The organism is Allosalinactinospora lopnorensis (genome assembly GCF_000981225.1).
Lineage (GTDB): Bacteria > Actinomycetota > Actinomycetes > Streptosporangiales > Streptosporangiaceae > Allosalinactinospora > Allosalinactinospora lopnorensis.
This window is the reverse complement of record NZ_LAJC01000001.1, coordinates 1-57,218: the sequence shown is the minus strand read 5'-3', so window position 1 is coordinate 57,218 and position 57,218 is coordinate 1. Positions and strand designations below refer to the sequence as shown.

The 57,218-nt window shown below is 70.6% G+C and carries 46 protein-coding genes and 3 pseudogenes (1 of these 49 running past the window's edge); 26 read left to right on the top strand and 23 right to left on the bottom strand.

Features of this window, described 5'->3' with window-relative positions; all coding sequences use genetic code 11:
• The 3 genes and pseudogenes from VS93_RS00235 to VS93_RS00225 form a co-directional block, all read right to left on the bottom strand.
• Window positions 1-399, bottom strand: the 5' portion of a protein-coding gene (locus tag VS93_RS00235) for a PTS sugar transporter subunit IIA (protein ID WP_046468003.1). The gene continues 66 nt to the left of window position 1, outside the view; the window shows 399 of its 465 coding nt (coding positions 1-399); its start codon is at window positions 397-399; its stop codon lies off the left edge, out of view.
• A 72-nt stretch (window positions 400-471) separates the two neighbouring features.
• Window positions 472-1,419, bottom strand: coding sequence for a 1-phosphofructokinase (gene pfkB, locus VS93_RS00230; protein ID WP_046468002.1), 948 nt, complete (start codon window positions 1,417-1,419; stop codon window positions 472-474).
• Window positions 1,416-2,176: pseudogene (locus tag VS93_RS00225) on the bottom strand (DeoR/GlpR family DNA-binding transcription regulator). The gene pfkB and the pseudogene VS93_RS00225 overlap by 4 nt, the downstream one beginning before the upstream one ends.
• Before the next feature lie 231 nt (window positions 2,177-2,407).
• Here VS93_RS00225 and VS93_RS00220 point away from each other — a divergent pair.
• Window positions 2,408-3,289, top strand: a complete 882-nt coding sequence (locus VS93_RS00220; protein WP_046468001.1) for an Fpg/Nei family DNA glycosylase — start codon at window positions 2,408-2,410, stop codon at window positions 3,287-3,289.
• Between the two features lie 66 nt (window positions 3,290-3,355).
• Here VS93_RS00220 and VS93_RS00215 read toward each other — a convergent pair whose 3' ends face one another.
• Entirely contained in the window at window positions 3,356-3,550 is a 195-nt protein-coding gene (locus tag VS93_RS00215; RefSeq protein WP_046468000.1) for a DUF1918 domain-containing protein, read from the bottom strand.
• A gap of 189 nt (window positions 3,551-3,739) precedes the next feature.
• On the opposite strand from VS93_RS00215, the gene VS93_RS00210 reads away from it, so the two are divergent.
• From VS93_RS00210 to VS93_RS00200, 3 genes are all read left to right on the top strand, one after another.
• Window positions 3,740-4,042 (top strand): nucleotide pyrophosphohydrolase, encoded by a 303-nt coding sequence (locus VS93_RS00210; RefSeq protein ID WP_173434224.1) that lies wholly within the window; start codon window positions 3,740-3,742, stop codon window positions 4,040-4,042.
• A gap of 356 nt (window positions 4,043-4,398) precedes the next feature.
• Window positions 4,399-5,142 (top strand): response regulator transcription factor, encoded by a 744-nt coding sequence (locus VS93_RS00205; protein ID WP_236700259.1) that lies wholly within the window; start codon window positions 4,399-4,401, stop codon window positions 5,140-5,142.
• A complete protein-coding gene (locus tag VS93_RS00200) occupies window positions 5,123-7,054 on the top strand; it encodes a sensor histidine kinase (protein WP_046467997.1) in 1,932 nt (643 codons plus the stop codon). The genes VS93_RS00205 and VS93_RS00200 overlap by 20 nt, the downstream gene beginning before the upstream one ends.
• 64 nt (window positions 7,055-7,118) lie before the next feature.
• On the opposite strand, the gene VS93_RS00195 is transcribed toward VS93_RS00200, so the two are convergent.
• Together VS93_RS00195 and VS93_RS00190 are read right to left on the bottom strand one after the other, a co-directional pair.
• A complete protein-coding gene (locus VS93_RS00195; RefSeq protein WP_156184627.1) occupies window positions 7,119-9,038 on the bottom strand; it encodes a transglycosylase domain-containing protein in 1,920 nt (639 codons plus the stop codon).
• Between the two features lie 555 nt (window positions 9,039-9,593).
• Window positions 9,594-10,010, bottom strand: a complete 417-nt coding sequence (locus VS93_RS00190; RefSeq protein WP_046467996.1) for a VOC family protein — start codon at window positions 10,008-10,010, stop codon at window positions 9,594-9,596.
• 78 nt (window positions 10,011-10,088) lie between these two features.
• On the opposite strand from VS93_RS00190, the gene VS93_RS33640 reads away from it, so the two are divergent.
• From VS93_RS33640 to VS93_RS00175, 4 genes are all read left to right on the top strand, one after another.
• A complete protein-coding gene (locus VS93_RS33640; protein ID WP_269082778.1) occupies window positions 10,089-10,724 on the top strand; it encodes a helix-turn-helix transcriptional regulator in 636 nt (211 codons plus the stop codon).
• Window positions 10,721-11,074, top strand: coding sequence for a WYL domain-containing protein (locus tag VS93_RS33635; RefSeq protein ID WP_269082777.1), 354 nt, complete (start codon window positions 10,721-10,723; stop codon window positions 11,072-11,074). Before VS93_RS33640 ends, VS93_RS33635 begins: the two co-directional genes overlap by 4 nt.
• A 69-nt stretch (window positions 11,075-11,143) precedes the next feature.
• Window positions 11,144-11,578, top strand: a complete 435-nt coding sequence (locus tag VS93_RS00180) for a PLD nuclease N-terminal domain-containing protein (protein WP_052745430.1) — start codon at window positions 11,144-11,146, stop codon at window positions 11,576-11,578.
• A 479-nt stretch (window positions 11,579-12,057) separates the two neighbouring features.
• Complete coding sequence (locus VS93_RS00175) at window positions 12,058-13,104, top strand: LLM class flavin-dependent oxidoreductase (RefSeq protein ID WP_046467995.1); 1,047 nt, start codon at window positions 12,058-12,060, stop codon at window positions 13,102-13,104.
• Between the two features lie 18 nt (window positions 13,105-13,122).
• Here VS93_RS00175 and VS93_RS00170 read toward each other — a convergent pair whose 3' ends face one another.
• Together VS93_RS00170 and VS93_RS00165 are read right to left on the bottom strand one after the other, a co-directional pair.
• Window positions 13,123-13,593 (bottom strand): ATP-binding protein, encoded by a 471-nt coding sequence (locus VS93_RS00170; protein WP_046467994.1) that lies wholly within the window; start codon window positions 13,591-13,593, stop codon window positions 13,123-13,125.
• A gap of 149 nt (window positions 13,594-13,742) precedes the next feature.
• Window positions 13,743-14,399 (bottom strand): FadR/GntR family transcriptional regulator, encoded by a 657-nt coding sequence (locus VS93_RS00165; protein ID WP_082126509.1) that lies wholly within the window; start codon window positions 14,397-14,399, stop codon window positions 13,743-13,745.
• A gap of 177 nt (window positions 14,400-14,576) precedes the next feature.
• Here VS93_RS00165 and VS93_RS00160 point away from each other — a divergent pair, with 177 nt between their 5' ends.
• Entirely contained in the window at window positions 14,577-15,794 is a 1,218-nt protein-coding gene (locus VS93_RS00160; protein WP_046467992.1) for a CaiB/BaiF CoA transferase family protein, read from the top strand.
• Entirely contained in the window at window positions 15,791-16,555 is a 765-nt protein-coding gene (locus VS93_RS00155) for an enoyl-CoA hydratase/isomerase family protein (protein ID WP_201776510.1), read from the top strand. The genes VS93_RS00160 and VS93_RS00155 overlap by 4 nt, the downstream gene beginning before the upstream one ends.
• A gap of 62 nt (window positions 16,556-16,617) precedes the next feature.
• Here the strand turns inward: VS93_RS00155 and VS93_RS00150 are convergent, their stop codons facing one another.
• Window positions 16,618-17,535 (bottom strand): hypothetical protein, encoded by a 918-nt coding sequence (locus VS93_RS00150; protein WP_046467991.1) that lies wholly within the window; start codon window positions 17,533-17,535, stop codon window positions 16,618-16,620.
• A gap of 165 nt (window positions 17,536-17,700) precedes the next feature.
• On the opposite strand from VS93_RS00150, the gene VS93_RS00145 reads away from it, so the two are divergent.
• Window positions 17,701-18,111: a VOC family protein gene (locus VS93_RS00145; protein WP_046467990.1), complete on the top strand. Its 411-nt coding sequence runs from the start codon at window positions 17,701-17,703 to the stop codon at window positions 18,109-18,111.
• An 80-nt stretch (window positions 18,112-18,191) separates the two neighbouring features.
• Here the strand turns inward: VS93_RS00145 and dacB are convergent, their stop codons facing one another.
• Entirely contained in the window at window positions 18,192-19,796 is a 1,605-nt protein-coding gene (gene dacB, locus VS93_RS00140; RefSeq protein ID WP_082126508.1) for a D-alanyl-D-alanine carboxypeptidase/D-alanyl-D-alanine endopeptidase, read from the bottom strand.
• Window positions 19,797-20,033: 237 nt separating this feature from the next.
• Between dacB and VS93_RS00135 the strand changes: the two genes are divergently transcribed.
• Together VS93_RS00135 and VS93_RS00130 are read left to right on the top strand one after the other, a co-directional pair.
• Window positions 20,034-21,440 carry a cytochrome P450 family protein gene (locus VS93_RS00135; RefSeq protein ID WP_046467989.1) on the top strand — a complete coding sequence of 469 codons (1,407 nt, stop codon included), beginning with the start codon at window positions 20,034-20,036 and terminating at the stop codon, window positions 21,438-21,440.
• Between the two features lie 120 nt (window positions 21,441-21,560).
• Window positions 21,561-22,985, top strand: coding sequence for an aldehyde dehydrogenase family protein (locus VS93_RS00130; protein ID WP_046467988.1), 1,425 nt, complete (start codon window positions 21,561-21,563; stop codon window positions 22,983-22,985).
• An 84-nt stretch (window positions 22,986-23,069) separates the two neighbouring features.
• On the opposite strand, the gene VS93_RS00125 is transcribed toward VS93_RS00130, so the two are convergent.
• Both VS93_RS00125 and VS93_RS00120 read right to left on the bottom strand, forming a co-directional pair.
• Entirely contained in the window at window positions 23,070-24,122 is a 1,053-nt protein-coding gene (locus VS93_RS00125) for a trypsin-like serine peptidase (protein WP_046467987.1), read from the bottom strand.
• Between the two features lie 117 nt (window positions 24,123-24,239).
• Window positions 24,240-25,838, bottom strand: coding sequence for a CocE/NonD family hydrolase (locus tag VS93_RS00120; protein ID WP_046467986.1), 1,599 nt, complete (start codon window positions 25,836-25,838; stop codon window positions 24,240-24,242).
• Window positions 25,839-26,211: 373 nt separating this feature from the next.
• On the opposite strand from VS93_RS00120, the gene dxr reads away from it, so the two are divergent.
• The 5 genes from dxr to VS93_RS00095 all read left to right on the top strand — a co-directional run bounded on the left by dxr (window position 26,212) and on the right by VS93_RS00095 (window position 33,102).
• On the top strand, window positions 26,212-27,414 hold the full coding sequence (dxr, locus tag VS93_RS00115) for a 1-deoxy-D-xylulose-5-phosphate reductoisomerase (protein ID WP_046467985.1): 1,203 nt from the start codon (window positions 26,212-26,214) through the stop codon (window positions 27,412-27,414).
• An 18-nt stretch (window positions 27,415-27,432) separates the two neighbouring features.
• A complete protein-coding gene (locus tag VS93_RS00110; protein WP_046467984.1) occupies window positions 27,433-28,791 on the top strand; it encodes a M50 family metallopeptidase in 1,359 nt (452 codons plus the stop codon).
• 171 nt (window positions 28,792-28,962) lie between these two features.
• Window positions 28,963-30,120 (top strand): flavodoxin-dependent (E)-4-hydroxy-3-methylbut-2-enyl-diphosphate synthase, encoded by a 1,158-nt coding sequence (gene ispG / locus VS93_RS00105; RefSeq protein WP_046468127.1) that lies wholly within the window; start codon window positions 28,963-28,965, stop codon window positions 30,118-30,120.
• A 369-nt stretch (window positions 30,121-30,489) separates the two neighbouring features.
• On the top strand, window positions 30,490-31,338 hold the full coding sequence (locus VS93_RS00100; protein ID WP_046467983.1) for a carbon-nitrogen hydrolase family protein: 849 nt from the start codon (window positions 30,490-30,492) through the stop codon (window positions 31,336-31,338).
• A 63-nt stretch (window positions 31,339-31,401) separates the two neighbouring features.
• Complete coding sequence (locus VS93_RS00095) at window positions 31,402-33,102, top strand: flavin monoamine oxidase family protein (protein WP_046467982.1); 1,701 nt, start codon at window positions 31,402-31,404, stop codon at window positions 33,100-33,102.
• Here VS93_RS00095 and VS93_RS00090 read toward each other — a convergent pair.
• Entirely contained in the window at window positions 33,063-33,557 is a 495-nt protein-coding gene (locus VS93_RS00090; protein WP_046467981.1) for an Lrp/AsnC family transcriptional regulator, read from the bottom strand. The two genes, VS93_RS00095 and VS93_RS00090, sit on opposite strands and share 40 nt — an antisense overlap.
• Before the next feature lie 386 nt (window positions 33,558-33,943).
• On the opposite strand from VS93_RS00090, the gene VS93_RS00085 reads away from it, so the two are divergent.
• Together VS93_RS00085 and VS93_RS00080 are read left to right on the top strand one after the other, a co-directional pair.
• Window positions 33,944-34,786, top strand: a complete 843-nt coding sequence (locus tag VS93_RS00085) for a GNAT family N-acetyltransferase (protein ID WP_046467980.1) — start codon at window positions 33,944-33,946, stop codon at window positions 34,784-34,786.
• A 401-nt stretch (window positions 34,787-35,187) separates the two neighbouring features.
• Complete coding sequence (locus VS93_RS00080; RefSeq protein WP_046467979.1) at window positions 35,188-35,685, top strand: ATP-binding protein; 498 nt, start codon at window positions 35,188-35,190, stop codon at window positions 35,683-35,685.
• A gap of 28 nt (window positions 35,686-35,713) precedes the next feature.
• Here the strand turns inward: VS93_RS00080 and VS93_RS00075 are convergent, their stop codons facing one another.
• From VS93_RS00075 to hisS, 5 genes and pseudogenes are all read right to left on the bottom strand, one after another.
• Window positions 35,714-36,565: an AMP-binding protein gene (locus VS93_RS00075; RefSeq protein WP_046467978.1), complete on the bottom strand. Its 852-nt coding sequence runs from the start codon at window positions 36,563-36,565 to the stop codon at window positions 35,714-35,716.
• Window positions 36,566-37,002: 437 nt separating this feature from the next.
• Window positions 37,003-37,290 carry a response regulator transcription factor gene (locus VS93_RS33630; protein WP_449353784.1) on the bottom strand — a complete coding sequence of 96 codons (288 nt, stop codon included), beginning with the start codon at window positions 37,288-37,290 and terminating at the stop codon, window positions 37,003-37,005.
• Window positions 37,291-38,183: 893 nt separating this feature from the next.
• Complete coding sequence (locus VS93_RS32770) at window positions 38,184-39,455, bottom strand: ATP-binding protein (protein WP_338022652.1); 1,272 nt, start codon at window positions 39,453-39,455, stop codon at window positions 38,184-38,186.
• Between the two features lie 230 nt (window positions 39,456-39,685).
• Window positions 39,686-42,126: pseudogene (locus VS93_RS00065) on the bottom strand (tetratricopeptide repeat protein).
• Window positions 42,127-42,386: 260 nt separating this feature from the next.
• Entirely contained in the window at window positions 42,387-43,709 is a 1,323-nt protein-coding gene (gene hisS, locus VS93_RS00060; RefSeq protein WP_046467977.1) for a histidine--tRNA ligase, read from the bottom strand.
• Window positions 43,710-44,433: 724 nt separating this feature from the next.
• Between hisS and VS93_RS00055 the strand changes: the two genes are divergently transcribed.
• Window positions 44,434-45,015: a GTP-binding protein gene (locus VS93_RS00055; protein ID WP_046467976.1), complete on the top strand. Its 582-nt coding sequence runs from the start codon at window positions 44,434-44,436 to the stop codon at window positions 45,013-45,015.
• A 326-nt stretch (window positions 45,016-45,341) separates the two neighbouring features.
• Window positions 45,342-46,604, top strand: coding sequence for a styrene monooxygenase/indole monooxygenase family protein (locus VS93_RS00050; RefSeq protein WP_046467975.1), 1,263 nt, complete (start codon window positions 45,342-45,344; stop codon window positions 46,602-46,604).
• Window positions 46,605-46,732: 128 nt separating this feature from the next.
• On the opposite strand, the gene VS93_RS00045 is transcribed toward VS93_RS00050, so the two are convergent.
• Both VS93_RS00045 and VS93_RS00040 read right to left on the bottom strand, forming a co-directional pair.
• Complete coding sequence (locus VS93_RS00045; RefSeq protein WP_046468126.1) at window positions 46,733-48,295, bottom strand: glycerol-3-phosphate dehydrogenase/oxidase; 1,563 nt, start codon at window positions 48,293-48,295, stop codon at window positions 46,733-46,735.
• Window positions 48,296-48,792: 497 nt separating this feature from the next.
• Window positions 48,793-49,536, bottom strand: coding sequence for an IclR family transcriptional regulator (locus VS93_RS00040; RefSeq protein ID WP_046467974.1), 744 nt, complete (start codon window positions 49,534-49,536; stop codon window positions 48,793-48,795).
• A 135-nt stretch (window positions 49,537-49,671) separates the two neighbouring features.
• On the opposite strand from VS93_RS00040, the gene secA2 reads away from it, so the two are divergent.
• The 4 genes from secA2 to VS93_RS00020 all read left to right on the top strand — a co-directional run bounded on the left by secA2 (window position 49,672) and on the right by VS93_RS00020 (window position 54,509).
• On the top strand, window positions 49,672-51,972 hold the full coding sequence (gene secA2, locus VS93_RS00035) for an accessory Sec system translocase SecA2 (protein WP_046468125.1): 2,301 nt from the start codon (window positions 49,672-49,674) through the stop codon (window positions 51,970-51,972).
• A gap of 125 nt (window positions 51,973-52,097) precedes the next feature.
• On the top strand, window positions 52,098-53,045 hold the full coding sequence (locus VS93_RS00030) for a carbamate kinase (RefSeq protein WP_046467973.1): 948 nt from the start codon (window positions 52,098-52,100) through the stop codon (window positions 53,043-53,045).
• Window positions 53,046-53,361: 316 nt separating this feature from the next.
• Entirely contained in the window at window positions 53,362-53,631 is a 270-nt protein-coding gene (locus VS93_RS00025; RefSeq protein WP_046467972.1) for a DUF6406 domain-containing protein, read from the top strand.
• 572 nt (window positions 53,632-54,203) lie between these two features.
• Window positions 54,204-54,509 carry a Dabb family protein gene (locus tag VS93_RS00020; protein WP_046467971.1) on the top strand — a complete coding sequence of 102 codons (306 nt, stop codon included), beginning with the start codon at window positions 54,204-54,206 and terminating at the stop codon, window positions 54,507-54,509.
• Between the two features lie 278 nt (window positions 54,510-54,787).
• Here VS93_RS00020 and VS93_RS00015 read toward each other — a convergent pair whose 3' ends face one another.
• From VS93_RS00015 to VS93_RS00005, 3 genes and pseudogenes are all read right to left on the bottom strand, one after another.
• Window positions 54,788-55,828, bottom strand: coding sequence for an FkbM family methyltransferase (locus VS93_RS00015; RefSeq protein WP_082126507.1), 1,041 nt, complete (start codon window positions 55,826-55,828; stop codon window positions 54,788-54,790).
• 82 nt (window positions 55,829-55,910) lie between these two features.
• Window positions 55,911-56,279, bottom strand: coding sequence for a hypothetical protein (locus VS93_RS00010; RefSeq protein WP_046468124.1), 369 nt, complete (start codon window positions 56,277-56,279; stop codon window positions 55,911-55,913).
• 619 nt (window positions 56,280-56,898) lie between these two features.
• Window positions 56,899-57,218 (bottom strand): annotated as a pseudogene (locus tag VS93_RS00005) (cytochrome d ubiquinol oxidase subunit II); the annotation flags it as partial.

Sequence of the window (57,218 nt, the reverse complement as noted above, 5' to 3'; positions counted from 1 at the left end):
TGCCTCACGGAACTCCGCGTGGATCAGCTTGCGGGCGAGCGCGGCGAGGATCCGCATGTGGTCCTCGTCGCTCCCCGCGGGGGCGGCGATGAGGAAGACGAGCCGGGCCGGGCCGTCGGGCCCGCCGAAGTCCACGCCTCCGGGGCAGATACCGACGGCGAGGCTCGGGACGGCGACGTGCGCGGAGCGGGCGTGCGGCAGCCCGACCCGGCCGGGCATGCCCGTGGCCATCTGCGCCTCGCGGGCGCGCACGTCATCGAGGAAGCCGTCGAGGTCGCTCACCCGGCCGGCCTTGTGCAGCAGCGCGGCGAGCTGCCGCGCGGCGTCGTCGCGGTCGGACGCGGAGAGTCCGGTGTCGACCAGCTCGGCGGTGACCAGTGGCCGGTTCGGCTCGCTCATCTCAGGGCTCCTTGGCGGAAGTCTCGGCCACGCGCCGCGCGTGGAGCGCTCGCGATGGTCAGCGGCATGCGGTCACAGCTCCTTCACCACGAGTGCCGGATCGGGGTCGGTGACGACCCCGACCGCGCCGGGGTCGATGTCGTCCGGGCCGGGAACGGTCGTGCCCGGCAGGGTCACGGCCGCTGTCCCCCAGGCCACGGCGCGGCGCAGCCGCTCGGCGGGTGGAGCGTCGCCGCTGAGGTAGCCGGCGAGCGCGCAGTCGCCCGCGCCGACGGTGCTGCGCGGAACAGGAGGGGGCGCGCCCGCCCACCAGGTGTGCTCGGCGTCGGCGAGCAGCGCGCCGTGGCCGCCGAGGGTGACGAGGATCGTGCTGTTCCCCCACCGCTGGACCTCTCGGGCGGCCTCGGCGACGTCGCCGATCGTCGGCAGGTCGCGGCCGATGAGCCCGGCGAGCTCCTCGTGGTTGGGTTTCAGCAGGTCGATCCCGCCGGCGAGTGCGGCGATCTCCAGCGGTGCCCCCGAGGAGTCGACCGCCATGGGCACGCCGCTGTCCGCCGCGATCCGGGCGAGCCGGGCGTAGAAGTCGGCGGGCAGTCCCGAGGGCAGGCTGCCGGCGGCCACGAGCCATCGGGGCCCGAGCGCCAGTTCGGCCGCGACCGCGGCCAGCAGAGCGGCCCCTTCGTCCTCGGCGAGGACCGGTCCGGGGACGTTCAGCTTGGTGGTGGTCCCGTCGCTTTCGGCGATGGTGACGTTGCCGCGGATCGCCGCGGCGATGGGCACCGGGACGGTGACGACCCCGTGCTCGGCGAGCAGCGCGGTGAGCCGCCCGCCCTCGGGGCCGCCCACGGGCAGTACGGCCCTCGTGGCCTGCCCATTGCGGCGCAGTACCCGCGACACGTTGACGCCCTTGCCCCCGGCGTGCAGCCCCGATCGCTGGACGCGCAGCACGTCGCCGCGGGTGAGCGCGGCGATCTCAAGCGTGTGGTCCACGCTCGGGTTGGGGGTCACGGTGAGGATCATGCGAGCTCGATCCGGGGACCGGCCGCGGTGATCTCGTCGGCCATCTCACCGGCGAGGTCGGAGTCGGTGATGACGAGGTCCACGTCGTCGAGGCCGGCGACGTGGGCGAACTCCTCGCGGCCGAACTTGCTGTGGTCGGCCAGGACGACGGTGCGCCGCGCCGCCCTGATCAGGGACCGTTTGACCTGGGCTTCGGCCAGGTCCGAGGTGGTCAGGCCGCGGTCCGGGGTGATGCCGTTGGTGCCCATGAACGCGACGTCGACGAACAGGTCGCGGATGGCCTCCTGGGTCCAGTGGCCGACGGCGGCGAGGGCGCGGCTGCGGATCTGCCGCCCAGGACGTGCAGCGTGATGGTGGGCCGGGAGGCGACGAGGGCGGCCACCGGGACCGAGTGGGTCACAACGGTGAGCTCGCGGTCGGTGGGCAGCTGCTCGGCCAGCAGGACGGTGGTGGTTCCGGCGTCGAGGATGATCGATCCGCCTTCGGGTAGTTCGGCCAGCGCCGCCTTGGCGATGCGCTGCTTCTGGGCCGTGGAGACCGATTCGCGCTCGTTCACCGCGGGTTCCACCGGGAGGCGCTCCACCGGAATCGCGCCGCCGTGCACGCGGCGCAGCACACCGAGGCGCTCCAGCGCGGTCAGGTCCCGCCGGACCGTCTCGGGCGTGACAGCCAGCTCCTCGGCCAGCTCCTTGACCTCGATCCGGCCGCGTTCACGGGCGCGGTTCAGAATCTGCTGATGCCGTTCCGGTGCGTACACCGCGGATGCCACCCCCACCACTGCCCGATCTGTTTCCATTTGATTATGTCCGTTTGTATTTGGATGTCAATGGTTCGGTCGGCAATGCAGCAGAAATCGGGGGGAATCAGAAGCGGGGCAGGCGTAAACGGGCATCCGGGGATGGGGAGGGGCTCTACCGGCCGGGGCCGGCGGATAGAGTGCCCACCGGTTCCGCGACGCACGCGGCCGCCTGATAGGGGAGGGGCGCACATGCCAGAGGGACACACGCTGCACAGGCTGGCGGCGCACTTCGCCAAGCACTACGGCGGCGCCCGGCTGCGCGTGACGAGCCCGCAGGGGCGTTTCGCCGGCGGGGCCCGCAGGCTCGACTCCCGAGGTCTCCTCGACGCCGAAGCCCACGGCAAGCAGCTCTTCCTCGGGTTCGACTCCGGCGAATGGCTGCGCGTGCACCTCGGCCTGTACGGGGCGTGGACGTTCGGCGACGCCCACGGCGAACACCATCTCGGCGCGCCCCGGGTACAGGGTGGTCAGCGGCGGGAACTGGAACGCGACGCCGAGGGGTTCGTCGTCCCGCCACCGCCCGTAGGCGCCGTCCGGGTCCGGCTGGTCAGCGCGGCGGGATGGGCCGACCTGCGCGGACCGTCCGCCTGCGAGGTCCTGGACGGCGAAGAGAAGCGCGCCGCGCAGGCCAGACTCGGCCCCGACCCGCTGCGCTCCGACGCCGACCCGGAACAGGCGTGGCGGACGGTCCGCCGCTCCCGCACCGCGATCGCCGCACTGCTGATGCGCCAGGACGTGATCGCCGGCATCGGCAACATCTACCGGGCCGAGTCCCTGTTCCGGGCCGGGATCGACCCGTACCGGCCCGGCCGCGGGCTGGCGCGCGCCGAGTGGGACGTTCTCTGGGCCGACCTGGTCACACTGCTTGAGGCGGGGGTCGGCTCGGGCTCCATCGTCACGACCCGGCCCGCGCACCGCGCGGACCCCGACGCCGACCCGGCGGCGCGTTCGGACGCCCTCTACGTCTGCTACCGCACCGGTGAGCCCTGCCGCGTCTGCGCGGCGGCGATCCGCGCGGAGGAGCTGGCCGGGCGGACGCTCTACCGGTGCCCGGTGTGCCAGCGCCGATGACCCGGTCGGCCGTGCGCCGGCGGGATCGGCGGCGCCAGTGCGCGGCCGGAGTCTGCGCGGCCCGGGTCAGTCCACCGGGTTGCGGGGTTCGACGACGCAGTCGGGGCCGGGGTAGATCAGCTTCTCGTCACCGCCCTCGAACCGTACGAGGTAGGGCGGCTCCCCGCTCTCGCCGCGGACTTCCAGGATCTCCCCGAAGCGGTCGCGCTCCCCGACGATACGGCCGTGAATGTGCAACTGGTCCCCAACAGTTGCGTGCATGGTTGGCCTCCCAAGGAAGAGTTCTCGCGGAATTGTTCGATGCTCGTCCGAGGGGCCGTGTCCCCTCTCGGTACATGGGGCTGCATACCCGGGGCGCTGTGCTCCCGAACGTCGGTCTCGCACCGGTGCGGCCCGAGGTGGAGGGGCGCTGCCGCGCCTGGTAGTTGTTGACCGGTGAGCGTTTCGACGATGCAGCGACTCCTGGCCGACTTCGCCGACCGGCGCGACTGGGGCCGCTACCACACCCCCAAGAACCTCGCCATGGCGCTGGCCGGGGAATCCGGCGAGCTGGCGGCCGAGTTCCAGTGGCTCGACCAGGAGGAATCGGCCCGCGTCATGGAGGACCCCGCCAAGGCCGAGGCGGTGCGGCTGGAAATGGCGGACGTGCTCGGCTACCTGCTCCGGCTGGCCGACGTCCTCGACGTCGACCTGGAGGCGGCCCTCAAGGAGAAGGTCGCCATCAACGAGGGCCGGTTCCCGGCGGGCGGGTAGCGGTTCCGGCGGCCCCGGGGACCCCGGGACCGGCGAACGCACGCGCGTGGCCCTGTCGCCGGAGGGCTGCCTGGAACGGCGGGCCGGTACAGGCAGCGGCGACGGGGCATCCGGTACACACCCCGCGGCGCCGGGCGCGCTCTCGGCGAGGGACCCCGTTCGGACAAAGTCACATGTAGGGCCGACGGAGTGGCGGCCGGTCCCCGTGCCCGAGTGCGCGCGGCGGTCGGCCCGACCTGCCCCGGCGCCCTCCGGCGGCGCCGGTGCTTTCGCCTCGTCCGTCCCGTCCGGCTCCGGCACCCCGCACAAGGCGCATACCATCGATCCTCCCGCCCACTCCGGGCCGCGACTGGAGTATGAGCAGAGAGTGGAGAGACGCCGACGTGTGCGCCCATGTGCTGATCGCCGAGGACGATGTGAACCAGGCCGACCTGATCCGGCGCTACCTGGAACGCGAGGGACATCTCGTGCTCGCCGTTCACGACGGCCGCGCCGTGGTCGAGGAGAACCGCCGCAGCCGCCCGGACCTGATCATGCTGGACGTGATGATGCCGGGCATGAGCGGGCTCGACGTCTGCCGGGTCCTGCGCGCCGAGTCCGATGTCGCGGTGCTGATGCTCACCGCGCGCTCCACTGAGGAGGACCTGCTGGCGGGGCTGGACCTCGGCGCGGACGACTACGTCACCAAGCCCTACAGCCCGCGCGAGCTGATGGCCCGGGTCCGCACCCTGCTGCGCCGGTCGCGCCGGCAGGAGGGCCTCCTGAACGGCGCCGACCGGATACTGCGCGCGGGCCCGATCACGGTCGACCCGGCCCGGCACACCCTGCTCCTCGATGGCAGGCCCGTGGAGTGCACTCCCGCGGAGTTCCAGATGCTCGCCGCGCTCGCGGCCCGGCCCGGACAGGTCTTCACCCGCGCCCAGCTACTGGAGCACATCCACGGCATCGACCGGTTCATCACCGAACGCACCATCGATGTACACGTGAAGAACCTGCGCAAGAAGCTGGAACCCGATCCGCGGGCGCCGTCGCGGCTGCTCACCGTCTACGGGGTCGGATACAAGCTGACCGGAACCGCCGATGACGCCCTCTCGGCCTAGCGGCAAACTGCGGCACAGCCTGCTCGCCCGCATGCTGGCGAGTTCCGTCCTGGTGGCCGTGTGCTCCATCACCGCCACCGCATGGCTGGCCGTACAGGGAACGTCGGAGTCTCTCAGCACCCAACAGGGCCAGACCCTGACCGTGGACACCCAGATCCACGACACCCTGGTCGGCTACGCGGCCGCCCATCCGGACTGGAGCGGAGTGCGGCAAACGGTCGAGGAGCTGGCGGCCGAAACGGGCCGGCGGATCGTGCTGACCACGGAGAACCGGCGGCCCCTCGCGGACTCCGCTGCCGGGGACGCCCCACTGCCGGCCCGGACGTCGTCGGTCGTCGATCCGCTGGCGGTGGACGTGACCCTGGCCTCCGAGGGCGCCGACCGCATCGACCCCCGCGCGGTCGGCCCCTTCGCGCTGGACGGGGAGGACCGGTCCCGCCTGCGCAAGATGGCGCAGGCCAACGCGGACTGCCTCGACGGCGTCTACGGACTGCCCGCGAAGGTGAAGGTCAGACCCACCGGCCGCCCCGCCATCGAGCTGCCGGAGGGTGAGGTGGAGGCCGACGCGTGGGCGTACTGCGGGCTCGGCGCGCTGGACCGGCCCACCGACAGCGAGCAGGATGCGCTCGACGACCTGAACGAGCTCATCGACGCCTGCATCGAGCCGCACGGCATCGGGGATGTCGACTACCGGATCGACGGCACCGCGGGCACGGGCGTCACCGTGGCGCGCGACACCCCGAGGGCCCAGGCGGAGGAGCCGGAACCCCCGGTGCCCGAGGGGCCCCGAGGGCAGCCCGCGCCGTCCTACGCAGGGGAGCCGCCGACCGGCCGGGGCTCGACCGCCTCCAAGGTCGATCCGCGGGCGGCCGCCTGCGTCGACTCCAGCCGGCGCGAACAGCTGGATCCCCATGTCGCCCCGGCCGCGCTGCTGTTCATCGACCACCCGGCGGAGGACGAGGAAACCGGCCTGGCGCTGTCGCGCGAGGGCGCGCTGCGGGTTTTCGGCGTGGTGCTGCTGGTACTGATGCTGACCGTGGGGGTGAGCGTGACCGTGTCGACCCGGCTGGTCCGCCCGGTGCGCGCGCTCACCGACGCGGTGCAGCGGATGCGCGCCGGGGAGGGCTCCACCCGCGTCCGTGTCCGCGACTCCGGGGAGATCGGCCGGCTGGCCTCGGCGTTCAACGAGATGTCGGAGCACCTGGAGCAACTGGAAGAGCAGCGCAAGGCCATGGTCAGCGACGTCTCCCACGAGCTGCGCACGCCGTTGAGCAACCTGCGCGGCTGGCTGGAGGCCGCCCAGGACGGCGTCGCCGACCTGAAACCGGAGCGGATGACGATGCTGGTCGAGGAGGCGCAGCTGCTCCAGCGCATCATCGACGACCTGCAGGAGCTGGCGCTGGCCGACGCCGGCAAGCTCCGGTTGTCCCCGGAATCCGTGGACGCCGGTGACCTCGTCGAGCAGGCCGCCGCCAGCCATCGGCTGCGCGCCGAATCGGCCGGGCTGGAGCTGGTCACCGAGGTCAGCGGGAACATCCCGCTGGTCGCCGACCGGTCCCGGCTGCTCCAGGCCATCGGCAACCTGCTGGGCAACGCGCTGCGGCACACCCCCGCACCCGGCAGGGTCACGGTGCGCGCGCACCGGTCGGACGGCGACGCCGTCATCGAAGTGGCCGATACCGGGACGGGCATCGCGCCGGAGCACCTGCCGCACGTCTTCAACCGGTTCTGGCGGGCGGAGAAGTCGCGCAACCGGCAGACCGGCGGGAGCGGACTCGGCCTGGCCATCGTCCGCAACATCGCCGAACTGCACGGCGGCGGCGCCGAGGCGGCCAGCACGCCGGGCGAGGGCTCCACGTTCACCCTGCGGCTGCCGCTGGAACCCGCTCACGACCGGAATCCGCCCGGCTGACCGCGGCGACCCGGCCCGGACCCGCGCCGCGCTTCCACCGGGCGCCCGGTGCCCCGCGCACCGGTCACTCGGTGCGCCCGCCGGCCGGCGGAGTCGCGCGGGAGGCGGTGTTGGACTCCGCCCTCGGCAGGGGACGCGGGCCCTGCCCGCCGGACGCGTCCAGCTGGGGGAAGAACTGCGGCTCCTCGCCCTCCAGGGCCGCGGCCATGAACGAGGTCCAGGTGCTGCCCGCCACGTCAGGCGCGAAGAAGCGTTCTGACAACTGGCCGCCGTCGGTGCGGAAGAGGTTCACCGCCACCGAGTACCGCGGCGTGTACCCGACGTACCAGGCCGCGCGGTCGCCGGTGTAGCTGCCGGGCATTCCGGCGACCACGTGCTCGGCGATCGGGTCCGGCTCCGTCGACAGGGACCGCGCCTGCCCGGCGAGCAGGGTCAACGCGAGCGTGATGTCCGCCGCGGTGGACGCGGACACCACGTTCTCACCGTCGCGGACCTGGGCGGCGTCGGCGGGCTCGCGCACGTCGCCGTCGTCGCTGGTCAGCTCGGTGACCATGTGCGCGGGCCGGTGCTCGCCGCCGTTGGCGAACGTGGCGAACCCGCTCGCCTGGTCCAGGGCGCTGACCTGGTAGGTGCCCAGGGCGATGCTCGGCTCCAGGGCGGCGGTCTCGAACTGCTCCGGGGCGATACCGGCGAAATTGGCGGTGTTGGCGACCGCCTCCGGCCCCGCGTCCTCGGTCATACTCACGAACAGGGCGTCGTCGGTCTCGCTGTCGCCCCGGAGCAGCCCTCTGGGGACTTCCGCGTTGGCGGCCCTGCCATCATCCCTGCTGAGCAGACGGTTGATGTCTCGCCCCTGTTCCAGGGCCGTCGCCAGGACGTAGGGCTTGAACGACGTTCCGGCCTGCGTCCGCTCGGTCAGGGACGGGTCCGTCTCCTCGAGCGAGTTGGCGCCCCCGTTGAACGCGACGATCTCGCCGGTCCGCGGGTCGACCGCAGTGAGGCCGGCGCGGGTCTGCTCCGGCATGTCGTCGAGGCCCTCGTCCGCGGCCTCCTCGGCGGCGTCCATGAGATCCTCGCGCAGTGAGGTCCGCACCTGGTAACCGCCGCCCGCGATCTCGGCGTCGGAGAGTCCGTACCGTTCCCGCAGCTCTCTCTGCACCGCGGTCTTGATGTAGCCGAGGTAACCGTCGAGCTGCCCTTCGGCGTCGTAGTCGACCACGTCGGGGAATTCCAGCCGGTCGGCCTCCTCGCGGGGGACACCCAGATCGGGGTCCTCCTCGTTCATCTCGACCATGCCCTCCACGACGTAGTCCCACCGTTCCCGGAGGACCTCCTCCAGTTCCGGATCCGCCGCGAAGTTCTCGAAGTTGCCCGGCTGCTGGATGACGGCGCCGATGAACGCGCCCTCCGCCTGGTCCAGCTCGTCGACGTCCTTGCCGAAGTACGCCTGGGCGGAGGCCTGCACCCCGTAGGCCTGCCGGCCCAGGTAGATCGTGTTGAGATAGGTGGTGAGGATGTCGTCGCGGGGCATGCTCCGCTCCACCTTGATGGCGATCAGGATCTCCTTGAACTTGCGCGTGTAGGTGCGCTCCTGGGAGAGCACGTCATAGTAGTTGCGCGCCATCTGCTGGGTGATGGTCGACCCGCCCCCGGAGGCGCCGCCGGAGAGCGCCGCGCGGGCCAGGCCGACCGGGGACACCCCGGGCTCGGTGTAGAAGTTGCGGTGCTCCGCGGCGAGCACCCCGTTGACCACCGTCGGCGGTATCCGGTTCCGTTTGACCGGGATCCGGCGCAGCTCGCCCGTGGCGACCGCCTCGCTGCCGTCGGCATAGGTGATGCTGGTGCCCTTCAGTTCCGCGCTGGCCTGCGGTCGCAGGCTCCCGGGGTCGGGCGTCTGCAGGTAGGCGATGGCGAAGGTGGCCCCCGCGGTACCGGCGCAGATCAGGAACGTGATCGCCGCGGCCTTCCACGTGCGCGAGAGCACGCGTCGCCATCGGGGGCGCTCGCCTGGGCGATCCCGATCGCGGCGACGCCGCGGCCGATCGGCCGCCCCGCCCCGTTCCGCCTTCGGGGCGCGTGTTCCCGCGTGGCTTCCACTGTCCGCCGCGGCGTTCTTCCGCCTTGCCGCGGCGGTACTCCGCCCAGCTCCGCAATCCGCCGGACGTCGCGCGCCTTCTGGTCCCCATGCCGCCCTTCCCCCGGGAGCCCTTAACCAACGCCCGCACTCTGGACGGCGAATGTGAGGAACCTATGAAGATGCGGTGGGGATCTTGTGTGCCCCGCCGGGAGAGGGCTACCACGCGTACCCTTCCAGGGTTTCGGCGATCGGCTTGGTCACCGGGTCCAGCCTGGTGGTGAGGTAGCGGTGGTCGTGCGCGTCCAGGGGCACCGGCGGCCGGCGCAGCCGGACGCTCCACCCGCTGCGGTGGCGCCTGTACCACTACGTCGTGGACCGCGGCGAGGAGGTCAGCCGCACCGAAGCGGCCGAGGCCGTGGGCGCGCGAGGTGGGCGGCACCGGCGCCCCGGCCGGACCCCAGGTCACGCCCTACCGGCCGTGGCGAGGACGTCCAGGTAGTGCGGGTTGTACATGACGCCGAGGATGTTCCCGAACGGGTCGACCACGGAGGCGGTGACGAAGCCCGCCTCGCGGTCGACGGGCGACTCGTGCTCTTGCGCCCCCATGGACAGCAGCCTCTCGTAGCTCGCCGCCACGTCGTCGACGTGCCAGTACACCACCGCGCCGGCCGGGCCGGCCGCCGAGCCGTGCGGGGCGTACCTGCTGTCGATCAGCCCCAGCTCGTGCTGGTAGTCGCCGAGGCGGAACTCCACATACGCGGGAGGCCCCTCGATCGGGTGCTCGAAGTACGGCTCGATCCCCAGCAGTTCGGTGTACCACCGCTTCGCCGCCGCCAGGTCATCGGCGAAGTAGGTGACGGTCGTGAGTCCTCGCAACATCTGCGGATCCTTCCCTTCGCGGCGGTCGGCGCCGCGGTGAGTGGTATGACCATCCTCCGCCCGGAAAGTGCGCACCGAGTGAGCACTTTGTCCGCCAGACTTGTACTCATGCGTGCCGACCGCCTCGTCGCCGCCCTACTGCTGATGCAGGCCCGCGGCCGGGTGACCGCGTCCGAACTGGCCGGCGAGCTCGAGGTGTCCGTGGCCACCGCCCGCCGCGACCTCGAAGCGCTGTCCACCGCGGGCGTCCCGGTGTATTCGCAGCCGGGGCGGGGCGGCGGGTGGTCGCTGCTGGGCGGCGCCCGGACCGACCTCAGTGGGCTCACCGCGTCCGAGGCGCGGGCGCTGTTCCTGCTCGCCGGCCCGGCGGCATCCGCCGACCCGGAGGTCACCTCGGCGCTGCGCAAGCTCGTGCGCGCCCTGCCCGAGACGTTCCGGACCGACGCCGAGGCGGCCGCCGGCGCCGTCGTGGTCGACCCGGCGCGGTGGGGCGAGAGTGGCCGGAAACGCCCCGACCTGGTCGAGCTTCTGCAGACCGCCGTTGTCCGCCGCCGCAGGGTCCGACTGGTGTACGCGAACCGGGCCCGGGAACGGACGGAGCGGCTCGTCGACCCGTGGGGCCTGGTCGACAAGGACGAGCTCTGGTACCTGGTGGCCGGAACCGAGGACGGGCAGCGGACCTTCCGGGTCGACCGGATCGCCGACGCGTCGTGACGGATCTTCCCGCGGAGCGGCCCGCTGGTTTCGAGCTGCCGCGGGCGTGGGATCGGGTCGTCGAGGAGGTGGAGCGACAACGCTCGCTCACCTCCGCGAGTGTGCTCATCGACGCTGGACTGCTGCCGGTCCTGCGCGCCCAGTTCGGCCGCCACTGCACGGTCGAGGCCGAACTCGGCGACGGGCGGGTCCGCGCCCGGGTGGCGGCACCGACGCCCCTGGCGGTCGCCCAGCACCTCGCAGGCTGGGGCGCCACCGTCGACGTCGTCGAGCCCGAACCGGTCCGGGTCGAACTCGCCCGGATCGGCGCCGAACTGACCGCGCGCTACACCGCGCCCCCGCCCGGGTGAGCCGGTTGCGGTAGTCTCCGGGCGTCCCCGGCCGCCCGGCCAGCGGGCCCGGCAACGGAAAGGCGCCGCATGCACTTCCTCTACGGCGGCATGGGTCTGATCGGCTTCGTGCTGTGGCTGTACTACGTCGTCGACGCGATCAGGGCGGACGAGGCCGAGTGCCGGATCCTGCCCAAGGCGGTGTGGGTCTGCGTCGTCCTGCTGATCCCCGGGATCGGGTCCCTGCTGTGGGTGCTGGGAGGGCGTCCGAGACAGTCCGTCCGCAGCGGCGCGCGGCGAAACGGCGGCGGTCCCGGGCGCCCCGCTCACCGGGGGCGTCCCGCCCCCTCCGTCCCGCGCGACCGCCGCCGACGAGGCGGAGTTCCGGCGCCGGTTCCGCGAACGCGTCGAGGAGCAGCGGCGCGCGGCCCGGCGGCGCCGCGAGGACGAGGACCAGGGATGACAGCGCTGGTCTCGGTCAGGCCGTTCACAGAGCGGCCCCGGCGGAGGCCCGCGGCGGGGTGAGCCTCCGCTCATCCGGGGCTCAGGCGGCCCGCAGGACGGCGTCGAGGAGGCCGGGGAAGCGCTCGTCGAGTTCGTCGCCGCGCAGGGACAAAAAGCAGCGGGTGCCTCCTGGCGGCTGTGTACGATGCCGGCGTTGCGCAGCACCTTGACGTGGTGGCTCAGGGTGGACGGCGCGATGGGCAGGGCGAACCGGCTCCACGGCTGCTCGCCGCCCACCTCCGACAACGTTGTGATGATCGCCATGCGGGCGGGGTCGCCCATGGCGGAGAGCACGGTGACGAGGTCGACATCGTCGAGGCTGGGGTGGTGGACGGTGTCTCTAGAGAGCATGTCCGCCCGCTTCCGTGGCCGCCTCGGGGCCGCGGCCGGTCTGAGGGAGACGGGGCGTCACGGCGCGCATGCGGCTACTCTAGTACATTCGATGTTCGTCGAACATCGAACAAGAATATTTCCGCTGGAGAGAGCCGAAAGACACGCGCATGCTCCCCCTTTCCGTGCTGGACCTCATCCCGATCCCCGCGGGCTCCGCCCCCGGCGACGCACTGCGCAACAGCCTCGACCTGGCGCGGCACACCGAGAGGCTCGGTTACCGCCGCTACTGGGTCGCCGAACACCACAACATGACAGGGGTCGCCAGCTCCGCGACCGCCGTGGCCATCGGGTACCTGGCGGCGGGGACCGCCACCATCCGCGTCGGCGCGGGCGGCATCATGCTCCCCAACCACGCGCCCCTGGTGGTGGCCGAGCAGTTCGGAACGCTGGAGTCCCTCTACCCCGGCCGCATCGACCTGGGGCTGGGGCGGGCCCCCGGCACCGATCCGCGTACCACCCGCGCGCTGCGCCGCGATAGCGCCGCCGCGGACGGCTTCCCCCAAGAGGTCCGGGAACTCCAGGCGTTCCTCGCCCCGGCCGCCCCGGACCAGCGGGTCCGGGCGGTCCCCGGCGCCGGTACCGAGGTTCCGCTCTGGATCCTGGGGTCGAGCCTCTTCGGTGCCGACCTGGCCGCGACGCTCGGCCTGCCCTACGCCTTCGCGTCCCACTTCGCCCCCGACGCCCTCCTGCCGGCGCTGGCCGCTTACCGCGAGGGCTTCCAGCCCTCCGCGGTCCTGGAGCGGCCCCACGCCATGATCGGGGTGAACGTCGTCGCCGCCGAGTCCGACGCCGAGGCGTGTTTCCTCTTCACCACGATGCAGCAGTCCTTCACCCGCCTGCAGCGCGGAACCCCGGGGCCTCTCCAGCCGCCGATCGAGGACATCGACGGCTACTGGACCCCGCAGGAGAAGGCGCGCGCTTCGCGCATGCTGGAGTACTCGGTCGTCGGCGGCCCCGAGACGGTGCGTGCGCAGATCGAGCGCATCGTCTCGGTCACCGGGGCGGACGAGTTGATGGTGGCCTCGGGCATCCACGACCACGCCGCGCGCGTGCGCTCCTACGAGATCCTCGCCGACGCGGCCGGCGCCCCGGGGGAGCAGCCGGTGGAGGCGGCCACCTTCCGGGACGCGGCGCTTCCCACAGGGGACGGCTGAGGCCGCGGCCTCGCGGTCTCAGCCCAGCAGGTGGGCGGGGGCGAGGACGGGGGACTCGAAGACGGCCCAGACGGTGAGCCCTTCGTTCTCGTTCTCGTCGTAGCCCCAGTCGTCGGCCACATCGGTCACCAGGTGCAGCCCCCGCCATCCCCCGGTGGCCGGGTCCGGTGGGTTGAGCCGCGGCACGGGGTCGTGCGCGGCGGCCCGGTCGTCGTACTTGGGGCCCTGGTCGGTCACGGAGATCACGGCCAAGCCGGTGACCAGGGCGCTCACGCTTACGCTCAGTGTGCCGCCCTCCCCGCTGCGGGTGTGCCGGCAGGCGTTGCCGAACAACTCGGAGACGACGAGTTCGGCGTCGTCGAGGATGCGCGGGTGGTCCTTCAGCGCCGTGCGGACCAGCCGGCGCGCCTCGGGGCAGTACGCGGGGTCGCCGGGAAAGTCCTCGAACACTGAGACCGCGGTCAGACTTCCGAGCTCATAGCCGGACATGCAATTGCCTTCGCCTCCGGGGCCGGGCGCCGTGCGGTGACCAGCGTGGCGTCTCGCCGCGCAGCGGTCAATGGGGCGGGCGCTATGCTGCGCCCCCGCCGGTGCGGCGGATCGTGGCGGTGTGCCCGGCCATACGCCCGCCGGGCGGGTCAGCTCTCCTCGGGGTGCCAGGTGAGAAGCCGTACCCGGCTGACAGTCCGCAGGTGGGCGCGCATGGCGGCCACCGCCTCCTCGGGGTCCTGCCGGCGGATCGCCTCGGCGATCCGCTGGTGCTGGCCCAGCGACTGCTGCGGGCGGTCGGGCTGCTGCAGGGACTCGTGCCGGCTCTCCGCGATCTGCCCGGCGATCTCCCGCATGAACTCGGCGAGCAGATCGTTGCGTGCGGCGGTGGTCACGGCGGCGTGGAACCGGTGGTCGCTCTCCTCGCCGAGTGCCCCGGCGGCGATCTCCGTGCGCATCGAGTCCAGGGCCGCGTCGAGCTCGGCGATGTCCTCCTCGGTTCGGCGCATGGCGGCCAGCTCGGCGAGTTTGGTCTCCAGGGCCTCGCGCGCGTCGAGTACGTCGGGCAGCCGGCGTTTCCGCTCGACCAGCGTCGCGATCGGTTCGGGGCTCAGGCTGTCCGTGCGCAGGTAGGTGCCGCCGCCGTGCCGGATCTCCACCAGCCCCTGGACTTCGAGGACGACGATCGCCTGTTTGATCGAGGCCCGGCTCACGCCGATCCGTTCAGCCAGCTCGCGTTCGGAGGGCAGCTTGTCGCCGCTTTTCAGTCCCGCAGCGGTGACGTGTTCTCGCAGCTGGTCGATCACCTGTTCGTAAAGTCGTGAACGTACAGCAGGACGGAATGAATCGGAGACGGACACCTAACCCCCTTGACAGGCCGGGAATCAGGATAGCAAGCTGACAGTCCACTGGTCAGCTGGTTGACTGGCTGAACCACTACTGGATGACCCACTCATCCACCTTAATTGGAGGACGGAATCCGCATGTCGCAGCGCTCGCCCTGGTTGGAACACGGCGGAGCCCTGGGTGGTCTCCGCGTGCTGGACATCTCCCGCATCCTGTCCGGCCCGTTCTGCACGATGGCCCTGGCCGATCTGGGCGCCGATGTGATCAAGGTGGAGGACCCCCGCAACGGTGACGACACCCGGGGATGGGGGCCGCCGTTCCAGGGTGAGGACGCCGCCTACTTCCTCGGTGTCAACCGGAACAAGCGCGGAATCGCCGTCGACCTGAAGGATCCCGAATGCGCCGAGCTGGTGCGGAATCTGGCCCGCACCGCCGATGTCGTCGTGGAGAACTTCCGGCCCGGGACAGCGGAGCGGCTCGGCCTCGGCTACGAGCAGGTGTCGGCCGACAACCCCGGCGTGGTGTACGCCTCCATCAGCGGCTACGGCCAGACCGGTCCGTACAGCGCGCAGCCGGGCTACGACGCCATCGCCCAGGCGCTCTCCGGCATCATGAGCGTGACCGGGGAGCCAGACAGGCCCCCGGTGCGCATCGGGGTGTCCGGTGCCGATCTCGCCGCCGGCATGTGGGCCGCGATCGGCCTGCTGGCCGCACTGCGCGAGCGGGAGCGGACCGGGCGCGGGCAGTGGGTCGACGTCTCCCTGCTGGACGGCCAGATCGCCTGGCTCACCTACGTCGCCGCGGGGTACTTCGCCAGCGGCGAGGTCCCCGAGCGCTACGGCGCGGCACATCCGTCGATCGTGCCCTACCAGGCGTTCCCGGCCGCCGATCGGCAGATCATGGTCGCCGCGGGCAACGACGGGCTGTGGCGGCGCTTCGCCGAAACGGTAGGGCTGGCCCACCTGGTCGACGAACCGAGGTTCGCCGGCAACTCCGACCGGGTGCGCAACCGCGACGCGTTGGTACCGCTGATCGAGGAGGCCCTCTCCGCGCGCACCGCCGAGGAGTGGACCGCGCGCCTGTCCGAGGCGGGGGTCCCGGCCGGGCCGATCAACAACGTCGAGCAGGCGCTCCAGCACCCCCAGGTCATCGCCCGGGACATGGTGACCGAGGTGGAGCACACCGAGGCCGGAACCGTGCGCGCGGTCGGGTCGCCGGTCAAGCTGTCGGCCAGCCCGCCGCAGGTCCGCACGGCACCGCCCCGCCACGGGGAGCACACGGCCGACATCCTGGGCGCACTGGGCGCGGGGGAGGACCAGATGGCCCGGATGCGGGAGCGAGGGGTGGTCCGGTGAACACCGAGATCGGGGAGGCCGCCCCGCTCGTCGAGGTGCACGCCGCCGAGAGGATCGCGCGGATCACCATCGGCAACGGGGCCAGGCACAACGCCCTCAGCGGCGCCGGGTGGAGCAGCGTGGAACAGGCCGTCCGCGAACTCAGCCATGACGACCACGTCCGCGTGGTCGTGATCCGCGGACGGGGAAGGACGTTCTGCGCGGGATCGGACATGACCGAATGGGTCGGTACCGAGTCGGATCCGGAGGCGGTGGAGGACTCGTTCGCGCGGATGGAGGCGGCCTTCCGCGCGGTGGAGGAGTGCCCCGTGCCGGTGGTGGCCGAGCTCCGCGGGGTCGCGGCGGGCGCGGGATGTCAGCTCGCACTCGCCTGTGACCTGCGGTACATGGCCGACTCCGCCCGGATCGGGATGCCGATCGCCCGGCTGGGAATCCTGGCCAGCCCCTCGTTCGCGGCGCGGCTGGTCGCGCTCGCCGGGCCTTCGGTGGCCCGGCGGCTGCTCTACACGGGACGGCTGTTCAACGCCCGGGACGCGGTCGCCGCCGGCCTCGTTGACCAGATCGTGCCCGCGAGCGAGCTGGCCGAGCGAACGGAGACCGTTCTGGCCCGCATAGCCGACCAGCCGCCCGAGGCGGTCCGGGCCGCGAAGCAGGCCGTGGCCGCGGCCCTGCGCCCCCTCCGCGAGGCGACGCGGGAGAACGACCGTCCGGCGGTGTCGCCGGCCGACTTCCACGCGGCGGTCTCGGCCTTCCTCGGCTAGAGGAGGCCGCCGCGCCGTCCGGCGATTCCGCGGCGTTGTCGGCGCGGCGCCGAGGCGCTGCGCTAGCCCTGCTCCTCCAGTAGCCGGCAGACCTCCAGCAGCCGGGTACGGAGTTCGGCCCCCCGTTCCGCGAAGCGCTTCTGGGCCGCCGCGTACTGCGCCTTGCCCTCGCGGGTCTCGATCGCGACCGGGGTGTAGCCGTACTCCCTCAGGTCGTAGGGGGAGGCGCGCATGTCGAGCTCGCGGACGTCCCGGGCGAGTTTGAAGCAGTCGACCACGAGCTCGCCCGGCACTGCCGGGGTGAGTTTGTAGGCCCACTTGTACAGGTCCATGGTCGCGTGCAGGCAGCCCGGCTGGTCCATCCGCGCCTGCCCCTCGCGGGTGGGCCGCAGCCGGTTGAGGGGCCGCGCCTCCTCGGTGAAGAACCGGAACGCGTCAAAGTGCGAGCAGCGGATCTGGTGCGACTCCACGACGCGGTCGGTCTCCTCCGGGCCCAGTCGCAGCGGCACCTGGGAATGGCGGACGTCATTGGAGGAGAGCCGGTAGACCATCGCCCACTCGTGCAGCCCGAAGCAGCCGAGGTGGGCGGGGCGGGCGCGCACCGCGCGCAGCAGGGACGACACGAAGGACACGGTGGATCCGCGCCTGCTCAGGAAGGACGGGGCATCGAGCGCCACCCCGCCGCCGGGGAGCTCGGTGTACCAGGGGTCGCCGAGCCGGACCCGCGCCGCCTCGCCCGCGAGGCCGGCGCCCGCCCCCGGGTGCCAGCGGCGCAGCTGGGCCGGGCGATGGCTGTAGTAGGTGAACAGGAAGTCCTCGACCGGGTGCGCGATTCCGCGCCGGCGCCGGTGCAGATGGCTTTCGAGCAGCGCGTCCACGCGCTCGCGGTGCCGGTTTTCGCGATCGGTCCACTCGTCCTGCCGCAGGAGGGGCCACGAACGGGCGGCGGAACGGGCCGGGCGCGACGTAGCGGTGCTCATCGGGCCCCAGCCTACGTCGGAGACGGGCTGTTTCTCACGTTTTGACCGGAGGCTGTGAATCCGAAGAGGAGTGTTTATTTACAAACCCCGGCCGCTGTACGCAGGCTGAGGCTGTGCGCGGATCCGGCCTGGATCCGGGGAGCGACACGTGAAACGAGAAATCCCATGTCCACGAAGATCTTCGTCAATCTCCCGGTCAAGGACCTCGGCAGATCGATCGACTTCTTTACCGAACTCGGCTTCTCCACCGATCCGCAGTTCTCGGACGAGAACGCCACGTGCGTGATCATCGGCGACGACATCTACGCCATGCTGCTGAAAGAGTCGTTCTTCAGTTCGTTCACCAAGAAGGAACTGGTCGACGCCACAAGGGGGACGGAGGCGATCCTGGCGGTGGGGGTCGACCGCAGGGAAGAGGTCGACGAGCTGGTCGACAAGGCCTTGGCGGCGGGCGGGCAGCCCTCGATCGGCGCGATCGACGAGGGGTTCATGTACTCGCGGAGTTTCCAGGATCCCGACGGGCACCTTTGGGAGGCCGTCTGGATGGACGTCACCGCGGCACGGGAGCAGACGTGACGCCGGCCCGCGGGAACGCGTAGCCGGCGGCCACCCGTCCCCGCAGCGGTGCTCCGATGGGAGCGCGGACGGGCCGGACGTCAGCAGGTTTCGGCCCAGGTGCATTCGAGCCCGTCGTCCGGTGCGTTCAGCGGAAGGGGTTCGCGCTGGACGCCCGCGCCGCTGTCGCGGGAGAACTCGGCCAGCCGGACGGCGATGGCGTCCTGGAGGTCGCGGGGAGCGGCGCTCTCGTAGTCGTTGTTGATGATGGCGAACACCAGTTCCTCCCCGTCGGCACCGGTGACGTAGCCGGACAGCGCGCTGACCCCGCTCAGTGTCCCGGTCTTGGCGCGCACGTTGCCCTCGGCCGCCGTGCCGCGCATGCGCTGGCTGAGCGTGCCGCCGACCATGCGGTCCTCGGCACCGGCGACGGGCAGCGACTCCGTCCAGACCTCCGCCCAGGGTTCGCCGCGGACGGCTTCCAGGACGCCGGTGACGGTGCCGGCGGTGAGCAGGTTGGTGCGGGCCAGGCCCGATCCGTCGTGCAGTTCCCCCTCTTCGAGGTCGACGCCGATCCGGCCGAGTGCCGCCTCCACCTCGGCGAGGCCGGTCTTCCAGCCGCCCTCGCCGGCCGCTTCCCGGCCCATCGACTTGACCAGGATCTCGGCGTGGCCGTTGTTCGAGAGCTTCATTAGCGGGACGAGCAGGTCGCCCAGTTCCGCCGACTCGCGGCCGGCGAGCTCTTCGGCGCCCTCGGGCTCGGTACCGCGGTCGACGCCGCCGTGCACCTTCACCCCGTTGTCCTCAAGGGAATCGGCGAAGAGATGGGCGGCATGGTCGGTGGGTTCGTGGACGGTGCGCAGGGTCCTGAAGTCCTCCCCACCCGCGGGCAGGGAACCCGCGGCGGTGAACCGGTTGGTCCCCAGTTCGCGGGTGACGTCCACGGTCGAGGCGCTGCCGGGCGGCCCCGTACTCGCGTTGTTCGTGAGGTCGAGGTTGTCGCCCGCCGGCGCCAGGCGCACGTCGACGGGCTCGTCCTCGGTCTCCCCCGGGGCCGCGGTGACGTTGACGACACCGGTGTCGAGGTCCTCGTTGGCGGCCACGGTCAGCGCGGAGATCTGCGCCCCGTAGTAGTAGGGCTCGTCCTCGGTCTCCCAGTCCTCGGGGAGGCGCTCGGAGTCGAACCAGGTGTCGTCGGCCAGCAGGTCCCCGGTCACCTCGCTCACGCCGCTGTCGGCGACGTCGGCGGCGAGCCGGTCGAAGGCGTCGCTCGTGAGGCTGGGGTCGCCGGTTCCGGTCAGGTAGAGGTCACCGATGACGACGCCGCCGACGGGCTCCTCCGAGGCGGAGACGGTGGTGCTGAAGGTGTGGTCGGTGTCGAGGACGTCCAGGGCGGCGGCCGATGTGAGCAGCTTCGTGTTGGAGGCGGGGATCAGCGGTACGGCGTCGTCGCGCCCGTAGAGCACGTCGCCGGTGTCCAGGCTGCCCACCAGGACGCCGGAGGTGGCGCCCTCCAGAGCGGGGTCGTCCAGCAGGGCGTCGATGTCCTTGCGCAGGTCCTCCACGCCGTCGGCGGTGTCGGCCGCGGCGGGCGCCGCCATAGGGGCGAGGAGGGCGGTCGCCGTGAGCGCGGAGAGCGTGAAAGCCGTCGCCGGGCGGCGCGGACTGGGACGGGGGGAGCGGAGGAGGGGGCGGTCGGTCGGCATGCGGGGGATTCCTCCGGGGGTGCCGCGCGCGGGGGCGGTCTGGTGCTGGCTCTACCAGACCGGCCGGGTGCGGGTAGACGTGTATCCGAATATCGCCCTGGAATCTACACGCTGTGTCGCCGGTTGTCCGCGAAGAGCCAAGGCAGGACCAGGAGTGTTGTCTTGGCTTGGGGGGAAACGTGACGCTAATCTCATTTTCCCCGCATGTCCTGTCCGCTGAAGTTTGCGAGCGCAACGTTGACGGATCACCCACCCGACACCCCCCGGCAGTGCCCCCTGGAGAGCGAGGCCGTCCCGCTGTACGAGTACGTCCAGCAGAACGATCGGGAGAACCTCTGGGAGTCTCTGCGTTCCCGCTTCGGCCAGGTCGCCCCGGTGCGGCTGGAACCCGACCTCGTCGCCTGGCTGGTTCTCGGCTACCAGGAGAACCTGGAGGTGCTGCGGGACTGGAACACCTATTCGCGCGACACCCGCCGTTGGAACGAGATCCGCGACGGCCGCCGGGAGCTCAACGAGGGGCTCCGCCCGACGATGGGCTACCGCGCCAGCGCGCTCTACGCTGACGGGGCCGAGCACGCGCGGCTGATCGCGCCGATCAACGACGCGCTGTCCCGGCTCACCGATAAGCGGTTGCGCGATGACGCCACCGAGGTCGCCGACCGGCTCATCGACGGCTTCTGCGCACAGGGCCGGACCGACCTGATGGGAGAGTACGCCGCCCTGCTCCCGGCCATGCTGATGAACCGCCTTTTCGGCCTGTCGGACACCTACGGCTACGTCCTCGGCGAGCTCTCCTCCGCCCTGTGGAGCAATGACGGCGCCACAGGCGCCGAGGCCGTCGTGCAGATGCGCAACTACTTCGGCGGTCTGGTCCAGCGGAAGAGGAAGGCGCCCGGCGGCGACCTGCCCAGCTGGATGATGCGGCACCCCGAAGGGCTGACCGACAAGGAGATGGCCGACCAGCTCGTACTGCTCGCGGGCGCGGCGTACCAGCCCACGGCCAACCTCCTGGGCAACGTACTGCGTGAGCTGCTCGTCGACCGCGATGTGGCGCGGGACTACACCGCTGGAGGCCTCCTGCTGGAGGAGGTCGTCAACCACGTCATCTGGACCGAGCCGCCGATGCAGGTGCTGGCGGCGCGGTTCCCGACCCGGGACGTCACACTCGCCGGAACCCGGATCGCCGAGGGGGAGCCCCTGGTCATCGGGTTCGCCGCGGCGCACGCCGACCCCCGGCTCGGTGAGCGCCGCGGCTCCGGCGAGTCGCCCCTTCCCTCCGGGCACAACAACGCCCACCTCATGTGGGGCGCGGGGGAGCACCGCTGTCCGGCGCAGTCGGTGGCGGCCCGGATCGTGCACATCGGGGTCGAGCGGCTGCTCGCCCGCCTCACCGGGATCCGGCTGGCCGTTGCTCCGGAGGAGCTGCGCTGGCGCCCCGAGGTCTTCCCGCGCGGGCTGGAGGAACTCCCCGTGGTGTTCGCTCCGGAGCCGGTTCCGGTCCGGGAGGAGCCGGAGGACGAGGTGGAGGACACCGCGGCCGTGACCGGGGAACCGGAGGCGGAGTCGCAGCCGGACGACCTGCTCCGGCGGTTGCTGCGCTGGTGGCGGCAGGTGGGCGGCGGAAGGGGGCGACAAACTCCCTGACCCCGCGGCGGTCTCCGGCCAGGGGCGGCGGGCCGGCTGAGCCAAGAAGGCGAGTCCGCTCGTCTGTTTTGGCCATTGTGGACAAGGAACCGGAGCGTGCCGCGGGCTAGCGTCGCACCCATGTCTACGCGTCCGTTTTGGCTGTCCGGGGCTGCGGCCACCGGCGACAGTGAGATCACGGTGACCCACCCCTACGACGGGCGGGTCGTCGCAACCGTGTCGGTGCCCTCCGCGGGGCAGATCGAGGAGGCCGTCGCGGCCGCGGACGCCGCGGCCCGCGAGGCCGCCGCGCTGCCCGCGCACACCAGGGCCGAAGCGCTGGCCCACGTGTCCCGCCGGCTCGCCGAACGAACCGAGGAGATCGCCGGGATCATCACCGCCGAGAGCGGTAAGCCGATCAAGTGGGCGCGCGCCGAGGTCGGCCGCTCGGTCTCGGTTTTTCGCTGGGCGGCCGAGGAGACCCGGCGCGACAGCGGGGAGCTGCAGCGTCTCGACACCGACCCCGGCGGTACCGGACGGATCGCCATGGTCCGCCGGGTGCCCAAGGGGCCCGTCCTCGGCATCTCCCCGTTCAACTTCCCGCTCAACCTGGTCGCCCACAAGATCGCGCCCGCCATCGCCGTGGGTGCGCCGATCGTGCTCAAGCCCGCCCCGGCGACGCCCATGACCGCCCTGGCGCTCGGTGAGCTCCTGGCCGAGACCGAACTGCCGCCCGGTATGGTCTCCGTGCTGCCGATGCCGAACGAGCGCGCCGCCTCCCTGATCACCGATCCGCGGCTGCCGGTCGTCTCGTTCACCGGCGGCCAGTTCGGATGGGAACTGCAGCGGCTGGCTCCGCACAAGCACGTCACCCTGGAGCTCGGCGGCAACGCGGCCGCGGTCGTGCTCGGCGACGCCGATCTCGACTGGGCGGCGCGGCGCATCGCCCTCTTCGGTAACAACGCGGCGGGTCAGGTGTGCATCGGCGTGCAGCGCGTGATCGTGGAGGACGCGGTCTACGACGAGTTCGTCACCAGGTTGGTGCGGAACGTGCGGGAACTGCCGACCGGCGATCCGAGTGATCCCGACACCGAAGTGGGGCCGCTGATCAACGAGGAGGCCGCGATCCGCGTCGTCGACTGGGTCCAGGAGGCCGTCGAGGCCGGCGCCGAGCTCCTCACCGGTGGCGAGCGCGACGGGGTGACGGTCGCGCCCACCGTTCTCGCCGGGGCGCCCGCGGGGTCGAAGGTGCTGTGCGAGGAGGTCTTCGGCCCCGTTCTCGTGGTGCAGCGCGTCAGCGGTGTGGACCAGGCCTTCGCCGAGGTCAATGCCAGCGACTTCGGGCTGCAGGCCGGGGTGTTCACCCGTGATCTGCAGGTGGCGTTCCGGGCGCACCGCGAGCTGGAGGTCGGCGGTGTCGTGATCGGGGATGTGCCCTCCTACCGGGCCGACCAGATGCCCTACGGGGGCGTCAAGAGGTCCGGGGTCGGCAGGGAAGGGGTGCGGTCGGCCATGGACGACCTGAGCTATGAGCGTGTCATGGTCATGACCGGGGTGCGGCTCTGAAGGCGTGAGCCCTGCCGTACCCGCTCGGGGCCGGGAGTTCGAGCGGCCCCCGGATCATCCGGGGGCCGCTCCGCGGTGCGGCGGTCACAGGGACGCCGCGGTCTCGTACAGCCGCCGGGCCTCGTCACCGAGGCGCGGACCGAACTGGGTCGAGGAGTCGTCGGCGTACTTGAAGCTGACCACCGATGTGATGGTGCCCTCGCCGCTCTCGGCGTCGAAGTCGGTCAGCCAGGGCCCGCCGCTGGCCCCCTCGGTCATGTCGCAGGCCATCCCGGTCGCGGTCGTCTTCCCCCGGTCGGCCTCGGGACGCCCGGAGCAGTAGTGCAGCCGGCGCCCGTCGTAGGGGGCCATCGACGGGTAGCCGAACGCGTACGTCCGCCGCCCCTCGTGGTCGCCGAAGTCGATCTCCTGCGCCCCGGTCTCGTCCTGCACGTGGGCGCCGTCGGATTCGTGCAGTACGACCATGCCGAAGTCGAAGCTGTCGTCGGCCTCCTCCGACCACTCCGGTGCCACGAGCATCTCGCGGGCGACGTAGCGCCCGTAGGGTGCTTCGCCGTCCTCGTAGCCCGGGACGAACGTCCAGTTGTCGGCCCAGGCGCCGGTCCCGTCCTTCAGGCAGTGCCCCGCGGTGATGACGGTGTCCCGGTTCTCCGCCGGTACCACCGCTGCGGAGCAGGTGAAGTCGCGGTCCGCCATCGTCACGAAGACCTTGCCGGTGGCCTTGGTGATCCCGCCGCCGGAGGTCCAGCGCTCCGCCTCGCCGTTCGGGCTCCGGGCGCCCTGGAGGCCGGCCCGCGGAATGTCCACGTCGCCGGTCGGGGCGGAGTCGGGGAGCGGCTCCTCCGGCAGCCGGTCCCGTGACTGTGCCGCCTCCATGCGTTCGCTCGTCCAGTACTCCAGTGCGCTGCGGCGCTTCCCGGTGTCCGCCGCGGTCTGCCGCACGATGCCCTCCGTGCCGGTGGCCTCGGGCGCGGCGCGGTCCTCGGTTGGTGGTGCCTGCGATTCCGGGGCCCCGGAACGTGCCGCGTCATCGCCGTGCGAGGCGGCGGATGACGCTTCGGCGGTCGGCAGGCCGGTCATGGCGAGAACGATCCCCGCGAGCGGGCTGAGGATCGTCGACATGATGGGTGAGGTCATGGAACGTGATCATTCCATACCGAACGTGTTTTTTTGATTACTTTGGGTGCTTGCGGAGTGTCGTGCGGCAGGCGCCGACCTGCGGTGGGCGGCGCCTGCCGATCGGGTCCCGAGCGATCAGGCGGTGGGGACCGTCAGCGTCGCCGGAGCCTCCTCCGGCGAGCCGAACTTCACCTTCTCGCCGAAGTCGCTCTCGCTCGAGTAGCGGAAATCCTGGGTGTCGACGACGAGCGCCAGCCGGTGGCCGGCCGGAACGTCCCACACCACCGGTTCCAGGTCCACGTCCACCGTCACCGGCTCGCCCGGTGCCGCGTCCCGCAGCGTGTAGGGCTTGTGCGTGATGAGCGAACCTATGCCGTGGGAGTTCGTCGCGTACAGGTAGAAGTACAGGGACTGGTCCTCGCTGGTCGGGGTGACCTCGACGTGCGCTTTCGGTGTCCCGCTGACCCGCACGCCGTCAGGGTGGGGGTCCCCGGTCCACACACCGGCGCGGTAGCGGTCCACCAGCGGTAGCGCGACACCGGTCGGGATATCGGCGAACTGCTGCAGGGCGCCGCTCACGATCAGCGTCCCGCTGTTGGCGGTCGTGCCGATCCCGGCCCGCACGCTGTAGTCCCAGCCGGTCTGGGGCTCCTCCTCCAGGCCGCCGGTGCTCAGCCACTGCTCCCATGTGCGCTCGGGCTCGCTGAGGTGGAGGGTGGAGGTGCTCTCGGTGACCGACTCCCAGTCGGGATAGGTCGTCCAGTCCCCTCCGCCGTTGTTCGGCTTCACCTGGACCGGGTCCTCGGTGTCGACTCCGTTGTCCACGCCCTTGAGGTGGTGGTCCAACCACCGCGTCAGGGCCTCCCACGTTTCGTTCGGCAGGCCGAGCGCGCCGAACGCCTCCGGTGTCGCGTGCTCGCCCGGGGCCAGCATGAGCCGCTTGGGGCCGGTCAGCTGCGAGTGGAAGTCGATGAGTCCTGACGGGGGGAAGATGCCGTCGTTCCAGGCGTGCGCGAGCATGACCGCCGGCCCGTTGTCGTTGAGCTGGTCGATCTTGGTCCCGGGAGAGCGCTCCGGGGAGTGATCCAGCGCGGGATCCATGTTCCCCTTGCGGTACTCCGATTCGATCTCCTGCAGGGCCTCGCCCCCGCGGCCGGTAATCCTGGCCGTGGTGATGAGGAGCTCGATGGCCTGGGAACTGATCGTCTCGTTGGGATAGAGGGAGCTGATCAGGTCGGACCAGCCGCTCATCGCCCCGACCGCTTTCACCCGGTCGTCCTCGGCCGCGGTGAGCAGGCTGATGCCGGCGCCGTAGGAGATGGCGGCCATACCGATGCGCTCGGGGTCGGCGTCGGTGTTCTCCAGGCCCCAGTCGATGACCTTGCTGGCGTCGGCGACGTCCTTCGGCCCCGCCACCTCGATCTCGCCGCCCGAGTCCCAGAAGCCCCGGGTGGTATAGCTGATCACCTGGTAACCGGACTCGTAGGCGAGCTTCTTGGCGGCGCCCACGTACACCAGGTTGTTCGTGGCCCACGCGGAGGGCATTACGAGCAGCGGGTGCGGGCCCTCGTGGTTGGTGGGCGTGATGACTTTCGCTTTGATCTCGACGTCGTCGTGGCCGGGGACGCTGACGTACTCGACGTCGGCGCTTCCGGCGTGTGCGCTCGGGGCGAGGAGGGTGAAGGCCAGCAGTGCCGCGAGTACGGCGGCCAGCGTCGTGGACGTTCTCCGCATGGGGAACCTCGAGGGGAGTCGGGACCGTGCGGTCCATGGGGCGGGGACGGACCATGGCGCTGCGGATGGGAACGCTTTTTTAGGGCAGCGAGTGGGGTGCGCTGCCTGCGGGTCCCGGCCGATGTGCGCCACGGCCGGAGATGTTGGTTACTTCCGGGTAGAATTACTGTGAGGTAACTTACAGTGGAGTCAAGTTAAGCCACGGGTTCCGGTTTGTAAAGGGGGTGTTTCTGAGGCGGCCATATTCTGCGGGGCGGCGTTCGGCGCTCTTCCGCGCCGGCTGTCCGGTCGCCGCGTGCGTGACAATGGGAGGGTGCGAATCGCGGAACAGCTCCTTGCTCAAGGCACCTGCCCCGAACGACCGCGCGAGGTCGTGATCCTGGGATCCACCGGCTCCATCGGGACCCAGGCCCTCGATGTCGTCGCGAGCAACCCGGGACGGTTCCGGGTCGCAGGACTCGCGGCCGGCGGCGGCCGCCTCGACCTCCTGGTCGATCAGGTGAACCGGTTCGGCGTGGAGTCCGTGGCGATCGCGGACCCGGCGATGGCGGCCGAACTCGGCCGCCGACTGAGCGAGCGCAACCACGCGGCGAAGGTGTTCGCCGGCACCGAAGGCATCGCCGAGCTGGCGGGCTGGCCGTGCGACGTCGTCCTCAACGGGATCACCGGAGCGCTGGGCCTGGAGGCGACGCTGGCCGCGCTGCACGCCGGGCGTCTGCTGGCGCTGGCCAACAAGGAATCACTGATCATCGGCGGGCCGCTGGTGCGCTCCGCTGCCCAACCGGGCCAGATCGTCCCGGTGGACTCCGAGCACTTCGCGCTGGCCCAGTGCTTTCCCCGCGTGGGGGCCAGCGAACTGACCAGCCTGGCGCAGGGCCAGGTGCACGCCCGCCTGGACGAGGTGCGCAAGCTGGTCATCACCGCCAGTGGCGGGCCGTTCCGCGGCCGGTCACGCGCCGAACTGGCCGGGGTCACCCCGGAGCAGGCGCTGAACCATCCCACCTGGGACATGGGCCCGGTCATCACAGTGAACTCGGCCACCCTGGTCAACAAGGGGCTTGAGGTCATCGAGGCCAACCTACTCTTCGACATCCCCTTCGACCGGCTGGAGGTCGTGGTGCATCCGCAGTCGGTGATCCACTCCATGGTGGAGTACACCGATGGGTCCACCCTCGCCCAGGCGAGCCCCCCGAGCATGTGCATCCCGATCGCCTACGGGATCGGCTGGCCGCATCGGGTCGATTCGGCGGCCCCCGCCGTGGACTGGACCAGGGCTCACACCTGGACCTTCGAGCCGCTGGACGCGGCGGCGTTCCCTGCGGTGTCGCTGGCCTGCGACGTCGGAGCCGTGGGCGGAACCGCCCCGGCCGTCTACAATGCCGCCAACGAGGAGGCGGTCGCGGCTTTCCTCAACGGGGGGCTGGCATTCACCGCGATCGTGGACACTGTGGCGCGGGTAGTCTCAGAACACCAGCGGATGGCTCCAGGCGCAGCGGAGCTGAGCCTGGCCGATGTCTACGCCGCTGACGAATGGGCCCGCGGACGTGCCCGGGAGCTGATCGCCCGGCTCGCTTGAGGAGAGGTACAGGGGTACATGGTCGCGTTACTGACCACACTCGGGGTCATCCTTCTCTTTCTCGGGCTGCTCTTCTCCATTGCCTGGCATGAGCTGGGGCACCTCGCCACGGCGAAGATGTTCCGCATCCGCTGCACGCAGTACATGGTCGGCTTCGGCAAGACCCTGTGGTCCACGCGCAGGGGCGAGACCGAGTACGGCCTCAAACTGATCCCGCTGGGCGGCTATGTCCGCATGGTCGGTATGGCCCCGCCGGCCAAGCGCCAGCAGGACGCCTCGGGCAGACCGATGTCGCGCTGGCGGGCGATGATCGAGGACGCCCGCGAGGCGTTCAACTCCGAGGTCCAGGACGGCGACGAGGACCGGCAGTTCTACCAGCAGGCGCCGTGGAAGCGGATCATCGTCATGGTGGCCGGCCCGGCGATGAACCTGATCCTTGCGCTCCTCCTCTTCAGCGCCGTGCTGATGGGGATCGGCGTCCAGCAGGAGACCAACGAGGTGGGCGCCGTCTCCGAGTGCATGGTGTCCGTTGAGGAGGCCGGCGCCGGGTGCCCCGAGGACGCCGACCCCACTCCGGCCGCCGAGGCCGGGGTGCAGCCCGGCGACCGGATCATCGCGGTCGCCGGAACGTCCACGCCCGACTGGCAGACGGCGAACCAGCAGATCCGCACGCATATGGGTCCGACAGAGCTCGAGGTCGAGCGCGACGGCGACGTCATCACGCTTGAGCCCGTTCTGGTCGAGAACGAGCTCCCCGCGCGCGACGAGGACGGCGAGATCGTCTACCAGACGGACGAGCGCGGCAGGGAGGTCTTCGACGACCAGGGCCGCCTGGTCCCCGAGACCGAAACGGTGGGCTTCCTCGGCATCGCGTTCGCCCAGGAGCGCCAGACCATGAGCGCGGGCGAGACCGCCGTCTACATGGGCGACACCCTGGTGCGGGTCGGAGAGGCCATCATCGCGCTGCCGTCCAAGATGCCTGATCTGTTCGGTGCGGCGTTCCTGGGCGAACAGCGCCAGCCCGACTCGCCCATGGGCGTGGTAGGCGTCTCGCGCATCGGCGGCGAGGTGCTGTCCCAGCCGCTGCCGGTCGTCGACCGGGCCGTGATCATGCTGACCCTGCTGGCCAGCGTCAACCTGTTCCTGTTCGCGTTCAACATGCTGCCGCTGCTGCCGCTCGACGGCGGCCACATCTTCGGGGCCCTGTGGGAGTCGCTCCGCAGGAACCTGGCGCGGCTCTTCCGGCGGCCCGACCCCGGCCCGTTCGACGTGGCCAAGCTCATGCCCATGGCATACGTGGTCTTCCTGGCGTTCATCATGTTCAGTCTGCTCGTGCTGGTCGCCGATATCGTCAACCCTGTGCGTCTTCTGGGCTGAACCGGATGGAACAACCATGTCAGGCGGTAGGGACGGGTATTCTGGGCACCGTCCGCGCGTGCGCGGGCGCTCCCGCCGCACGTTCGCCGGGGTGCACCCTGCCCTGCGGCCCTCCTGTTCTGTGACTCAACGACGCCGCCGGCCGATCCGGTGGCCGACGAGGTGAAACGCGTGACCGTTGATCTTGGAATTCCCGCCGCCCGTCCGCGCCCTGTGGCTCAGCGGCGCAGATCGAGGCAGATCATGGTCGGCAATGTCCCCGTCGGTGGGGACGCTCCGGTCTCCGTGCAGTCGATGACCACCACTGTCACGTCCGACATCAACTCCACGCTGCAGCAGATCGCCGAGTTGACGGCGAGCGGCTGCCAGATCGTGCGGGTGGCCGTGCCCACCAACGATGACGCCGAAGCACTGCCCATCATCGCCAAGAAGTCCCAGATCCCGGTCATCGCCGACATCCACTTCCAGCCGAAGTACGTGTTCGCCGCGATCGAGGCCGGCTGCGCCGCTGTGCGGGTCAACCCGGGCAACATCAAGAAGTTCGACGACCGGGTCGGGGAGATCGCCAAGGCCGCGAGTGACGCGGGCGTGCCCATCCGGATCGGCGTGAACGCCGGGTCGCTCGACAAGCGGCTGCTGGAGAAGCACGGAAAGGCCACGCCTGAGGCGCTGGTGGAGTCGGCGCTGTGGGAGTGCTCGCTGTTCGAGGAGCACGGTTTCCGGGACATCAAGATCTCGGTCAAGCACAACGACCCCGTAGTGATGATCAACGCCTACCGGCAGCTGGCCGAGCAGTGCGAGTATCCGCTGCACCTCGGCGTCACCGAGGCCGGACCGGCCTTCCAGGGCACGATCAAGTCCTCGGTGGCGTTCGGCGCGCTGCTCGCCGAGGGGATCGGCGACACGATCCGGGTGTCCCTGTCGGCGCCTCCGGCCGAAGAGGTCAAGGTCGGCAACCAGATCCTGGAGTCGCTGGGCCTGCGCGAGCGCGGCCTGGAGATCGTCTCCTGCCCGAGCTGCGGCCGCGCCCAGGTCGACGTCTACACCCTCGCCGACGAGGTCACCGCCGGCCTGGAGGGAATGGACGTCCCGCTGCGGGTGGCCGTCATGGGCTGCGTCGTCAACGGGCCCGGCGAGGCCCGCGACGCCGACCTCGGCGTCGCCTCGGGCAACGGCAAGGGCCAGATCTTCGTCAAGGGCGAGGTCATCAAGACCGTCCCCGAGTCCAAGATCGTGGAGACCCTGATCGACGAGGCCATGCGCATCGCCGAGGAGATGAAGGACTCCGGCGCCGATTCCGGCGAACCCAGCATCTCCATCGCGGGCTGATCCCGTTGGTTCAGGGGCGGGCGCCTACGGGCGCCCGCCCCGCTGCTGTCATGCCGCGTCCCCAAGAGCGGCCTCCCAGCGGGGGTCCTCCACCCGGGACAGGCTCCAGGCCGGGACCGTTGGACGGGACTTCCGCGAAGTCCCCGGCCTGATCAGTGGGGCGGCACATGCGCCGCGCCTCCCGGACGACCGAAGGCGGCACCGCCCCTTGACCGCTCGCGGGCGGAACGATGCGCTGTTCGTGCGGAGATATACGCAACGAAATTCTTCATATCCGCGTAATTAGGCAATAATTGCCACGTATTTTGCAAAGAAAATGCGGGATTCTGCGATTACAGTGGAGGATTGACGACGTCGGAAGGGGGAGGCATGAGCCGGTCCGGAGGCACCGGGGCCGCCATCGGTGCAGTGCCCCTGCGTATCGCGCTGGACCAGGGCACGGCTCCGGGGGGCGACCCCCGTGGTGCGCTCACCCGCCTCGCCGGTGTCGCCCGCGCGGCCGCTGAAGCCGGCGCCCGGTTGCTGGTCGGCCCTGAGATGTCCTTGACGGGCTACAACATCGGCGCTGATGTCGCCCGGCTGGCCGAGCCCTCCGACGGCCCGGTCGCGCGGGAGGTCGGCCGCATCGCCGCCGAGACCGGCGTGGCGATCGCGTACGGCTACCCGGAGAGCGACGGCGGCCGGATCTACAACGCCGTCCAGCTCGTCGGCGCCGCCGGTGCCCCACTCGCCGGGTACCGCAAGGCGCACCTCTTCGGCGAGCTCGACCGTGCCGCCTACAGCCCGGGCGACGACCCGGTCGTCCAGGCCACGCTCGGTGGGCTGCGCCTCGGCATGCTCATCTGCTACGACGTCGAGTTTCCCGAGGCGGTGCGGGCGCACGCGCTCTCGGGCACCGAACTGCTGCTCGTTCCCACCGCGCTGATGCACCCGCACACCGGCATCGCGACCTCGCTGGTGCCCGCGCGCGCCTTCGAGAGCCAGCTCTACATCGCCTATGTCAACCGCTGCGACACCGAGGGCGAGCTCGACTACTGCGGGTCGAGCTGCCTGGTCGCCCCAGGGGGCACCGAGCTGCTGCGGGCCGGCGCCGGCGAGGAGCTGCTGGTCGCCGACGTCGATCCCACCGTGCTGCGCACCGCGCGGCGGGACAACACCTACCTGGCCGACCGGCGCCCCGGACTCTACGCGGCGCTCACCGAGCCCGGCTCCGGTTGACCCCCGTCCCCACCCCGAGACCTCTGCCGCCCTCTCGCCGTTCCGCCAAGGAGGAGCCGACTGATGACGTCTGCTGTGCCCACCTCTGTGCCCGCCGGCCCGTCGCCCGAGCGACCGCTCACCATGTGCGGTCCGGACTTCCCGTTCGGCTACGACGACTACCTTGCGCACCCGGCCGGGCTCGGATCGGTCCCGCCGGACTGCCACGGCACCGAGGTCGCCGTGATCGGCGGCGGGCTCTCCGGCATCGTCGCCGCCTACGAGCTGATGAAGATGGGGCTCAAACCGGTGGTGTACGAGGCCGGCGAGATCGGCGGCCGGCTCCGGAGCGAGCGGCTGCCCGGCCGCCCGGGCGGCGCGGGCGTGGTCGCCGAGATGGGCGCCATGCGTTTCCCGCCGTCCTCGACCTCGCTGTTCCACTACGTCGACAAGCTGGGACTGCGGACCACCCCGTTCCCCAACCCGCTGGCGCCCGTCACCCCCAGTACCGTCGTCGACCTCAAGGGCAGGACGCACTACGCGCGCACCACCGACGACCTCCCCGACGTCTTTCAGGAGGTCGCGCGGGCCTGGAGCGAGACCCTGGGGCAGGGGGCGCGGCACACGGAGATGCAGCGCGCCATCCGGGAGCGCGACGTGCCCCGGATGAAGCGGATCTGGAACGAGCTCGTGGCCCGGCTGGACAACCAGACCTTCTACGGGTTCCTCTGCGACTCCCCGGCGTTCTCCTCGTTCCGCCACCGCGAGATCTTCGGTCAGGTCGGCTTCGGTACCGGCGGCTGGGACACCGATTTCCCGAATTCCATCCTGGAGATCCTGCGGGTCACCTACACCGGGGCCGATGACGACCACCGGAGTATCGTGGGCGGCTGCCAGCAGCTCCCGCTGCGCCTGTGGGAACGCGTTCCGACCAAGGCGGTGCACTGGCCGCACGGCACCAGTCTGGCGTCGCTGCACGGCGGTGGGCCCCGGCCCGCTGTCACCGGCCTGCGGCGCACAGCAGCGCAGAACGTGACCGTCACCGACGCCTCCGGCGGGATCCGGACCTATCCGGCCGCTGTTTTCACCGCGCAGAGTTGGATGCTGCTGAGCAAGATCGCCTGCGACGAGAGCCTGCTGCCGATCGACCACTGGACCGCGATCGAGCGCACGCACTACATGGAGTCGTCGAAGCTGTTCGTCCCGGTGGACCGCCCGTTCTGGAAGGACGCGGACCCCGCGACCGGCCGCGACACGATGAGCATGACGCTCACCGACCGCATGACGCGCGGCACCTACCTGATCGACGGCGAAGGCGACGGGCCGGCGGCCATCTGCCTGTCCTACACCTGGTGCGACGACTCGCTGAAGTGGCTGCCGCTCTCCGCGGACGAGCGCATGGAGGTCATGCTCGCCTCGCTCGGCCAGATCTACCCGGGCGTCGACATCCGGTCGCACATCATCGGCGACCCGGTCACGGTCTCCTGGGAGGCCGAGCCCTATTTCATGGGGGCCTTCAAGGCGAACCTGCCCGGCCACTACCGGTACCAGCGTCGGCTCTTCACCCACTTCAAACAGGACCTGCTGGAGGAGCGGCACCGCGGGTTCTTCCTCGCCGGGGACGACATCTCCTGGACGGCCGGATGGGCCGAGGGCGCCGTGCAGAGCGCTCTCAACGCCGTCTGGGGGGTGATGCGCCACTTCGGCGGTGGAACCGACCGGGCCAACCCCGGTCCGGGGGACCGCTACGAGGAACTCGCGCCGGTGGAGCTGCCGGAGGACTGATCGGCGGCTCCCGCCAGCATGGGCTGCTCGACCAGCCGTGACAGCACGAGGGTGCTCTTGGTCCGGACCACGAACGGCTCGGCGCAGATGCGCTCGATGGTCTCCTCAAGGTGGTGGGTGTCGCGGGCGCGCACGTGGACGAGAGCGTCCGCCTCACCGGTGATCGTGCAGGCCGACGTGACCTCGGCGTACCGGGCCAGCCCCGACCTGATCTCCGCTGGTGAGGTGCGCGCGCGGCAGTAGAGCTCGATGTAGGCCTCGGTGGTCCATCCGATCGCCGAAGGCTCCAGCACCACCGTGAACCCGCGTACGGCCCCCGATTCGACGAGCCGGTCCAGCCGCCGCTTGACCGCCGACGCTGACAGGCCGACCGCCGCTCCGATATCGGCGAAACTCGTGCGCGCGTCGCCCCCGAGAATCGCGATGATCCGCTCGTCGACGCGATCCAAACGCAATGTCGCTCCCTAGTGCCGACGTTCGGAGTCGATGCTATCGAGCCGGAAGTGCCGAGAGGGGCGCCGAAGGCCGAATGGGGCCGGGCCGCCTGCTGCGACCGCACCGGCTCCGCCTCTCCTCGAAGAGCGGTCGGAGCGCGCGGGGAGGAACCGCCGTGCCGTCCCCGTATGCTCTGGAGCGCCGCAGGCGGAACGCGAACGCGACCGGGTGGCGGTGCTTCCGTACCCGCCGTACCCGCAGAGTGTCCAGTCATCCCATGGAGGGGTGGTCGATTAGTCTGGAAGCGTGAGGCTCACGACTGTTCGGGAGGCGGTCCGGTTACGATGACGGCACGTGCGGCGGTCCGGTTACTCGCGGCGGCTGCTACCAGGTGAGGTGATGCGGGGTGCTGCGGACCTCATCGGTGCGGGTACTCGGCGAACGCGACCGGGATTCCGTCTATGCCCTGCTGGACGCCGATCCTGTCGGCAACGTCTTCGTCAGCTCCCGACTGCGCGCATCAGGGCTCGACAGCAGCCGTCTCGGCGCTGAGGTGTGGGGATACGTCGAGCGCGGAAACCTCACCGCGCTGTGCTACTCGGGCGCCAACCTGGTCCCGGTCAACGCCGGCCCCGTGGCCATCCGGCATTTTTCCGAGCAGGCGCGCTGGCAGGGGCGCCGCTGTTCCTCGATCGTCGGTCCGATCGATGCCGTGGGCGCATTCTGGGAGCGCCTCGGACCGTCGTGGGGCCCGGCCCGCGCCATCCGGACACGCCAGCCGGTCCTGGAAATGTCGGAGCCGTCCCGGATCGAGCCCGACCCTATGGTGCGGCGGGTGAGAATGGGCGAACTCGGCACCATCCTGCCGGCCTGCGTCGCGATGTTCACCGAGGAGGTCGGTGTGCCGCCGGACTCCGGCGACGGCGGTGCGCTGTACCGCGCACGCGTCGAGGAGCTCGTGCGCACCGGTCGTTCGTTCGCCCGGATCGAGGACGGCCGCGTCGTCTTCAAGGCCGAGGTCGGAGCCGTCACTCCCCACGCGTGCCAGATCCAGGGCGTGTGGGTGCATCCGGACCTGCGGGGACAGGGCTACTCGGTGGCGGGCATGGCGGCCGTTGTGCGGTACGCGCTGACCGAGATCGCCCCACACGTCACTCTGTATGTCAACGATTTCAACACTCCCGCCCGCGCCACCTATAGCCGCGTGGGGTTCCGCGAGGTCGACGCTGTTATGTCGGTGCTCTTCTAGGCCCCGCATTCCGTTGCCGCCTCGGGCTCTGATGCGGGCTGCCGCGTCCGGTCCGACTTTTCCCGCTGTCGGGTTTGTCGGCGAACGCGATCTTCGGGGGTTTTCGCCGGCGGGAAGTTGACCAGATTGTGTCGTAATTGGAGCCGACGTCCCTCGATGGGGGCGAACCGCCCGGCCCCCGCGTCTCCCCTTGGAGCTTCGCCGAGGCGGAGTTGCAGGTCACGGTGTGTTTTTCGGCTTCTTAAGGTGTCCTTTGCCGTATCGGTAAGGGACATGTGGCCGCGTTTTGTGGGGTATTCGAGATCGGTTGGGCCCCCATGTGCTGTCCTGGTCGTGGTGCGCGGTTGTCTAGGGTGAAGGCCGTCGGCTACTGCCGGGTGGTGATTGGGAGTGACGCGCGGATGACCGATTCGCAGCGAGTGGAGGAATACGCCGCTGTTGACCCGTTCGATGCTCCCACGTTGGACGCGGCTGAACTCTCCGAGGTCGCCACCGATCACACGGTCTGGAGCTGTGTCGGCAACCTGACGGCCGTACGGTCGATCCGCGCCCGGGTACGCGAGTTCCTGGAGAAGACGGACAACCCCGCTTCCCTCGTGGACGACGCCGAGCTCGCCGCCAGCGAACTCGCCACCAACGCGCTGCTGCATTCGCGCTCAGGGCAGATCGGCGGCGTGATGACGCTGTTCATCCGCACCGAGCGCGACCAGGTTCGGGTGGCCGTGGCCGATCAGGGGGAGAAGAACCGCGGCCCGGACGGTGCGACCGGAACGGAGCGCGAGGAGAACGGCGACTACGGGCGAGGCAAGCTCATCATCGAGAGCTGCACGTCCCGCTGCGGCGAGTACTGGACCGAGAGTACACACGTCGCATGGTTCGAGATCGACGTGCCCGAATAGCGGCCCGGCCGGGACCGCCGCTACGCGATCAGCCGCGTGCGGCCATGCGCGTGGGAACGGGAGCGCCGCGCACAGTGGCGCAGGCCGCCGCAAGGTCGCGCCGGATCTCCGGTTCCGTCTCGGCCGCCGTCGTGACCACGGAGACTCCCTGCCACAGGGCGAGAGCGGCGAGAGCGGTCCGCGCGGGCTCGGCCATGCCCGGCTCCACCGCTACGACATCGCTTCGGCTGAGTTCGAGTTCGGCGCCGAACCGGCGGAACAGGTTGAGGAGGTCGGTGTGCCCGTACAGCGTGGTAACGACTCCCTCGCTGGTGGCCTGGTAGTCGAGGATGCCGTTGTTGAACAGGCCGCGGGCGGGATCGTAGCCGCCGCTGTCGGTGCCGGGAAGCAGCAGCTCCTCGAAGGGGGTGGTCTCGGGTGCCTCGCCGAACGCGATGACCTGGCGCACCCGCGACCGCTCGGCCAGCCCCAGCGCGGTTCCGGCGAGGGAGGCGGTGACCAGGAGCAACCGGGCGTCCGTCTCGGTGAGGACATCGATCTGCGTCTCCCGGTCCGAGGCGAGCTCCAGCGGTAGCGCGATTCCGCCGACCGCCATGACGGTGTAGACCGCGGTGAGTCTGACCGGCGATACCGGCGCCAGGACGCCCACGACGTCGCCGGGGCACACCCCTCGGCGGCCCAGCCCGGTGGCCGCGCGTTCGATCGTGCTCGCGAACGCGACGGCGTCGGTCGCCGGACCGCGGGAGTCGCTTACCGTGGCGTTTCCGCCACGACGCCGCAGCCGATCGAGAAGGCCCCCTGTGATAGTGCCGATCGGCTCCGCGCCGGTGTCTCGCGTGTGCGGCGGTGCGAGAGAGCGGGGTAGCGGGTTCCCCGTCATGCGTCCCCCAGGGTCGCGTCGCTGTGCTCGCGGCCCGGGCCCGTCACGCCCCCTCCACGTGGCGAGCCCGGTAACGCTGTGACCGTCGTCGCCGCGGGTGCCTCCCCTCTGCGCACCCGCGGCGGCACGGTCTCCAAGGTCGACCCGGGACGGAAGGGGACCGTACGTTCCTCCGCCCCCGACAGGTGTGGGGCGGGGTGTAGGACGGGTCGGTCTCCATCCGTTGACTCCGCGGGTCCCCGGAGTTTCGCGCCCAAGGGCGCCTGAGCCGCGCTCGTGACGATCACCGTTCGGGTCACGGCGGAGTGCGATCTCATAGAGCAACCCTAACGCTCGCCCGACTCCTGCACATGCATACACTTGTGCAGTTGCATATGTAGATTCGTGGATTTCGGTATGTAGTAGACGTATGCCCAGATCAGCCCGGTTCATTGGGTTTAGGACGAGACGGATTCTCCGTTCTGGTGATCGTCGATCCAGGCCGCGATCTGCTTGCGGGAGTTGAACCCGGTCTTCCGGTTGATGTTGGCGACGTGCCGCGCGACCGTCGCCGGGGTGATGAACAGCGCCTCGGCGATCTCGCGGTTGCTCTTGCCACCGCCGATGAGCTGCGCGACCTCCTGCTCACGGGGGGTCAGGGTCTCCTCGGGGGGCGGTGCGGTCACGGGCGCGGGCGGCGTGCGGGGGCGCGGAACCCGGCCGGCTTCGGTGATGCGCAGCGCCATCGCGACAGCCTCGTCGAGCCCGAGGGCGCGCCCCTCCGCCCACCAGGACGACAGCGTCTTCGGATCGGAACCGGACTCCCCGTCCCGCAGCGGCCAGGAGGAGGCGGGCAATCCAGCGCTCTCGCCGATGGCCGAGGCCGCCCCCGCGAGGCGGCACGCCCCTTCGGGGAAGCCGTCGTGGGCGGCCAGCCGGGCGATGGTGGCGAGCGCTTGGGCCACACCCGCGCGCTGCCCGGTGCTGTGGCTGAGGAGGAGGCTCTCGCTGAGGTAGTCGTATGCCTGGGTGACGGCGCCTTGGGCGTGCGCGACCCGTCCCACCCCGGCCAGGCAACGCGCGAGCTCCGGTACGGCGCTGATATCGCGCTGGATGTCCAGTGCCTCGCGGTAGCAGCGGTCGGCCACGTCCAGGTCGCTCTGCGACTCGGCGACACTCGCGTGGCCGATCAGGGTGGCCCCGACACCCCACCGATGGTCGATGCCGCGCAGGATCAGCAGCGCCGTACCGTAGAGCACGTCGGCGCCGGGGAAGTCGCCCTCGCGGGCGGTGAGCGCTCCCCGCGCGCAAAGGGCGAGGGCCTCGTTCCACAGGTCGCCGCTCTCGCGGGCGAGCTTGAGCGTCTCGCTGAGCCGGTCCTGGGCGCTCTCGTGGTCGTTGTCGCGGATGTCCATCATGGTGAGGAGGTTCAGCGTGAGGAGGACCGACTCGGTGTCACCGGCCGTGCGGCACCACGGCAGCCCCTCCTCTCCGATTTTCCTCGCGAGCCGGAAATCGTTCTGTGCCCAGGCGAGTTCGGCGCGGCGCACCATGGCCCGCCCGCGCAGTCCCTGGTCGGTGCGGTCCATGCGCAGGAAGAGGTCGCTCCAGTGGGAGCCTTCGGAGAAGTGGCGGCCGCTCACCCAGAACGCGCGCAGGCCCACACACAGGCGCAACCCGGTTTCGGTATCGCCGCGTTCGGCGGATCGGTGCAGGACCGAGCGCAGGTTGTCGTATTCGGCGGCGATGCGGTGCCGAAACCCGTGCCGCTCTGCCCAGGGCATCGCCCTGCCGAGCACGGCCACGTGCCCGAACTCCTCGGCGAGCCGCAGCATCTGGCCACAGTGGCGGGTACGGAGCGCTCCTCCTCGCCGGAGGCGGCCAGGTGCTCGGCGGCGTACCGGCGCACAGCACGGGGCAGCCGGTAGCGGACCCGGCCCTGGTACTCACCGGTGAGGGTGACCAGGGAGCGGTCCACCAGCGCTGAGGCGGCGTCCAGGATCTCCGCCTCGGGCAGCTCCTCATCAGAGCAGATGCGCTCGGCCAGCTCCAGGTCCCAGTCGCAGAAGACGGAGAGCCGCCGCAGCAGCGTCTGCTCGGAATCGCTCAGCAGCGAGTTGCTCCAGTCGAGGACGGCGTGCAGGATTCGCCGCCGGGTGGGCACACCGCGCTCCTGATCGGTCAGCTGCGGAAAGCGGGCGGTGAGCAGATCGGCGATCTCATCGGGGGAGCGGAACCGCATCCACGCCGCGGCGAGCTCGATGCACAGCGGGATGCCGTCGAGCCGGCGGCAGATATCGGTGATCGTGCGCAACTGGTGGGGGCAGACAGTGGAGCCGGGCCCTTGGGAGCGTTCGATGAACAGCCGCACGGCCTCGGAGTCGGCCAGGGCGGGATCGCCCTGCCGCGATGGCAGCGAGAGCGGGGGGACCCGCCAGATCGCCTCGCCGCTGATGCGCGCCGGCTCCTCACTGGTGAGAAGGAGCGAGGTCGAGGGGCAGGCGTCGAGCAGCGCCCGCCCGAGCGCGGCGACCTCGCCGATGACGGCGTCGCAGCCGTCCAGTACCAGCAGCAGGTGTCGCCCGCGCAGCGCGTCGAAGAGCGTCCCGGACAGGTCGCGGTCGGCCTCCTCGGCTATCCCCACGGCCGCCGCGATGCGCGAGACGATCTCCTCGCGGGTGGAAACGTCGGCGAGCTCGGCCAACCACACGCCATCGGGAAAGGAAGCGATCGCCTGGGCTGCGACCCGTAGCGCCAATCTGGTCTTACCGACCCCGCTCACGCCGCATAACGTGATCAGCCGGTCTGATCCGAGTAGCCGGAGGAGATCGCTGAGGTCGCGTCCGCGGCCGATGAAGCTGGTCGGTTCGAGGGGAAGGTTCTGCCGCGCGGGCGCGGTCTGTGGTGCCATGGCCTTCACGCGTGTAGGCGGTCGGGGGCCGCTCTCACCTTGCCTGAGGTAAGGGCGTTCGATGGGGGATCGGGGTGGTGCGTGCTCGTGCCTAGGGCTCTGTCTTATTAGGTGTTCCGGCCCCATGCAAGTGATACCGGCAATCTTCCGGGCACGTTCAGTGAACCCCCAGGAACACGCGTAGTGACGGGTGTCTCGGCGGGAATCCGAAGGGGGTGGGGGCCGCCGTGTCAGGCGTCGAACCCGTTCCGGCAGGCCCATTCCGCGAGCTGGTCCCTGGATGTGAAGGACAGCTTGCGGAAGATGTTGGCGATGTGTCGTGCTGCGGTCGCCTGGCTGATGGTGAGGCGGTCGGCGATCTGCCGGTTGGAGAGGCCCGTGCCGACGAGGGCCGTGATCTCCCTTTCCCGGCGGGTCAGTTCCGGCGATGTGGGCTTGCGGAGCGTGGGGAAGGCCAGTGTGTTCTCGACCACCTGTTCCAGTGGCAGGGTCCGCCACAATTCCCACGCCTTGGCGACGGTGTCGCGTGCGAGGTCCTGCTCGATCCGGGTGCGGATCCGGCCCGCGTTCGGGGTGGCCGGCCCAAAATGGAGCGGAGCGAGGTCCCGGCACCGGCCAGCGCGGCGGCGCGTTCCGGGTGGCCCTCGACGATCGCGAGTTCGGCCAGTGCCTCCAGGGCGCGGGCGACGGCGACCCTGTGGCCGGAGGCCACGCTCATCCGCAGGCAGTCGGCGAGTCGGCGGCGGGCCGAGGCGATATCCCCTCGGGCCGCGTCCACGTGGCCCAGGGCGGCGATACAGCGGGCGGTCTCGGGCGTCACACCGAGCTCGTCGAAGATCTCCAGTGCCTCGGCGAGCCGGGAGGAGGCGGTGCCGAGGTCGCCTCGCTGGAGAGCCAGGGTCCCCAGAGCGTTGTGGCAGCGGGCAGCGTTCCACTTGTCGCCGGCTCCTTCGGCCACGGAGATGCTCCGGTTCAGGATTCTCCCGGCTTCCTCGGTATCACCGCGCTGCCGCGCGAGGCGCGCCAGGACCCTCAGGGCGGCGATCTCGGTGACGTGGTCGGGGATGCGCACGGAGATCCGGAGCGCCTCGCGGGCGTGGCGCCGCCCCGTCTCGCCGTCGTCGCCGGTGTGGTGGGTGAGGGCGGCGAGGGTCACCAGGGCGCAGGCGGCGGTTCCGGGATCACCGTTGCCGCGGGCCGTTCCCAGGGCCTCTGTCGCCGCCGCGCTCACGGCGCGGCGCCCCTCGAACCCCAAGGAGAGCTCCGCGTACACCGCCAGGCCTCGCGCGCGTACCGCGGGGGACTGCGCCTCGGGGGTGGTGTCCAGCAGTCTGCGCAGGTAAGTACTGCCTTCGAAGAGGAGGTCGCGGACGAACCAGTACGACCGGAGCGCCGCGCACAGGCGCAGCCCGCCGTCGATCCGGCCGTACTCCAGCGCCCAGGCGAGCAGCCGTTCGGTGTTCTCCCGATGGTGGTCCAGGCGGTGCAGGTAGCGCTGGCGCTCCGCCCAGGGAAGGGGGCCGGAGACGTTCGCGGCCATCTTCTCCACCCACGTGACGGTGCTGTTCAGGTATCGGTCCCACAGGACCTCCTCCTCGCCGGAGGCGGCCAGTCGTTCGGCGGCATAGGCGCGCACCGTGTCGGTCAGCCGGTAGTGCACGCTCTGGTCGACTTCGGAGTCGAGCACGATCAACGACTTGTCGAGCAGGGAGCTGTGCAGTTCCAGGACGCTTTCGCGCTCGATGGAGGTGTCGCGGCAGACGTCCTCCGCCAGTTCCAGGTGCCAGGTGGAGAACACGGACAGCCGCCGCAGCAGGGTCTGTTCGGCCTCGCTCAGCAGCGCGTGGCTCCACTCCAGGACGGCCCGCATGGTGCGCTGCCGCGCCGGAAGCTCCCGGCCCTCCGTTGCGAGCAGCCGGAACCGGTCGTCCAGGCGGTGCAGGATCTGCTGCACCGAGAGCACCCGGATCCGGGCGGCGGCCAGCTCGATCGCGAGCGGGACACCATCGAGTATCCGGCAGATCTCGACGATGTACCCCGCGTTCTCCCGGGTCATCTTGAAGCCGGTGCGGGCGGCGTGCGCGCGGTTGACGAACAGTCGCACGGCCTCGTAACGAAGGGCGTCCCGGCGGGGGAGCGGCACCAGTGCGGTGCCACGCATCTCGGTCGGCGCGGACCGGACGGGCATCGAGAGCGGAGGCACTCGCCATATGCTCTCCCCGGGGATCCGCAGCGGCTGCCGGCTGGTCGCGAGGATCCGCACATCCGGGCAGGTCTCCAGCAGTTCCTGGCAGAGGTCGGCTATCGGGCGGACGGCGCGCTCGCAGGTGTCCAGGATGAGCAGCACTTTCTGCGAGCGCAGCGCCGTGTTGACCGTGTCGGCCGCGGGATGCTGGTGGCCCTCGACGATCTGCAGCGCGCGTGCCACGGTGCGACCGACCTGCTCCGCGGTCGTGGCGTCGCTCAGGTCGATGAATCGGGCGCCGTCGTCGAACTGGTGCAGCAGCCGCTCGGCCACGTTGACCGCCAGCCGGGTCTTGCCGATACCCCCGGTACCGGTGAGCGAGACCATGCGTGCGGTGCTGAGGAGCTGACAGAGATCGGTGACATCGCGCTCGCGTCCGACAAAGTCATCGGCGGACCTGGGGAGGTTATGACGGGGAGGTGGCATGGCCTCGTTCACTGGGCAACCGCGTTTTACGGAGCTGCTCAAACGCGCCGACTCGGTGCACCGGCGCGGACGTGAGCCCGATGATCAGTGTTTCACCCGGAACAGGTCATTGTCTGCACAGTGGCCGGTTCCGGGCGTTGACAGCCGGTTCGCCAAGAGCATAGGTCCTGGGTAAGAGGGGGCCGGCAGTTGTGTTCCGAGGTGGCGCGGGTACGTCGGAGCGGTCCGGCGGCTGTGGCGGTTCGGCGTCCCCTGTGATACTACGACGGGCGCGTCCAGGTGGCCGGGTCGGCATCGCTCTGCTCCCCGGTCGCCATGTCCTTGATCTCGTGTGCCCGCCCGTCCTCGAAGGGCGGGAACCAGACGAACGGGATGCCTTTGCGGGAGGCGTACTGGATCTGCTTACCGATCCTGGCCGCCTGGTGGAAGACCTCGGTGTTGAAACCGCGTCCGCGCAGCAGCGCAGCGGTGCGCAGCGCTTCGGCGCGCCGCTCGACCCCGGGCACGGCCACCAGCACGTCGGTCGGGCAGCTCCGGCCGCGTTGGATGCGTCCCTCGGCCACCAGCTTGGCGAAGATGCGGGTCAGGCCGATGGAGATACCGACACCGGGAAGGTTGCGGCGGATGAACTGGCCCGCCAGGTCCTCGTAGCGCCCGCCCGCGCAGATGCTCCCGTAGCCAGGATCGTCGTCGAACGCGGCCTCGTAGACGGTGCCGGTGTAATAGTCGAGGCCGCGGGCGATCGACAGATCCGCCACGACGCTGCCGGGAGGCAGGTCCGACAGCGAGTCCAGGACGAACGCGAGCTCGTCGAGCCCTTGGGCGAGCAGGTCGGAGTGGACCCCGAGCCGGCGCACCTCATCGATGACGGAGGTGTCGGACCCCTTGATGCGGGCGAGCTCCAAGCAGACCTTGACCTGCTCCTCGGTCAGGCCGATGTCCTCGGTGAGGATGTCCCGGACGCCGTCGTCGCCGATCTTGTGCAGCTTGTCAACGGCGCGGATCACCGCGAGCGGATCGCCGATCCCCAGGCCCTCGTAGCAGCCTTGGAGCACCTTGCGGTTGTTGATGCTGAGCGTCCACGCCGGGATGTCCAGACCCGAGAGCACTTCGTGCGCGATACGCGGCAGCTCGGCATCGAAGTGCAGCGGAACCTGGTCGACGTTGATGACGTCGATATCGCACTGCGTGAACTCGCGGTAGCGCCCCTCTTGCGGACGTTCCCCACGCCACACCCGCTGGATCTGGTAGCGCTTGAACGGGAAGACCAGTTCGTTGAAGTGCTGGGCCACGTAGCGCGCGATGGGGACCGTCAGGTCGAAGTGCAGGCCCAGCCTGGCGTCGGTGTCGTCGCCGGCGTCGGCCTGCAGCCGGTGCAGGGTGTAGACCTCCTGCGAGGTCTCGCCTTTGGCCATCAGCACGTCGAGGTTCTCCACCGACGGAGTCTCGACCGAGGCGAAGCCGTATCGCTCGAAACCGGTGCGGATATGGTCCAGCCAACGCCGCTCCACGTACCGGATCTCCGGCAACCATTCGGGGAAGCCGCTGATGGGCGTCGGGCGGACGATGCGCTGATCGGACATGAGGTCGGGTTGGCTCCTTCGGCCTGGCACCGCGGTTCGGACCGGCCCAATATTACGCCCTCGGTAACCGTGACCTCGAACGAACGGCCGGGGCGCGGAAATGGCGGGTGCCCCCCGGCCCGCGCGGACGGTTACGCGGGCCGGCGGGGCACAGCGGCCGCACGGAGCGTCGACCGATGCGGGCCGGCGTCGCCGCAGCGACGCCGGCGAACGGCCCCACGCTCCATGCGCCGCGAGGACCAGCACACCGGACGACCTCCGACTGCCGCGTGCCAGGTAGTGCGAGCAGGGCCGCCGAGTGAAGGACCTCTCCCTCAAGGTAGACCTCGATGCGCAACACGCACAGCCTTCCCGACGGCCGAAATGGGCCGCTCACAATGTCATAAAGCCTATGGCGCGCGGCCGTGAATCGTGCCTGGAAGTCCGGAACCCGTGATCCGCAAGGGATTTCGGATGAATCGCGCTATCCTGAGGCGCGCGGTGCCTCCGGACATGCCGGGCGGCAAAGGGCGAAGGCCCTCTTGCTCGGCGGGTGTGCCGCCTCCCATCTTCGGAGGAGAGACGCGCCGAATGCCGCGCAGCGCGGACCGAAGTGCTAGTTTGCTGGTTTCGCTGCTTGGCGTCCGCAGGCGATCGTATCGGCCCCCAACCCCCCTGACGGTGCAGCGTTCCGTCCCCCGGGAACGGTCTGCGCCGAGCCAGTGTCGCAAGGACTGAAGAACCAGTGAACGACTCACCGCAGCTTTCCACCAAGATCATCATTGCCGGCGGATTCGGCGCCGGGAAGACGACCTTCGTGGGTGCGGTCTCCGAGATCCCCCCGGTACGCACCGAGGCGGCCGTGACCGCCGCGAGCGCCGGGATCGACGACCTCTCCCACACCCCCGACAAGACGAGTACCACGGTCGCCATGGACTTCGGGCGGATATCGCTCGAAACCGACCTGACCCTCTACCTGTTCGGCACACCGGGCCAGCAGCGCTTCTGGTTCATGTGGGACGACATGGTGCGAGGCGCGCTCGGCGCGATCATCCTGACCGACACCCGGCGCTTGGAGGAGTCCTTCCAGGCCCTCGACTACTTCGAGAAGCAGTACCGGGTGCCGTTCATGGTCGCGGTCAACACCTTCGAGGACACGCCCCGCTACTCGGCCGAGGAGCTGCGTGACGCCCTCGACCTGGAGCCCACGATCCCGGTGATGGGGTGCGACGCGCGCGATCGCAATTCGGTGGTCGGCGTGCTCGTCACTCTGGTCAAGCACGCCATGGCGATCGAGGCCCGCCAGCGGGTCCAACTGGTCCCGTGAGCCCTGCGCGGGTTCGGGGATAGCACACAGGGGAGGCCGGTGCGGGTTCCGGCCGCCCCCGACGTCGGCATGCCCGGAAACGGCCGGTTCCGGCGTCGCTCCTCCTCTGGTGTGGTCGCTTTTAGTGACCTAAGGCGACATTTGAGTACAATTCCCTGGTTGTCCCGGTGACTCCGTGAGAGGGTCCGGGGCCGAGCGCCACGGTCACCGCGACCGGGGGGGCTCGTCCCCACCCCCGGCTCCCGCTCCGGGTGGCTCCCGGGCGCCGCAGCAAGTAGCGGCTTGTCCCGATCTGCCCCCGATAGTTGGAAAGCGGACGAAGACACATGCGACGGATCCTCATCGTTGGCAGCGGCCAGTCGGGCCTGCAGCTCGCGCACAGCCTGCTCGACGCGGGATGCGAGGTCACGGTGGTCTCGGCGCGGACCCCGGAGGAGATTCGCTCCGGCAGGGTCATGTCCACCCAGTGCATGTTCCACACGGCCCTCCAGCACGAGCGCGACCTGGGTCTCAACATGTGGGAGGAGGACGCGCCGAAGATCGCAGGGGTGGGCGTATCGGTGGCCGGCCCTGACGGTTCCCGGCCCATCGACTGGCTGGGGCGGCTCGACGGCTACGCCCAGTCCGTCGACCAGCGGGTGAAGATGGCGGACTGGCTGGAGTCCTTCGAGGACGACGGCGGCAGGGTCATCATCTCCGGTGCCACCGTGTCCGACCTGGAGGGCTTCACCGAGATGTTCGACCTCGTCGTCGTGGCCGCGGGCAGGGGAGAGCTGACGCAGCTGTTCGACGTGAACCACGAGCGCACGGTGTACAGCGAACCGCAGCGGGCGCTGTCGGTGGCGTACGTGCACGGCCAGGAGCGCCGGCCGGAGCATCCCGAGCTTCCGGCGGTGCGCTGCAACCTCGTCCCCGGTGTGGGAGAGCTGTTCGCCATTCCCGGCTACACGTTGAGCGGTCCCTGCGACATCCTGTTCTTCGAGGGGATCCCCGGCGGTCCGCTGGACGTCTTCGAGGGGGTCAAGGACCCGCGGCAGCACCTGGACCGCATGCTGGAGCTGATGCGCACCTACCTTCCGTGGGAACACGCGCGGTGCGGCGGCGTGGAACTGACCGACGACCGCGCGGTCCTCGCCGGCCGCTTCACGCCCCTGGTGCGCGACCCGGTCGGCAGACTCGGCAACGGCACGCTGGTGTTCGGCATGGCCGACGTGGTGGTGGCCAACGACCCGATCACCGGTCAGGGGTCGAACAGCGCCGCCAAGTGCGCCGCCGCCTACCATGCGGCGATCGTCGAGCACGGCGACCGCCCTTTCGACGAGGCGTTCATGCGCGCCACGTTCGAGAAGTACTGGTCGTACGCCCGCCACGTCACCGCATGGACCAATGCCATGCTGCAGCCGCCGCCCCCGCACGTGCTGGAGGTGCTTGGGGCCGCGGGCGAGCACGCGCCGGTCGCCGATCGCTTCGCCAACGGGTTCGACGACCCCACCGACTTCGCGACCTGGTTCCTCGACCCCGAGGGTGCGGCTGGATACCTGGCGGAGGCGGCCGGCGGGGCCGCACGTGCCCGTGGAGGCGGGGAGTAAGGCGAACGCGGCCCGCGGAGAAAAGGTGCACAGGATCTCCGCGGGCCCGCGCTCTGGGAGGGCACTCCCACCGTCCGAGAGGCACGACCGCGGCGTGCGGGTAGCCCCATCGGGAGTCGGCGAAGGGGTCAGCCGCCCACCTTCCCCAGGAGTGCCGAGGTCCGATCGCGTACCTCTTGGGTGTCCAGGCCCCGGACCGTGACCGTGGTCCGGCGGCGCAGGACGTCGTCGACGGTGACCGCCCATTCCTGGTCCCGGGCGTAGACCGCCTGCGCCCAGATGTCGGGGCCGTCGGGGTGGATCCGCTCGCCCAGTGCGGGCTCGGAGCGCACCAGTTCCGCGATGTCCAGCGAAACGCTGCCGTAGTGCGAGGCCAGGTGCCGCGCAACGAGCGGGTCCATCCGGGTCGGCGGCTCCTGGTCGACCATGAGCCGGTGCGCGACGGCCTCAGGCTGCCCGAGCCCGGGTAGCGGGACGGTCTTCAGCGTCGGGCACATGTCCTCGGCCAGCGGGACCGAGCGCTCCTTGCGCAGTCGGTCGATCACCAGGCGGCCGATATGCCGGTAGGTGGTCCACTTCCCGCCCGCGATCGACAGCATTCCGCCGCGCCCGCGCGTCACAACGGTCTCGCGCTTGGCGGCGCTGGTGCCGCCGGTGCCGCCGGGGAGCACGCGCAGCCCGGCGAACGCGTAGCCGATCCTGTCGGGAGCGATGTGCGCGGCGTCGATCGCCGTCCCGGCCTCCCCGAGGATCTGGTCGACGTCCTGCTGCAGGACACCGACTTCAGCGGGGTCCCCGGTGTACTCCTCGTCGGTCGTCCCCAGCAGCAGGCGGCCCTCCCACGGGATGGCGAAGGAGACCCGGTACTTGTCCACCGGGATGGTCAGTGCCGCGTGCCACGGGTGGTCGGTCCTGAGGACCAGGTGGACCCCCTTGGAGAGCCGGACGCTCGGCGCAGCGCCCGGATCCTCCATCCGGCGCAGGTGGTCCACCCACGGGCCGGTCGCGTTCAGCACGAGCCGCGCGTCCACACCGAACTCCTCGCCCGTCACTCCGTCGCGCAGCTCGGCCCCGGTGACCTTGCCGTGCGTGGTGCGCAGCCCGACGACCCGGGCGTGGTTGAGCGCGACCGCGCCGGCCTCGACGGCGGCGCGCACCGTCATGATCGCCATACGGCTGTCGTTCATCTGGTGGTCGTGGTAAGTGGCGACCGTCTTCAGGCCGTCCGTCTTCAGCCCCGGTGCGAGACGCCGGGCGTGCGCGGGAGACACGACCCGGCCCAGACCATCGCCGAACGCCGACAGTGCCGAGTACAGGAAGACACCGGCGGCCATCTTCGTCGCCCCGTGCGGGCCGCCCTTGTACACCGGCACCAGGAAGGGCACCGGGTTGACGAGGTGCGGCGCGACGCGGCCGGCCAGGGCGCGCCGCTCGCGGTGGTTCTCCGCCACCAGCTTGACGTTGCCGGTCTGCAGGTACCGCAGCCCGCCGTGCACCAGCTTGGAGGAGGCGCTGGAGGTGGCGCCGGCGAAGTCCCCCGCGTCGACCATGGCGACCCGCAGGCCGGCCTGCGTGGCCATCCACGCGACGGAGGTACCCAGGATGCCGCCGCCGATGACGAGCAGGTCGAACGTGCCGCGGGTGATCTCCGCGCGCGCCTGTTCCCGGGTGGAGTGAGTGGGCTGGGGCATCGTGATCGCGTTCGTCACTGGGTCTCCCTGTGCGAGCCGGGTGAGGGGGTCGGATGCTGTTCGTCGGTTGCTCTGGCCCGGTCCGGCCGGGCTCCTCCCGGCGGTTCCGTACGGCGCTGTGGGCCGCGCGGGACCGCCGCGGCCGGGTCGGCCGCGGACCGGAGAGGGATGGGCCGGCGGCGGGATCGGGGCGCTCACGGAGCCGTATGCGGCCGGCGGTGCGGCGACACGGCGCCATCCGCTGGCCGATCGCGGCGGTGAACTGATCGGTGCCCACACAACCCTCGCAAGTAGGTTCCGGCTCGCAGTGCCGCGCGGGTGGCCGCGTGTCGGAGGGCCGTGCTCCGTGGCGGCCGGCGCCGGCGCTGTGGCCTCTTATGTTGTTGATGTCGACCGTTATACGACATTGCCGAACATTAGAAGAGATGGTGCCCCCGGGAAGCGGGAGGTGTCAACCTCGTTTCGGTGGCCGGCCCGATTACCGGCGGCGCGGTTCCTCAGGAGATGTCGCGGGTGATCGCGCGTGCCGCGTCGCGTACCTGGCCGACGAGGTCGCGGCGGGGCGTGCCGCATTCGCACAGCCGCTCGACGGCCCCGGTGACACCGATGGCGCCCACCGCGGCGCCGCGCCCGTTGCGGATCGGCGCGGCGACGGAGACCTCCCCCTCGGCCAGTTCCTCCACGTCGGCCGCCCAGCCCTGAAGGCGTACGCGCGCCAGCTCCGCCCGCAGTCCGGCGCTGTCGCTGATCGTGTGCGCGGTGAAGCTCCGCCGTGCGCGGTCGGGCTCCAAGCCCGGCTCGCAGGACAGCAGCACCTTGCCGAGGGCGCTCGCGTGGGCGGGCAGCAGCGTGCCGACCTCCAACACCTGGAAACTGTCGTCCGGGCGGAAGACGTGGTGCACCACGAGTACGGCCCCCTCGTGCCAGACGCCGATCCGCGTGCTCTCGCCGCTGCGCGCGGCGAGCGCGTCGGACCAGGTCAGGGCGCGGGTGCGTAGCTCGTGAACGTCCAGGTAGCTGTTGCCCAGGTGCAGCAGTGCCGCTCCGAGCCGGTACTTGCCGCTCTGCTCGTCCTGCTCGACGAAGCCCACGTGCCGGAGCGTGTTGAGGATGCCGTGCACTGTGGGTTTGGGCAGGTCGAGGCTGGCGGCGAGCTCGGCCACGCCGAGCCGGCGGGGACCGCCGGCGAGGGAGTGGAGGACGGCGGCCGCGCGTTCGAGCGATTGGATTCGTCCTGGCACGGGCCAACCCTACCCATCATTCGACATTGTCGTATTGCTTGGAAATGGAGATTCCGGGAAACCGGCCGTGATGTAGACCCTCGGCGGAACGCACCGGGCGGTTCGCGGCGTTACCCTTGCGTGGTGTTCGGACGAATGGTTGAGAGCGTCCGCCGAGTGCTGGGCAAACCCGGCGCGGTGGACCTGCGGCCCTATACAAAGCTGCTGGAAGCGATCGAGGCCCGTGAGCCGGAACTGCGTGAGCTGGACGACGCAGGGCTCACCGAGAAGGCCACCGAGCTCGGCAACGCCGAGCTCCCCTACGAACGCGGCGACCTGGTCGAGCTGTGCGCGGTGGGCCGCGAAGCCGCCCGGCGCACGATTGGCGAGCGTCCCTTCGACGTGCAGCTGCTCGGCGTCATGGCGCTGCTCGACGGGCACATCGCCGAGATGGCCACCGGTGAGGGCAAGACCCTGGCCGGGGCGATGGCGGCCGCCGGGTTCGCGCTCCGCGGGCAGCGCGTGCACGTCCTCAGCGTCAACGACTACCTCGCACGCCGCGACGCCGAGTGGATGCGCCCGCTGTACGACCTTCTCGGTGTCGCGGTCGACTGGATCGGCGAGGAGTCCACGCGGGAGGAGCGCCGGGAGGCCTACTCCGCCGAAGTCACCTACGCCTCGGTCAGCGAGCTGGGTTTCGACGTGCTGCGCGACCGGATGGTGACCGATGTGGCGGAGCAGGTCGTCCCCGAACCGAACATCGCGCTGATCGACGAGGCCGACTCCGTCCTGGTCGACGAGGCCCGGGTCCCCCTGGTCCTGGCGGGGGCTGCGGAGAGCACCGAGGCCGACGTCGAAATGGCCGAACTGGTCCGCACGCTCAGGCCCGGGATCCACTACGAGATCGACGACGAGGGGCGCAACGTCCAGCTCACCGACGCCGGCATCGACGCCGTCGAGGAGAAGCTTGGCGACGTCGACCTCTATGACGAGGACGACACGTCGGTGCTGCCCCGCGTCAACCTCGCCCTGCACGCCCAAGTGCTGCTCCAGCGCGATGTGCACTACGTCGTCCGCGACGGTGTGGTGCGGCTGATCAACGAGTCGCGCGGCCGCATAGCGCTCCTGCAGCGCTGGCCCGACGGGCTGCAGGCCGCGGTCGAGGCCAAGGAGAAGGTCGACGTGAGCGAGACCGGCGAGGTGCTGGACTCGATCACCGTGCAGTCCCTGGTCCTGCGGTACCCCACCCGCTGCGGCATGACCGGTACGGCCATGGCGGTCGCCGACCAGCTGCGCGAGTTCTACGAGCTCGAAGTGGCGGTCATCCCGCCGAACAAGCCCTGCGTCCGGGTCGACGAGGAGGGCCGCCTCTACGCCACCCGCGAGGAGAAGGAGGACGCGCTCGTCTCCGAGGCGGCGTCGGTACACGAGACCGGGCGGCCGATCCTCATCGGCACCCAGGACGTCGCCGAGTCCGAGCTGCTGGCCAAGCGCCTGGCGGGCGATGGGCTGGAGTGCGTCGTCCTGAACGCCAAGAACGACGCCGACGAGGCCGCCATCATCGCCGAGGCCGGCAAGTTCGGCGCCATCACGGTCTCCACTCAGATGGCGGGGCGGGGCACCGACATCCGTCTCGGCGGCAGCGACATGTCCGACCGCGACCGCGTCGTCGAGGTGGGCGGACTCTATGTCATGGGCTTCGGCCGCTACCCCAGCAGCCGCCTCGACGACCAGCTGCGCGGGCGCGCGGGACGGCAGGGCGACCCCGGGAGCTCGATCTTCTTCGTCAGTGTCGACGACGACCTGGTGATGAACAACGCCCCGGAGACGCGCGGCTACGAGGCCGGCGCCGACGGAGAGATCGCGGACTCGGGCTGGCGCGAGATGGTCGACCACGCCCAGCGGGTGTCGGAGAACCAGCTGCTGGACGTCCATCGCAACACGTGGCGCTACAACCAGCTGATCGACGTGCAGCGGAGCGTCGTGCTGGAGCAGCGCGAAGAGGTGCTCCGCAACGGGCTCGGTGACCGCCAGCTCGCCGTCGACTGCGAGGCCACGCACGCGGAACTGGTCGAGGAGGTCGGAGCCGAGGAGGTGGCGCGGGCCGCCCGCCTGATCACGCTCTACTACCTGGACCGCGGCTGGAGCGAGCACAACGCCTTCCTCGCCGAACTCAGGGAGGGCATCCACCTGCGCTTCCTCGGGCGGCGCGACCCGCTCGACGAGTTCAACCGCGACGCGGTCCCGGCGTTCAAGGGCTTTCTCGACGAGGCCCGGGCACGGGCGGCCGAGGCGTTCAGCGAGCTCGAGGTGGCCGACGGCCGTATCGACGTCGCGGGGGTCGGCGTCAAACGCCCGTCCATGACCTGGACCTACATGGTCCACGACCACCCGTTCAGCTCGGCCCTGGAGACGGTGGTCGGCAAGATGAAGGGGCAGGGGCGTACGGGCGGGTAGCCGCTTCCGGAGCGGATCCGCTCTCTGATCAGCCGGACATGCTGGACGAATCGGGGGATGTCAGAGCACGATAATGCGGTAGCGCTCGTCTCCCTGGGTGGGTGCAGGGCGCCGGGAGGAGATCGATGCGAAGACCGCGCCGCGCCATCGTCGCTCTCGGCGGTAACGCCATGACGACTCCCGACGGCAGCGCCCGGCCCGAGGACCAGCGCAAGGCGATCGAGGGCACCATGGAGCACGTGGCCGGCCTCATCGCCGGGGGTACCGACGTGGTGCTCACCCACGGCAACGGTCCGCAGGTCGGCAACCTCCTCATGAAGAACGAGATCGCCGCGAGGACGGTCCCGCCCGCCTCCCTCGACTGGTGCGGGGCCCAGACCCAGGCCACCATCGGGTTCACCATGGCGAGCGCGCTCGAGGCGGCGCTCCGCCGGCGGGGCCTGGGGGAGCGCGACGTGGCGGCGCTGGTCACCCGTACGGTCGTCGACGGCGCCGATCCCGCGTTCGCCCGCCCCAGCAAACCGATAGGCCGCTACCTCGCACATGCCGAGGCCGCGGAGTTCATCGGGCTCGGCCAGGACTGGGCCGACTTCGGCGCGCGCGGTTGGCGGCGCGTCGTCCCGTCGCCCGAGCCGCGGGAGATCCTCGAAGCCGCCGCCCTGCGTGCGCTGCTCGACGCGGATGTGGTGCCGGTGGCCGCGGGCGGCGGCGGGATCCCCGTTGTTCGCGACCCCGGCGGGGCCCTGCGCGGCGTCGAGGCGGTACTGGACAAGGACAGGACCGCCGCGCTGCTCGGCCGGGTTCTGGGCGCCGGGCTGCTCATCATCGTCACGGACGTCCCCAACGCCTTCCTGGATTTCGGCGGGCCGCGCGCCCGGCCGATCGGGCGGATCCGGGCTGCGGACCTGCGTGACTACGCGGCCCGGGGGCACTTCGCCGACGGCAGCATGGGGCCGAAGATCGAAGCGGTCCTGCGGTTCGTCGAGGGAGGCGGCGAACGTGCGGTGATCACCGAGCTGGAGAGTCTGGAACCCGGGCTCGCCGGGCGTGCCGGGACCGTGGTCGAGCCGTGATGGCCGCCGACGCGAGGCACTGGAGGGGCGGTGATCACCCGGGGCCGGAAGGGCGCCGGGGGCGCAGAACGGATCCCTATTGGAATGACCGGGTATGCGTCGCCGGAATCCACGCTGTTCTACTCAGAACGAAAACCCCAACCGGATCATCGCTCTGAGATTACGGTAAATCGTCCATTCCTCATCATGCCGTATGCGAATGCTGTGGAAGGGAGTAAGGTCCAGAGGGCCAAGGTGAAATTATCGTTCGGTACGACAGTTCCGGATCGGTTGGTTATGACACGGGTTCATCCGGATGACAGAGGAAGAGTTGCACGTGGCCCACGAAGTCGGTGCACAGGAGAAGATTACGTACGGACGGAACGATCGGTTCAAGGGCGGGCCCGTAGGAGGAGGGCGGTTCTGGGTGGACGGTGAGGGCCGCCCTACAGCCAAGATCGGCGGGCCGCGCGAATGGCAGCCCCCTAACATGATCGACGTCCATGTGGGTGACACCTTCACGGTCGGCGGGCAGACCTGGAAAATCACCGATATCGTCGATCCCGATTCCCCCGACGCCTATCTGCTCGCAACACGGGTCAGTTGACCCGATGGCACTCCCCACATTTGCCCCGTCCCCGTTGATCCCGGCAAGAGAGCGTTGTCGTTCCCACCCACCCCGCGAGCGGGCGAGGGCCGTTTCGGCCCGGACAACGGCGACGGCCTCTGCGTGAGATTGGCGGGGAATTCCCGTTCCGCGGCGCGTCGGAAGGACCGCCGGTGCCGGTTCGGGGCCGCGTCTCCGCGGTGGGTGAGGCAGGGCCGGCGGTGAGCGTGCCGGTTGACCGCGAAGCCCGTTCACTTCCGTAGGCGCTGTGTTTATCCACGCTGGCCGTGCTTGTCCGGTCGAAGTTCCCTGCGTGGCGAATTGAGACATTTCGGTTACCTGAATAGACCGTCAGCGTGACCTCGGAGCCGCTACCGTCGTTTGAACACGGTGCCCCCTGTGCGGTCCGTTCCCGCACATCCCGGGCCGCGCGGCCGCGCCGCCTACATTCCCCGCGGCCGGACCCAGGGGCTGTCCCCCGCCCCTGGGCCCGGTTCTTGTTTCGCCCGGAACCCCGGTCCGGTGCCCGCCTGGCGGAGAGCGCGCGCCCCGACCGAGATAGGTTCGTGGGTATGGGTATTCGGCATGTCGCGTTGTTTCGTTGGGCTGACGGGGTCACCTCCGACCAGGTGGCGGAGGTCGGAAGGGAGCTGGCGCGGTTGCCGGCGGTGATCCCGCAGCTTCAGGCCTACACCTTCGGGACCGATCTGGGGATCGGTGCGGACACCTACGACTTCGCGGTGGTCGCCGACGTCGCGGACGAGGACGGTTTCCGCGGCTACCGGGACCACCCCAAGCACCAGGCCGTGCTGCAAATCATCAAGCCGATGCTCGCCGACCGCGCAGCCGTGCAGTTCAGCGTCCCCGACTCGGAATAGACCCTGTTCTCGCCGCACCTGCCCGGCGGATCCCGCCGGTCGCTTTTCCCCTTGTCACCTCCCGCCCTTTTCGGCATGGTGGGCATCGTGCGCAGAATCCGAAACCAATTCGGGTTTGAGTCTTGCGCTAGAACAGGTTGCACTATTAGCTTCGGTTCGTAGCCGGGGCCCGCGAAGAGCGCCCGGCGCCCAGGTCCGAGAGTGGACTGGACGGCAGGATCGCGTCACCTGCCGGAGGTGGATCGCGCCCCGTCTCCGGCGGGTGGCGTCTGCGGTCGCTACGGGGCGACAGGGATTCCCATCCGCTGCAGGTCGTCGCGGGTGCGGGTGGTGAAGAACCAGTCGCGGAACCGGTCGTGCCCGACGATCGGGCTCTCGGGGGCGAGCGCCCGCTCCCCGACGAGGTGGAAGCGGTAACCGTGCGGTTCCAGAAGCGTGCGCAGGTGTTCCCCGTCGGCTCCCGGCAGTACCTCGCAAAGGATGTCGGGACGGTGGGCGCCCAGGAAATCCTGGCCGTGTTCGAACACGGAGGCCTCGGTTCCCTCGACGTCGACTTTGAGCACGGTCGAGGTTCCCGGGGGCGGCTCTTCGGTGAATGAGTCCAGCGCGGCGACACCGATCGGGATACCGTCGGTGAACGTCATCGTGCTGGAGTAGAAGCAGGGCAGGGCGGAGTCGGCGGACCGCATGGGCATGGCGATGGTCGTCCGCGGATCGCCCACACCGACGTGGTGCAGCGTGGTCCGGTGCAGGACCCGGTTCCGCACGCAGTTGTCGAACAGCGCGTGGAAGACCTCGGGCACGATCTCGAACGCGTGCGCCCGGATGTTCGGGTTGACCGCCGTGGAGGCCAGCGTGAACAGCCCTGTGTAGGCCCCGATGTCGAACACCGTGGCGGACCGGCGGGCCGCCTTCGCGAACAGCGCGAGCGCGAAGTCGTCGGCGGGGTGCGGTCGGCGCCCCTCGCCCCAGTACAGCTCCGCAGCCACCACGCACCGTGCAGGCGACAGCATGATGTACTCCGCACCGTCGACGCGGCCGACGACCTCCGGGGTCGCGGCGGGAACCGGCAGCCGCCCCGTGTCGCGGAGGCGGGGCGCCGCAACCCGGACGGAGCCGCGCATGGCGAGGTTCGGCAGCCGCCAGCCCAGGACGCGTTTGACGTACTTCTTCGTGCCGTACCAGCCGCGCCTGCGGCCGGTACGGGTGCTCCGGTGGTCGACCTCGCCGGTCGCGTGAGCGGTGGACGGGGGGTCGCCGGGCCGGGCCCCGGGGAGGTCCACACGGTCCTGTCCGGTCTCCGTTGTCCGTTGAGCCATGATCGCTCTCCGTGCCACTGGCCAGTGCGGATGGGCACAGGCTAACGGCATCGGTCGCCGAGGTCACGGAAGGCGGGCGCCGTCAGGTGAGCGCGCTGGTCATCTCGCGTACCGTTGGGCAGGGCCAGCGCAGCATGCAGCAGCTGCACCGCTGTACGGGCGGCGCGTTCCCGCTGGTGAGGCCGCCGCCGTCACGCGGACGGTGCAGGGTGAGCAGGTTCAGGCAGAGCTCGGCGAAGGTGATGCTCTCCTGACGGGCGTTGGCGTAGAACGCGACGTCGTTGATGCGCAGCAGGGCGTTCTCCACCGCCTGCGGCGGAAGCCCGACGGTTTCGGGCGCCCACGGCACGGCCTTGGTGGCGCGTTCGCGGATCCCTTCGGCGCGCAGCCGGAGCCGTTCGTACTCGCCGGTCTGTCCCGGCGTGCACGCCGAAACGCTGGAAGTCGACATGATGACCATCCCCCAGACTGAGGTGACTCCGCCCCGATCTCACTCTAGGTAACTTAGAGTACAACTTCCATTACATATTGTTGCAGAGAAAGGGAATGCCGGCGGCGCGCAGGGGCGCGGTGTGTCGCGCCGACCCGGCAGGAGCCGGGATGCCGTCCGGACCCGTGTCCGGCGCACGTCCGGTCACTGCGAACGTGCGCCGCCGACACGAGCGCACGGGCCGTCCCGGGGGGCGTGGGACAGGCCCGTGCTCGGAGGGGGCGGATGGTCGATCGCCGTCGTGCGGAAAGACGACCGGAGTCCGGCTAGCCGCAGCCGCCTCCGCAGCTGCAGGAGCCGCCGCTCTGGCAGCCGCACCCGCAGTTCGGTCCGCAACTGCAACCCCCGAGAGCGGGGGGAGTGGGCAACAAGGACTGGGGCATGGTCCCTCCATGTGAGCCACGGCTCGCTGCAGCGCGTGTCCGCGGCCCGCTCGGGGTGCGGACGTCCACGCGCCATCTTTACGTAGTGTGATGTTCCCGCCACAAAAGATCACCAACCGGTGTGGCCGGATGCGGAAAATCCGCACCAACAAGGTTTGACCAAGGGCGAAGATGAGCAAACCGTGAGATCGGCCGGTTCAGCCGAAGAATCCGGGGAGAGCAGGTGGCCGGCGCAGTATTCGGTAAAGCCATACCTGACCAAAAAGCATGACCGGAACCAGCGGTGCCAGCGCGGTGCCGACCAGCGTGAGGGTGCCCGGTGGCGCCGCTGCGACCGGCAGCTCCACGGCCGCGGCGGCGGCCAGCGGAACCACCGCCATCGCCAGCGCCGACGTGTGCCGCGACAGCCGCGGCCCCCACAGCCCGGCCGTCGTCGCCAGCGACGCGGCCAGGACGGCCATCGAGCGAGCGCCCCCAGCGGCCGCTCCAGCGGCCCGGACCGCCCGGTAGAGCCGCC

What these genes read in the sequence shown, in the direction of transcription:
- pfkB (WP_046468002.1), bottom strand. Translation starts at nt 1,419, where the DNA reads ATGATCCTCACCGTGACCCCCAACCCGAGCGTGGACCACACGCTTGAG.
- VS93_RS00220 (WP_046468001.1), top strand. Translation starts at nt 2,408, where the DNA reads ATGCCAGAGGGACACACGCTGCACAGGCTGGCGGCGCACTTCGCCAAG.
- VS93_RS00215 (WP_046468000.1), bottom strand. Translation starts at nt 3,550, where the DNA reads ATGCACGCAACTGTTGGGGACCAGTTGCACATTCACGGCCGTATCGTC.
- VS93_RS00210 (WP_173434224.1), top strand. Translation starts at nt 3,740, where the DNA reads ATGCAGCGACTCCTGGCCGACTTCGCCGACCGGCGCGACTGGGGCCGC.
- VS93_RS00205 (WP_236700259.1), top strand. Translation starts at nt 4,399, where the DNA reads ATGAGCAGAGAGTGGAGAGACGCCGACGTGTGCGCCCATGTGCTGATC.
- VS93_RS00200 (WP_046467997.1), top strand. Translation starts at nt 5,123, where the DNA reads ATGACGCCCTCTCGGCCTAGCGGCAAACTGCGGCACAGCCTGCTCGCC.
- VS93_RS00190 (WP_046467996.1), bottom strand. Translation starts at nt 10,010, where the DNA reads ATGTTGCGAGGACTCACGACCGTCACCTACTTCGCCGATGACCTGGCG.
- VS93_RS00180 (WP_052745430.1), top strand. Translation starts at nt 11,144, where the DNA reads ATGCACTTCCTCTACGGCGGCATGGGTCTGATCGGCTTCGTGCTGTGG.
- VS93_RS00175 (WP_046467995.1), top strand. Translation starts at nt 12,058, where the DNA reads ATGCTCCCCCTTTCCGTGCTGGACCTCATCCCGATCCCCGCGGGCTCC.
- VS93_RS00170 (WP_046467994.1), bottom strand. Translation starts at nt 13,593, where the DNA reads ATGTCCGGCTATGAGCTCGGAAGTCTGACCGCGGTCTCAGTGTTCGAG.
- VS93_RS00160 (WP_046467992.1), top strand. Translation starts at nt 14,577, where the DNA reads ATGTCGCAGCGCTCGCCCTGGTTGGAACACGGCGGAGCCCTGGGTGGT.
- VS93_RS00150 (WP_046467991.1), bottom strand. Translation starts at nt 17,535, where the DNA reads ATGAGCACCGCTACGTCGCGCCCGGCCCGTTCCGCCGCCCGTTCGTGG.
- VS93_RS00145 (WP_046467990.1), top strand. Translation starts at nt 17,701, where the DNA reads ATGTCCACGAAGATCTTCGTCAATCTCCCGGTCAAGGACCTCGGCAGA.
- dacB (WP_082126508.1), bottom strand. Translation starts at nt 19,796, where the DNA reads ATGCCGACCGACCGCCCCCTCCTCCGCTCCCCCCGTCCCAGTCCGCGC.
- VS93_RS00130 (WP_046467988.1), top strand. Translation starts at nt 21,561, where the DNA reads ATGTCTACGCGTCCGTTTTGGCTGTCCGGGGCTGCGGCCACCGGCGAC.
- VS93_RS00125 (WP_046467987.1), bottom strand. Translation starts at nt 24,122, where the DNA reads ATGACCTCACCCATCATGTCGACGATCCTCAGCCCGCTCGCGGGGATC.
- VS93_RS00120 (WP_046467986.1), bottom strand. Translation starts at nt 25,838, where the DNA reads ATGCGGAGAACGTCCACGACGCTGGCCGCCGTACTCGCGGCACTGCTG.
- VS93_RS00110 (WP_046467984.1), top strand. Translation starts at nt 27,433, where the DNA reads ATGGTCGCGTTACTGACCACACTCGGGGTCATCCTTCTCTTTCTCGGG.
- VS93_RS00100 (WP_046467983.1), top strand. Translation starts at nt 30,490, where the DNA reads ATGAGCCGGTCCGGAGGCACCGGGGCCGCCATCGGTGCAGTGCCCCTG.
- VS93_RS00095 (WP_046467982.1), top strand. Translation starts at nt 31,402, where the DNA reads ATGACGTCTGCTGTGCCCACCTCTGTGCCCGCCGGCCCGTCGCCCGAG.
- VS93_RS00080 (WP_046467979.1), top strand. Translation starts at nt 35,188, where the DNA reads ATGACCGATTCGCAGCGAGTGGAGGAATACGCCGCTGTTGACCCGTTC.
- VS93_RS00075 (WP_046467978.1), bottom strand. Translation starts at nt 36,565, where the DNA reads ATGACGGGGAACCCGCTACCCCGCTCTCTCGCACCGCCGCACACGCGA.
- VS93_RS33630 (WP_449353784.1), bottom strand. Translation starts at nt 37,290, where the DNA reads ATGGCGCTGCGCATCACCGAAGCCGGCCGGGTTCCGCGCCCCCGCACG.
- VS93_RS32770 (WP_338022652.1), bottom strand. Translation starts at nt 39,455, where the DNA reads ATGGCACCACAGACCGCGCCCGCGCGGCAGAACCTTCCCCTCGAACCG.
- hisS (WP_046467977.1), bottom strand. Translation starts at nt 43,709, where the DNA reads ATGTCCGATCAGCGCATCGTCCGCCCGACGCCCATCAGCGGCTTCCCC.
- VS93_RS00050 (WP_046467975.1), top strand. Translation starts at nt 45,342, where the DNA reads ATGCGACGGATCCTCATCGTTGGCAGCGGCCAGTCGGGCCTGCAGCTC.
- VS93_RS00045 (WP_046468126.1), bottom strand. Translation starts at nt 48,295, where the DNA reads ATGCCCCAGCCCACTCACTCCACCCGGGAACAGGCGCGCGCGGAGATC.
- secA2 (WP_046468125.1), top strand. Translation starts at nt 49,672, where the DNA reads ATGGTTGAGAGCGTCCGCCGAGTGCTGGGCAAACCCGGCGCGGTGGAC.
- VS93_RS00030 (WP_046467973.1), top strand. Translation starts at nt 52,098, where the DNA reads ATGCGAAGACCGCGCCGCGCCATCGTCGCTCTCGGCGGTAACGCCATG.
- VS93_RS00020 (WP_046467971.1), top strand. Translation starts at nt 54,204, where the DNA reads ATGGGTATTCGGCATGTCGCGTTGTTTCGTTGGGCTGACGGGGTCACC.
- VS93_RS00015 (WP_082126507.1), bottom strand. Translation starts at nt 55,828, where the DNA reads ATGGCTCAACGGACAACGGAGACCGGACAGGACCGTGTGGACCTCCCC.
- VS93_RS00010 (WP_046468124.1), bottom strand. Translation starts at nt 56,279, where the DNA reads ATGTCGACTTCCAGCGTTTCGGCGTGCACGCCGGGACAGACCGGCGAG.